Genomic DNA, 57,671 nt, shown 5'->3' with positions numbered 1-57,671 from the left:
TTCAACTCACCAAACGCTTCCTTTAATAATTTCATTGCTGTTAAATTACTATTATTAATAGCTTTAAAGATTTGTTTTTTCGCTATCTCCTCAAAGTTAACTGTTGAAATACCTTTAATATAACTCGTGTCATTTGTATATCTGCGTATATTATCTTTATTTTGTGATCTATCTCCTGAAAGGGCAATTGGAATTAAATAGTTGTTTTTATAGTTTCCAATGAAATCAATAATCGTAACAAAATCTTTCGAATCATGTTTCCGAAGTCCACGCCCCAGTTGCTGTATAAAGATAATACTTGATTGAGTTTGTCTTAACATAACAACTTGATTCACACTCGGAATATCAATTCCTTCATTAAATATATCTACCGTTAAAATATAATCAAGTATGCCATTTTCTAATTGATTCACGCGCAATTCTCTTTCCTCTTGGGAATGATCTCCTGTTAATGCAAATGTGCGAAAACCTCTATTATTTAAGGCGTGTGATAATTGTTCTGCTTCATCTTTTCGGCTGCAAAACATTAGTCCTGTTACTTTCTCACCAGAAAAACCATAATATTTTACTTTTTCAACTATATGATCCACTCGTTCTTCTGTAACAAGTTTAGATAAAACTGTAGTGTCATCTATCTTTTCACCATTATATTCAAAATCAGTAACTCCAAAATAATGAAAAGGACAAAGCATATCTTCTTCAAGTGCTTCTTGCAAACGAATTTCATAAGCAATATTGTAATCAAATAGCTCATAAATATTAAAGTTGTCTGTACGTTCAGGTGTAGCAGTCATTCCCATTAAAAATTTCGGTTTAAAATAATCAATAACCCTATGATAAGAACTAGCACCAGCTTTATGAACTTCATCTATTAAAATATAATCGAATAGCTCAGGATCAAATTGGTGTAAAGTGTCCTCTTTTGAAATAGTTTGGATCGTCGCAAATAAATATTTAGCATTTATTTGTTTATTTGACCCTGATAAAATTCCAAAGTCCTCATCTATTCCACCAAGAACTTTTTGAAAATCTGATTTCGCTTTATTTAATATTTGCTCTCGGTGAACAATAAATAGCATCCGTTTAGGTGCAAAATTTCTGACATCAAATGCTGAAAGATATGTCTTCCCCGTTCCTGTTGCAGAGATAACTAAGCCTTTTTCTTTTCCAGCGTCTCGAATAGCTTGTATTTCTTGTAACGCAGCTTGTTGCATTTTATTTGGGTTAATTTTCAAAGCTTCTTCAATTGAATTATGATATTGACCAGGTAATTCTATAACTCGATCTAGTAACTTATTTTCTGCAGCTTGCTCATATATTGTTTCGTAATTTGCAATCAACTCTTCGGTTAATACTTGAGAATGCTCCCAAACTTCTTCAAATTGGTTTTTAAAATGCTGTACAATCTCTCCATCTTCATGCGATGTTAACTTAACGTTCCATTCATAGTTTACCTTCAAAGCATGTGCAGTCAGATTTGAACTACCGACAATTAATGAACAATGTGTTTTGTTATCAAATATGTATCCCTTTGAATGAAAACCAGATAAATTTGTTGATCTTACTTCTACATTTTCAAGTTTCATTAACTCTCTAAACACTTTTGGTGTATTAAAGTTTAAGAATGTAGATGTTAATATACGTCCTTTAACCCCTTTTTGTTTAAGATCAAGGAAATGTGATTTTAAAGTCGCTAGCCCACTTTCTGTAATAAAAGCTACTGAGAAAATAAAAGATGTACTATTTTCTAGCTCCTCCAATAATGAGCTTAAAACATTTTCATTTTTTTTCGTATTGTTTACTAATAATTTCGGCTTATATATTCCAGGATGATTATGTTTTTGATCAATAAACCCTTTATATAAAGACCCCTCTAATTTTTGAATGAAATTCTCCATATGATCACCATTTATGACAATTTTTTATATTAATTGTATTACTCACTGATTTAAAGTGCAAATTTATTACAAATATAAAAAACTATCCGTATAAAACGAATAGTTTTTTTCAAATTACTTTACAATCGATTCTTTTGATAATTTCTCAATAGTCGGGATATCCGCAGGTGCCCACTCTAAAGCTGCTAGTTCATTCGGATATAACCATTTAATTGCTACGTGCTCAGTTAGAACCGGACTTCCTTCAACAAGCTTACAATAAAAAGTTTTCAAATGAACAATACCAAAATCATACTCATAGGCTGTATAATCAATTTGCTCACCAATCTGCACGCTACAATGCATTTCTTCATCAATTTCACGCTTTAACGCCTCTTGAGGTGTTTCCCCCTCTTCTATTTTCCCACCTGGAAATTCCCACATAAGAGGTAGCGATTTAGATGGCCCTCTTTGTGCACATAAAATTTTCTCATCTTGGACAATTACCGCTCCAACAACATAAATATTTTTCTTCATTATTTCCTCCTTAAATCTCACAGAAACTCTATACTTTATGTTTCCACACTTTATAGACTGAAAAATGCCTTTTATATCTTTTAACGACTAATATATTTTTAATCAGTAAGCTAGATTTTATCTGTCCCTATCTAGCCCTTTTAATGTAATTAGCCTAACACTCTCATCTCTTTTATATTATATAGAAGTAACTACAAAAATAAAGCCTGATTGAACACTTCCCTTTTAAGCCTCTTTTTTCACCATTTCCTCGTACCTAAAATCACTCTCCTCCAAAAACCCCCTCGTCTCCCCACTATCCTTATAATAAGAATCCCAACCCCGCTCCCTCAAAATCCCCTTCCAACTATCACTCTCCACCATCCTCTTAATAACACCATCCCAATAAGCAACCTCTTCCTCCGTCATATCTTTCGGGCCCATGATTCCTTTCCAGTGCTGGAATATGACGTCGATTCCTTGTTCTTTCCATGTTGGGATTTGTGGTAGTCGGTCTATCCGTTTTGGTGCGGATACGGCTAGTATTTTTATTTTGCCGGCTTTGTATTGTTTTTCGGCTTCGGATAGGGTCATGGTTGCGGCGCCTATTTGTTTGTTCGTTAGGGCGTTTATGATTTTTTCTTTGTTTTCGTAGACGAAGAATTGTAGTTCGGCAGGGTTTATGCCGAATGCTTTGCTAACTTGTACGAAGGATAGGTGATCGTCGTTTCCTAGGCCTGGGGCAACACCGATTTTGAAGTTTTTCTTGTTTTGTTTTAGTTGTTTCATTAGTTGGTTTGCGGTTTCTACGCTAGAGTCTTTTGATACGACAACGACTTCCCAGTCCGATGCGAGAGTTGCGAGCGGCGTAAAGTCTTTATATGTTAGTTTACTGTGGCCTAGTAGGTTGTTCGTTATGAGTAAGCTTGAGTTAATCGCCAGTACGTGACCGCCTTTTTGTTTCGTATATTTCCATCCGACGTCACCACTGCCACCTACTTTGTTTGTGACTGTGATTGGTTTTGTGAAGATTTTTTCTTCTGTCAGCGTTTTTTGCATCGCCCGCGCTGTTAAGTCCCATCCGGCTCCTGGAACGTTTGGCGCAATGATTTCTACTTTGTCTATGTTCACTGTATTCGTATGGGATTTTTCCGAGGAACAACCAGCTATTACTCCTGTCATGATCCATATACATAGTAATAATCGTTTTTTCATAGTCCTCGTCCTATTCGGTACTTTCGTTCTGGTCGTCCAATAATGCCGTATGTGTACTCTACTGTGCATTCGCCGGTCGCTACTAAGTATTCTAAATATCTTCTTGCGGTTGTTCTGGAGGCACCCATTTGTTCTCCCATTTCTTCTATTGTAATGCCCTCGTCGAATCCTTTTATAATTCCTTTCACTTTTTGCAATGTTAACGGATCAACACCTGTCGGTAAGTTTTTTATGTCTTGTGTTTGCGAAGTCCCGAAGAAATTATCGATGAGTGCTTGATTTACTTCATTGTTACTATGTAATAGTTGCTTCTTTCTTTTATAGTCTTCAATTGTGCGAACAAATTTTTCTAACGTGACTGGTTTTATAAGGTAGTTGCTTACGCCGTTTCGAATTGCTTTTTCTAGCATATAGTTTTCATTCGCCGCCGTTACCATAATGACGTCAACACTTGGAAAGTCAGCATGGATTTTTGGTAATAAGTCGGTTCCGATCCCATCTGGTAAGTAATTATCTAATAGAAGCAAATCGATTTCTTCTCTTTGTAGTAATTCCATCGTTTCTTTCGCATTCAATGCTTTTCCAATCACTTTTACGTTCTTTATTTTCGATAAAAACTCTTCTTGAATTTGCGCGACGCGGAAATCATCTTCTGCAATTGCAACCTTCAACATATGTTCATCCCCCTGTTTGTTATGTACTTTCTCTCAATGTTTTCGGAAGGTAAATTGTAAAAATAGCTCCTCCGTTTTTCTCGTTTTGAATTTCAATTGTTCCCCCTAGTAGATCTACCATTTCTTTCACGTTTGCTAGTCCGTAACCACGACTATTTCCTTTCGTTGAAAATCCTTTTTGAAAAATGGACGTGATTTTTTGTGCCGGTATCCCTGCTCCACTATCTATCACTTCAAACACAATATCGTGTCCAATATCCGTAACGAAGAAGGAAACACTCTTTTCCTCTCGTTCACTCACCGCATCAAATGCATTGTCGATTATGTTTCCAAGAATCGTAATAAGGTGCGAAACTTTTATATGGTCTGGTAACGGATGCAGCGCACTATCTCCTTCAATATGAAAATCGATTTTCTTCTCAGATGCTGTTCCGATTTTTCCTAATAAAATTGCTTGTACTTTTGCATCATGAATTTGATGGAATAAAATATGGTTTTGGCTTTGATGAATGTTAGATTCTTGTTGGATAAATTCAATCGCTTCCTTGTAATGTCCTAACTGAAGTAATCCTGATAAGACGAAAAGTTTATTTGTAAATTCATGCGTTTGAGCACGTAAGTCCTCTGAATACTTTCTTACCTCAGATATCGTATTCACTAAGTTTTGCAGTTCTGTTTTATCTCTAAAACTACATACAACGCCTACCGTACTATTATTTTCGAGTATCGGTGTCATGTTTAAAATAAACACTTTATCTTGAAACGCGATTTCTTGATCGTTTTCTAGCACTCTTTCCATATTAAATTCCGGTAAAACCTTTGAAATGTGCTGCTGCATATAATCGCCATTTACATAAAGCATTTCTTCTGCCGAGGTGTTCATCATCGTAATAAAACCGTTTTGATCAATAGCTATAATTCCTTCTTTTATAGATAGTAGTATCGCACTTCTTTCACGGTATAACGCTGCGATTTCATTCGGTTCTAAACCGAGTGTATCTTTCCTGATGCTACGCGCTAAAAGAATGCCACCAACAATGCCGACTAATAATACTGCTAATGAAAAGAGCATAATTTCTTTCGTTCTGCTTAATATGTTAGATTCGATACCTTTTATTAAAAACTCTACTGTCACAACGCCTACTACTTGATCGTAGTCTCCGTTATGAACAATAATAGGTGCCTTCGCCATTAAAGCTGGACCACTTGTACCATTTCCTTCGAGTGTATAATAACCACCAAAAGTAAGTGCCTCATAGTTATACGGGTTGTTACTCTTTGTACCAATCAACTCCGAATTAGAATGTGAATACATAACCCCATAGCGATCTTCTACAATGACGTAATCTGCACCAGCTTGCTCACGAACTTGTTCCGCAATGGATTGAATGGTACTTTTATGCTCGTTATATTGAAAAGCCTCTTTTATCGCTGGCATAAAAGAAAGAGATTTAGCCGTTTGCAGTGCTAACTGTTCTACTTGGCGCTTCGTATCAACGGACTGAATGTAAACAAATATTCCGGCTAATAGGAGAACGACAAATAAAATTAACGCGATAATTAAGCTTACTATTTTCGTTTGTAATGACACTTTGCGTGATTTTTTCATGCTTCATATCCTTTGATAAAATATTCAAAACTATCAATCTCCTTTTTCTATTATTATGACAAAACTGAAAATGAAGCAACTATAAAAACTCTCCATGTACATAAAGTACAAAAAGAATAAAATTGTCATAATATTGAGATTTTATTTAAAGGACAGTACAATTCAACTACAATGAACACGCTTTCATAATTATCATTTTATTTATAAGCAAGAGGAGGAATTAGTATGGCTCAAGTAAAATCTAATCGAGTCGCCGGCAATATTTTCAAAGGTTCTGTCGGTAATTTAATTGAATGGTACGACTGGTACGTTTACTCTGCTTTCGCCGTTTATTTTTCAGCAGAGTTCTTTCCTAAAGGAGATCCAACGAGTCAGTTACTGAACACAGCAGCTATTTTCGCAGTTGGATTTTTAATGCGCCCTATCGGAAGTTTATTAATGGGACGCTATGCGGATCGGCACGGACGCCGGGCAGCCTTAACGCTTTCCATTACAGTTATGGCCGGTGGTTCTTTAATTATCGCCTGTACACCGAGTTACGAAAGTATCGGTATTATGGCGCCAATTATTTTAGTTCTTGCTCGGTTACTTCAAGGGTTGTCACTCGGCGGAGAATATGGAACTTCCGCAACATATTTATCTGAAATGGCTAGTAGTGGACGCCGTGGTTTTTATTCAAGCTTCCAATATGTAACGCTCGTTGCCGGACAGATGGTTGCGTTAGGAGTTCAAATTGTTCTTCAGCAATTACTAAGCGAACCAGATATGAAAGCTTGGGGATGGCGTATTCCATTCATTATTGGAGCGATGGGTGCAGTAGCTGTATTATGGCTTCGCCGTACGATGGATGAGTCGGAGCAGTTCTCAAACATAAAATCACAAAAACGCGAAAGCGCAGGAACCGTTCGTGCACTTATGAAACACCCGAAAGCAGTATTAACAGTAGTCGGCCTAACACTAGGAGGCACTGTTGCATTTTATACGTACACAACATATTTACAAAAGTTCATGGTAAACACAGTCGGCCTTCCGAAAGAAGTTGTAAGCTGGATTAACTTTGTCGCACTACTTATTTTCGTCGTACTTCAACCGATTGCAGGGCTACTATCCGATAAAATCGGACGACGCCCACTATTAATGGCATTCGGTATTCTCGGAACATTACTAACAGCGCCGATCTTCTTCTTCATGGAAAAAACGACAGAACCAATCGTAGCATTTTTACTCATGATGGTCGGTCTCATTATCGTTACTGGTTACACTTCCATTAACGCAATTGTAAAAGCAGAACTCTTCCCAACTGAAATTCGCGCACTTGGCGTAGGTTTACCATATGCACTAACAGTTGCGATATTCGGCGGAACAGCTGAGTTCATCGCATTATGGCTAAAAAGTATCGGAGTGGAATCACTGTTCTACTTCTACGTAGCTGGATGTATCGCTATAAGCTTTATTACGTATTGGCGTATGGATGAGTCATCGAAGACTTCGCAGATTGAGGCAGAGCTTGGTGGTGGGGATAAATTAGTTAATAATAAGTCTAGTTAAAATTATGTATTCTATAATCTTCGTTTATCTGAACTCGATTTGCTTTATCTAAAAAACATAATTCATTAAGATATAATTTAAAAACCTCTACTTATATGTAGAGGTTTTTGTATGACGAAAAAACACGTAGTTCCATTGTTATTTTACAAACCCAGCTTCTGTTCGATATAGTGACAGCACATAATTTGAAGTTTAAATAACGATGTCTTGATAACCAACTTCTACAACTTGCTCATTTTCAAATTTCACCCCGACACCGTCCTCTTCCCAGGTACAATTGAATATTAATCCAACTCTTCTAATTCCATCTTCAAAATCTGGTAATATAATTAACCCAACAGGTTCCACCAATTTTCCTAGTTCTTGAATGGTTGTTATAATCGACGCTATTTTATCAGCAGATTCATCACCTACCATATCTCTATATTCCATATATTCTTCTTTATAATACTCGAATATTGCTTGTTCAGCTTCTTTTGTAAGTTTGTTTATATCAGTAATGAACTTCCTATATGCTTCTTCTTGAACTTTAGGAATTAAATCATCTTCTTCTCCATCAATAGTTAAAGAAACTATTTTTTCCTGCCCAAAAATAGTTATCTTTTGTTGTCCGCTCCAATATAAATCGTGAACAATTTCACCAAATAATTCATGGTTTATTTTTTTCATAATTTTATTCTCCTGAATTTTTTCTCGATAACCAATTACGCCCATATTCCCCGAATAAAAAAAATAAACTCATGTTAAACTTTTCTTATTCTTTAGGAACACAGCTATTACATTTCCATTCTTATCAATAACTACTCTCAAATTGTTAATACGCCTTCAATTAGCTGTAGCACCAATAGAGTCTTTGAAAGTTTGTTCGCAACAAATAGTATGATTATAAATTTTAAAAATAAATGTTATAGTCACCCGAAATAAAAAGCGTAAGCTATTGGACCCACGCTTAAGAAGCATTTTAGTTTAAATGTTTTTATAAAAGTTAATTTTTTAGTTATTATTTTTATACATTTTTTGTGCTTGTCCCCAGACCTCTATTAAATTTCTAAATTCATAAGAAGCAAATAAATTATTAAAGGATTGTAACCCCTACTATAAGAAATACTATTATTACTAAAGGAAGAATGATAATCATAAAGGATATTATTATTGTTAATAATGCTTTCCATGCTGAAAATTGGTGTGCTTCTCCTAAACATTTTAAGGAAATAATGATTGTCCAAATTGCAATAACTATATCAATTATGGCAAAAATAATAAACAAAATCGTTAAAGTTATGCTACTATCCATTTCCGGTGTCTCACTCGTAAAGTTTTCTATCCCAAACAAGAAAAATGAAGGCACCCAAACTAATATAAGAGAATAAACGTAAGGGATATAAGAATAGGCAACTGAGTAACGTGTTTTTTCAAAGGTACCTTGTCCACCAAGTTTTTTTGCTACCCAATTAAATAACGCTGGTAGCAAAAAATAATAAATTAAGAAAGCAACGAAGGTACCGAATATAACTATTGAGATTATTGAAAATGGACTACTTATTGAATCCGCCACATTTTTAGAAGATGCTCGATCTAAAGTCTGTACGAATGAGCCTAATAAAATGAGTAAAAACACATTCTTAGGTTTGGATATAAAAATTTCTTTCATTGTATCACGTGGTTTTGTCCAAATGGAGAACCAAGGATTAAGTGCACGTTTAAATTGATTTTCTGGAGTTTCCATAAAAAAACATTCCCCTTTCTTAAAACATATCAAATATAAATCCCTAATTATCCCAGTTATGTATATAGAAATATTAAAGCATAAATAGACGGTTATTTAAATATAAATATTCAATCATTTAATTCCATCTGAAACTTAGGAGGAGTGCTTCTTAGCAATTACCTCTATATTGTCTTGTATTTTTAACTATGGGCTGAGTAGTTACTTTCATTTTGAGTACCTCACATTCTTTAATACATTGGATAAACAGTTATAATTTTATCATCCTATTAAAGAAGGGTTATTTTTAACGCTTCCTCAAGCATTGTATTAAAATCATTATATGTGTTCATTACCGTACCAGATGGTTTATCAAGTTCTAAATAAGTACCTTCAGATATGTTTTTACAAAACCATGCTATATTTGAATCTCCAAGGAAAAGATACTCTTTTTGAAATTCATTTTCATACCAAATCTCATTGGTTTCTATAAGCCCGCAAATTGATTCGTCCCTTTCTGTATCTAACAAATAAGAGTCAACTCCATAAAGTACTAGCCCGTTAAAATCTAATCCATTTACAGTTTTAAGAAACTCCTCATATTCACTCGGTAGGCCAACATTAAAACTCTCTTTCATGCGTTCTCTTAATTTCTGAACTTCACTATCCGTTGCGGGTGTATTCAGTTTATCATTAAAACTTTTCTCTATTTTTTCAATTTCTAAAATTAGATTTTTCCACATATAAAAAACTTCTTTCTAAGAGTATTTATTCTCCTTTAGGATAGGTATTATATTTGGGTATAGACCAAGTTATATCTGCACTATCTCCATCTTGTAAGTGTCTAGTTAATGTAAGCCATTGCTTCAACTTCTATCAGTTATTTTAGGACTTTCTTTTACATGTTTGCTTCTGAATCCCATACCTCTATAAATTCAAAACCTTTTAAATCACTTTCTAACACTGTATTTCTAAATTCATCTGATACAAAAACGGAAGGAATATGTAATATTTCATTTAAGTAAACTTTAAATATTGTTTGGTTCTTAACCATATTAGGTAAGAATGCGTATTTTTTGAAATCTATTACTAAGCCAGAACGTAATTTCTTTAGTATAGTTTTCTCATAGTCAATGACATCTATTGCATTTAGAACGTTAATTATAGAATACACTTCTCCCGTCACATCATGAATTAGGGGAAGAAATTCTACATTATCACCAAGCATAGACTCTAAGAATTTTTTAGCTTTCCCACTAACTATTGGTGTACCAATTTCTCCCCAAAAATAAGGGAAATCACTTTGATTTCCTTCTTCTACACATTTAATACGTATTTCTCCCCATGAATCAGATGCTTTTACTGCTGAGTCAATTTTTCCTTCAAAATACTTTTTAGAATCTTTTTCTAAATTCAATAGTTGAAAGGATTCATAGTCATCAAATGAACTCTTTAATTCCCAAATCTTCATTTTTACTCTCCTTTGTTATTTTTCTATCCTTCCTTTATCTAAATGTAATTCTATATTCATGATGTTGCTTCTCTCTTTTCTTTTCCATAGTCTTTACTGACTATAGGAGAACCGCGATTATATACTTAATATTCAATACAGACTCTTTAAAAGGTTTCCTGTGTTCTACCTCAACCTTCAAATAAAGAATATATGTATGATTAAAACTAATTATATTTTTTTACCTTTAAAGGAATAGATATAAAATACAAATCTATAGCATAAATAGTAATCAAAATACCTTTACCTTCATCAGCAAACTTTGATTGATGAAACTGTTCTGAAACTTTTCTTTTTAACCATTTTTTAGGAAACCATTGAAATCCTGAAAACATATAATTAATCTACCTTTTCATTAAAATTTTGCTAGTTTATTTCTTAACTCTAGCTCTTCAACTGTTTCAAAACCTTTAAAAAATAAACTATCGATTTAATTATGATTAAAAAATACATTGTATTCTTTAGATGCTTTTTTCAATCAAAAAACTATTTTTCTTTTTTCCATGATATTCGAAATTCCCCACCATGTTCTTCCGTTTTAATTTTAACCTTATATGTATCATCCTTAGGCACTTTAATATTTTTTTCGCCTTCGCCACTATTAAACTCTAGTATTGTATTATCATTTGAATCCACAACATAAGCAATTATAGTTCCTTGTTTAGTTTTATCATCAAAAGAAAAAATCCAATTCTCACCTTTTTTAACTTTCCTATCTTGAGTTGCAGATCCAGTAAATTTTCTATAATCTCCAGATATACTACCTGATACACTATCTGAAGAACCATGAACTTTACCACCAACAATAGTTCCCTCTCTTGTAAAACAACCACTAAGAATTATTAAACACAAAACAAATAAAATTGTATTTTTAAAAATTTTTACCATCATTACCCCTTCTATTCCCAATAAAATTTTCACCATTAAACTTATAAAAATAACTATAATAAAAAATTATATCCATTAAGATATATATATTTTATTATAGTTATAAATTTCAAATTATTATTTCAAATCTTCACGCAACTTAATTTCATCCTCATTTATGTAACCAGTAAAAATAACTTCTGATATGTATTCATGGTTTAAAAACATATTATATTCAGTTGAAACATTTCCAATAGGATAATAACAAGCTACATAATCCCAAGTTTCCTTAGTTTTTGAATCTTCCTGTTTTCTACCATATATCATCAAAGGTTGCTCTCATGTTTTAAATTACTCCAGTCTTATATTAATCCCGTTTTTTTGTAAATTTATCATAAAATTTCTCTTGCGCCCACCGTCCGAATTTTAAAAAACATATTAAACCTACACCCAAAAGAATGAGAACGATAGTTCCTAACAATTTTTCCCATAAATTGTTGGATGGAGTAATCATTAATCCTATAATAGATACAGATATTACGACATAAACTAAAATATATAATGGTTTATACGATGGAGTTTTCATATCATTTTTTCTCCTCAGGTTTTTCAAATTTTAAACTACTTCCCACAGTAAAATCCTCTAAAGCAGGAACCGTTATACCAGTTTCTTTTCCAACGCTACCTTTCAAACCTATTGAGCCTAATCCCAAATCACCTTTAATTTTTAGTTCTTTATCTCCAATAATTGGAAACTATTCTGAAAAATGTAGCATACTTACTTCTACTTCATACTTAAGTGTAGAAACTTCCGATGCTGCCTTTAAGGAGTAATCGTCAATACCCGCTATAACTTCTCCTGAAAAATTTTTTTGAGTAACTGTAACCTCTCTATCTTTTAATTGTATGATACCTAAAGGTGTCATTAAAGAAATTGTGGATTTAAATTTATATGAGTTATCTCAAATACCTGCTGCCCCTTTTACGCCAATAACTTTACTAACAAATACATCTTCTTTTAAACTCTTCCAATCATAGGGTATATTCACATCCAATTTCCCAGCTATAGCCTTTGTTGAAAGCTCATCACCATTAGAGAAGCTGCTCTTTTTTTCCATTTAAAAGCCTATACGTATTTTCCTTCCATCTTCTATATGCTTCCGTAAATAATAATACTTATGGAGTTCTATAATCATATAAAACAAACCAAACGAAAACACTGTGCATGCACACATAAATACAATCGCACCCATCTGTTGTGTTGCAATGCTAAGAATTATATTAGCAATTAACTGCCCCGATCCAGCTGCAATAGCTGCTACTTTTACACCACCAGTTCCTTTCGATGATTTTGATTTTTTTCTTGGTTCCTGAAGTTTTTCAATATGATTTTTATAAAAATGATACAAAGCAAAACTATACAAACCAAATGAAAGAATACAATAGATAGAAGTTTGTAATTGTAACACTTCATAAGCATATTTTTGAGTTATAACTAATAATCCGACTGAACATATGGTGCCATATACTCCTCGAAATAGAGTGTATTGTAATTGTCGTTTCCGAGGATTGATAGCAATCCATATCGCCCACAAATTTAAAAAAACAACTGGAGGAGTTACTATATATACATAGAGTAATCGAAAAGGATTCGCAAACGCAGGCAAAAGAACAAACACGTCTGCCCCCAAAAGGACAAGAACAATTACGTGGACTCTTATTTCATTTACAGGATAAAGAGCCATATAATGTGCAAAAGCTTTCTTATTAAAATCTATACTTTTTTTCATGTTAATTAAACCACCCTGCTATTGTTCCGATCATTAAAAGTTTCATAGCTATTTATTCTCCTTTTTTCTAAATTTATCCATAATATTATAAGCAACTATATTCCATAGTAAAGAAAGTACGGTAACAAAAAGTACAGCTAAAGAAAAATAAATCCTATCCTTCCATGTATCATGTACAATCATGCCCAGTATAATCATTATTAACGCACCAACACATATAACTATTTTTGAAAATTTTTGCATTCTATTATCTCGCTTCCTTCTCAAACTTAAATGAAACTCCTGCGGAATCTATAACCATACCCACCTATTATAATCTCACCTTTGACACTTCTATCATAATCATCTAATACAGGTATATAATCAGGTATCTTAATTTTAGTAATTTCCGCTTCATATGTTTGCAACACTATCAACGTTTCAAATGTCCTTTATACATTCCTTATTTAACCCCAAAACATTAAAATATGAATATTATAAAAATTAACTATCTACTTCCCATCAAAATTACGGTAATCCTATTAAGCCTGGGATTACTCCTTCTACCTTCGCCCATTCAAACGAGCACTCAACTAACATTTGATTCTTACACTTAATTCTTAATAAACCTTCTTCTATCGTATTTATTTCAAAATAATCAATTATATTTTCTGTCCCTAAACCTTTTATTGTTAAATTATGAATAGTAAAGAAAGATATCTCTACATAAATTACATCCCACTTATCCCATCTTTTTGGCTTGTTTTCAACATTTTCCTTTGTCATCAATTGAATAACTAAAGTAGGACCATCTCTTTTAAGACGCACATCTAATAACTCTGATTCTTCAAACTTTGGTATTTTCCCAAAAATACTAATTAACGCTTGTGGATTTAAAAATTTAAATTGATCAATCATTTTTATACTTCCTATTTTTTATTTCTCTTCTCAAAATAATAATGATCCTCCATACGATCTACCTGTCCTGTTCGTGTATTGTATTCAGGTCTTACATTATGATGCGGTGACTGATCTCCAATTCCACCTTTTCCAAACTTATGACCCTCTGAATGATCTTGAATTATAATTTTTTGACCTTTTACTTCATATGTTAATTCTCGAGTTATAATAGGCTGTTTATTATCATTTAATATCCTTTTACCATTACTATCTGTTAATGGTACCATTTTTTGACTAGTCGGGTGTTGAAATCTAGGTATATTTAATTGCCTTTTAATTTCTTTTAAACTAGCTCCCCTAGATTCATGAGAATTTTCCCCCTCAATCTTCTTAACTTGGGGATAATATTAAAAAGACTTATGCGTAATTTACATAAGTCTTACTTTTGTTACTCATAATTAATTATTCGTCCTCGTCTTCAAACTCATATAAGCTATCAAGTAATTCTGCAAAAGATGAACAAACAGGATAGATGGATTCTTCCATTTCTTCTTCCTCATGGTCCCAAAATACGACTGTTGGTGACTGAGGATTATTTCGGTAATCAAAGCATAGAAGGTTACCAAACGGGTCTCTAGCAAAAGGATATACTTTATCTACCAATCTATCTTTTATACTATTATATGTTTGCAGCATAGAAATTTTTCTCTCAGAGTCTAAGGTTAAAAGGTTATTAAGTGAATCTTCATCCTGATTAGGAATATTGAATGTATCTGGAGTAGGATAGCCACCATCATATTTCTTTACACACTCAATAAAATCATTAGGAAATTTAATACCAAAGTACTCTTCTAATTGTTCAATTTGTTCATCTGTAACTTTTTTCTCACTTACATTAATCCATGTAATGTTGTTCATAATTATAAACCGCCCTATCTTTTCCTCAAATTTTATATCCACCTGTATGACCAGTATCGTGATGTATCTGATAATCTACAAGTTGTATTCGACCAGGTTCCTGATTATGAAAGATTTAAAATTAATTCTGCTAAACTATCACAGATTACTTCGAAGCTTCCGCTTTCATAAGCTTCTAATTTTACTTGTCCATTTTCATTATCTACAACTACCAAGAGACCATTGAATTCCATACCAATAGGAATATTATTCAGTTGATTATCATGTGCGCCTTGGTACCCTTGTAAAGATACATAAAAATCATGCAGTTCAATTCCTGGTATAACAGAATTTAATTCAAAATCATAACCTAAATAATTACCTCCTAAGTCTAAAAACCAATAAGAATTATAATATTCTTTAATTGAATTATATAATTGTATCCCCAAATCTTTTTCTATATTAGAAAAATCATGAATTATATTTTTTTCTAACGGTTTCCAGAATACGTATCCCTCTATATCTGGTTCTCCTTCATAGATAAAAGCCTCTGCTTCTTCTATCCATAAAGATTTTGGCAATGAATTATTACAATCTTGCCACTCTCTAATTATTTTATCAAAACAATTTTTCATTTCATTTTTCATTTTTTTATTTACCGCCTAATGTATGATGTTCAATAAATTTCTGAAGTATTTCTACATATCCTGCATCTTTTCCCCCATGCTCCAATCGATTTTTCTGCGTTATGAATCCCTCCAAAACCAGGATGTAGTGGCAGCGGAACACCAACAGCTTGACCACCACCAATATGGTGATGGACTAATTTAGTTCCACGTAATCCAGTAAAATCATATTGTAGAAATTCCCCTCTAAATCATTAAGGATTTAGAGGGGAATTTCTTTATCACATAAGTAATATCATTTCTTATTAAATTTACTGTGTATCAGTTCAAAGAATTTATTTGTACCAAGTGAAATTGCGCCAATAATAAGAACACCAATAATAAAATAAATCTTTTTAAATAAGTTGTAAGGAGATAAAATAGCAACTACAAGAAGTATTATAATTGCAACGAATGTGACTAATTTTCCAACTTTAAATGCTTGCATATCAGCTTTCCTCCTTCTGAATAAAAACAGCCAATATATTCATACATCACAGGTTCTTTAACCATAGATTTTTGTTTCCTTCCATAAATCACAATACTTAAAATTCAATAAACCTCTTTAAAAGGTTTCATGTGTTCTACCCCCATCTTCTATATGCTTCCTTAAATAATAGTACCTATGGAGTTCCATAATAAAATGAAACAAAATAAACGAAAGCATGGAGTATACACACATTAATACAATTGCTACCATCTTTTGTGTTGCAAAACCAAGACTGATATTAGCAATGAGTTGACCCAATCCTACAAAGGCCACTACTCCAAAACCAGAGTTTTTTTTCGATGATTTTGATTTTTTGATTGATTCCTGAAGTTTTTTAATATGATTTTTATAATAATAATTCAAAGCAAAAATATACAAACCAACCGAAAAAATAAAATAGATAGGAGTTTGTAATCCTAACATTCCATATGCAAACTTTTGGGTTATAACTAACAATCCTACTGAACATACGATGCCAAATACCCCACGAAATAGAGTGTATTGTAATTGCCGCTTCCTAGGAGTTATAACAATCCATATTGCCCATACATTTAAAAAAGCAACTGGTGGAACTATTATGTACATATATATCGGTTGAACAGGATTCGCAAAAGCAGGTAAAAGCACAAATATATCTGCTATCCCAATCACAAGAGTAATTATAGTCGATCTTATATCATTTACAGCATAAAGAGCCATATAATATTCAAAAGCTTTTTTATTAAAATCTGTATTTTTTTTCATGTTAATTAAACCACCCCGCTACTGTTAACCAAGCTTTTTTGAACCCATTTTCACCATATCCTTAATAATATCATCTTCTCCATTATCATCTAAATCAACATCCCATTTCACACCTTCTGTAAAATATTATTCCCTTCTCGAAAAGAAGATCAACCCATTAATAAGATCTAGGCTTATCAAAAATTTCAAAAAGCCGGAGATTTTGCCGGTATGTCCAAGTTTAGTAGATTACTTGCAAGAACTTCGCACCAAAACCACCTTAAATCAGTATGCCACAATTATCATAAAACAAGTTAAACACCAACGTAATCAAAAGTTATTCGAAGCATCTAGAGCAGCATATGAAATTGGCAGAAAGGCAGATATTTAGATAAAAAAGACATGCTAAATTATAGCATGTCATCTTTTAAAGATTTCTACCAAGACGTTTAAAGTATTCTTACTAAAAGGATATTTATAAACAAAAGCTTTATTTACATTTCTAATAACTTTTCACGTAAAACTAATTCTTCATCTGTCATGTATCCTTTATACATTTCTTCTGTGATTTTATCTTAGTTAAAACACAACACATTCTCATTACCTATAAATCCAATAGGGTAAAGAACACCTACATAATCAAATTCACGTTTATCTTCTGAAATAGCCATTCTTCCAATAATCATAACGCTTTGTTCCATATCTTCTAGCTTAACTACTGTTCCAATTGGTAATAGTTTCATTGATACTTTTGCCTCCTAAATATTAAATGAATTTTACGAATTATAAATCTACTGTTTTTTCTTATTGTCTATACGTTTATAGATATACTCTACTGTAAAGTATGCAATAACATTGCAAATTAGCAGCAAACCTATAAATAAAAGTTTATCTTCTAACTGTATAGTAGACGAAGCCCCAATTAACAACATAAACATAATACATACAGTAAAAGTCAGAATTCTATTTATTGTACGCATATCTTAATTACTCCAGTCTTATATTAATTCCGTTTTTTTGTAAATTTATCATAAAATTTCTCTTGCGCCCACCGTCCGAATTTAAAAAAACATATTAAACCTGCTCCCAAAAGAATGAGAACGATAGTTCCTAATAATTTTTCCCACCAATTGTTGAATGGAGTAATCATTAACCCTATAATAGATACGGATATTACGACATAAACTAAAATATATAATGGTTTATACGATGGTGTTTTCATATCATTTTTTCTCCTCAGGTTTTTCAAATTTAAAACTACTTCCCATAGTAAACCCCTCTAAAACAGGAACTGTTATACCAGTTTCTTTTCCAACGCTACCTTTCAAACCTATTGCACCCAATCACAAATCACCTTTAATTTTCAGGTCTGCATCTCCAATAATTGGTAAAAAATCCAGAAAATGTAGCATACTTACTTCTACTTCATACTTAAGTGTAGAAGCTTCCGATGCTGCCTTTAAGGAGTAATCGTCAATACCTGCTATAACTTCTAATGAGCAAAATATATATTGGTTAATTTCACCAAACGCATTGTAATATATTATTCCGAACTTTTAAACACTTTATCTTTCTATTGAATATTCTACTTTTACTTGCTTTACAAGATTTTATGCAAAAAAGACCACCAAAAGGCAGTCTCAAAACTCAATCCTATTCCCCGTTCCGCACTCCACCGCTTTCTCATACAAATACTTCGCAGCGATAATATCTACTACTGCCAAACCAACTGATTTGAAAATAGTAATCTCTTCATCATTTTCGCGTCCAGCTTTTTCCCTGCTTATAATTTGTCCAAGTTCGGTATGGAGATTGCTAGTTTTATCAGAATTTGAAGGTCACCTGTTTCTAAATCACATTCAATTAAGCAATCCTACAAATGCCTCTTCTTCCTCATCTATAAAACCTACAAATATAATTTCTTCAATAGCATCATGATTAAATACAAATGTATAATCAGGATCAATATATCCTTCTGGATAAAAACAGCCTATGTAGTCATACATAACCGGTTCTTCAACCATAAGTAGTTGTTTTCTCCCGTAAATTACAACCTTTTTTGTCCCTCCTTTTAACAGAACAATAGAGCCATTTGGTAACAGCTTTTCTTTAGAAAATTGCATAATTCTCCGCCCTTTCTTATACGGCTGATATATTTTTCAAAGATTATTTAAATAGCGCAGAATCTCACTTGCACCATCCTGTCGTTTTCGATTAAGTATTATTTATCCCTATCACCCAAAATAGAAAAAAGATATCTCTGCTATCTAAATATAATTCCACATTCATGAGATTAACTCTCCCTCCTATTTTTTCTATCCTTTAACCAACTAGAAGAAGAATGCGATTATATACTTGAAATGCAACAAATCCTCTTTAAAAGCCTATACGTATTTTCCCTCCATCTTCTATATGCTTCCGTAAATAATAATACTTATGGAGTTCTATAATCATATAAAACAAAACAAACGAAAACACTGTGCATGCAGACATAAATACAATTGCCCCCATCTGTTGTGTTGCAGTGCTAAGAATTATATTAGCAATTAACTGCCCCGATCCCGCTGCAATAGCTGCTACTTTTACACCACCAGTTCCTTTCGATGATTTTGATTTTTTTCTTGGTTCCTGAAGTTTTTCAATATGATTTTTATAAAAATAATACAAAGCAAAACCATACAAACCAAATGAAAGAATAAAATAGATGGGAGTTTGTAATTGTAACACTTCATAAGCATATTTTTGAGTTATAACCAATAATCCGACTGAACATATGGCGCCATATACTCCTCGAAATAGGGTGTATTGTAATTGTCGTTTCCGAGGATTGATAGCAATCCATATCGCCCACAAATTTAAAAAAACAACTGGAGGAGTTACTATATATACATAGAGTAATCGAAAAGGATTCGCAAAAGCGGGCAACAGAATAAATATGTCCGCTCCCACAAGAACAAGGGCAATTATTTGGAATCTTATTTCATTTACAGGATAAAGAGCCATATAATGTGCAAAAGCTTTCTTATTAAAATCTATAATTTTTTTCATATTAATTAAACCACCCCGCTACTGTTGACCAAGTTTTTTTCGCACCCGTTTTCACCATATCTTTAATACTATCATCTTCACCATCACCATCTAAATCAACATCCCATTTCACACCTTCTGTAAAATATGTTAGTCCTACTGAAACAGCAAATCCAGCTGCCGCAACCGCCAGAACTGGTGCTGCTGGGAGGGCAGCAACTGTAAGAGCCGTTGCCCCTACGGTTACTGCTCCTCCTACAACAACATTACCAATAATATCCCCGGCGATTTTATCATTTGATTCATTATTTTTGATATTCTCACTTGTATCCGTATATGAGTCTATAGCCACACTAAACCATCCAAGTTTATCCTTTAAAGCCATTTTAGACGCACTTAGCGCACTTCCATTTTTTATAAGAGCATCTATTTCTTTTATCGTCTTGCTAGCAGTTCCATTTTTCATTTTTGCCGCGACATCATCTACATAATAAATCTTATAATCCCTATACTTTCCATTAATTTTTTTATTGCCCTTAAAACCGGAATATTCTCTTACAAGGACGCGTTGTGCTCTTCTGTCCAAATCGTATGTTACCTTATAACCATTAATTACTTTATGAGCTGTATTCCCTACTACAACTGCACCTGTAAGTGTTCCAAATGTATTCCCCGCTCCATCCAATGGTGCATTCCAATTGAATCCAGTCATACCTAAAAATGACTCTTTTTTGTCTACTTCACCAGATTCAGAATCCTTATTTAATCTTTCAACTTCACGAGCTTTATCTTCTGTAATTGTTTGAATAGGCCCCGTCCAATCCATATTCAATCCTTGTGTACTAAATGTACCGCTGACAACACTAAACCCTTTCCCACTCTGAACTTCCGCAAGACCTGCAGCAATACTAGTTGCTAATTGAAGTGCTGTACTATAGTTATTACTAGAGGTCTGATTGAATTGATACAAATGATCCAGCTTTTCTTGCAGTTTTTGCCTCATAACAATAAAAAGATTTACCATGGCATCCATACCCGGCATTGGCATAGCTTGATTGACAGCTTCCATACTTGTTTTCATTCGGTCAATTTCCCGAATTTGTTCTAATATCTCTTGTTCAATTACATCTGTGGAAGCGACTTGTGATTGAAATTGACTTGGAAAAGCACCATTCTGACGGATTAATTCTTCACACAAATAAATGATTCCTTGTGCCAAAGGTCGAAAAGTTTGTACAAAAAATGCTTTTGCACTGCTATATGTTTGCCCCTGTAACACAGTATCAGTTGCAAAAGCATCAATCGACTGAATTGCTTGTTCCATACCTTGAATGGTGGCCGTACATACAGCATTCATACTTTGAGTTTGGTTTTGTACTTCTCCCAAATACATATTTAAACTCATGAATTAGCCTCCTTTACTAATTGTTGTTGCTGATATGAAAGATCATTTTCTAAATCACTAAGATCTCGTTTCTCTTTAAACAATGTTTCTTTTTGGCTTTCCAATTCAAATGTAAGTTTTCGTTCGATGTATTGTGCTTCTTGACGAATATCCATAAAAAACAATGACATTTCTCTATCTTTATGCCAAGTTCCTAAAATACGATCAAACAAACGATGGTTTTGATTCTTCCATACATGAAAATCTTCTTCTACTTTTTCCTGTTTTTGAATCGCAGATTGATTTCGGTCTTGTTCTTCAAATACACTTCGTAACTTTTGATTTACTTGATTAATTTGTTTTTCAATATGTTGACTCATCTTTTTCCTCCTACTATTTTACTTTACGTAGGTTGTCACATTAGCGAAAAGTGTTATGAAGTTCATTATCCATTCTCTCAAATTCATTAGATACCGAATGAATATTATCAACCGCTTGTTGAAAGGCAGCGGAAAATTGTTTCGTCAAGTCTAAAACTTGCTGATTCGCTTCTTGTGCTTTGAAGTTAACAGATAATGTTGTACGCGTCGCTTTTGTTATGGAACGACTTGTTGCACTTTGAATCCTATCAGAGGCTGATCCCATTTTCGTAGCAATTTGCGTTGCTGTTTGTAAATTACTTTGAAATTGTCCCATTCTTTCAAACCCTTTCTATAAGTTTTCCAAATGCATCAAAGAAATCTCATTAAATATATATCCCTATCAATATCACTCGCTCTAGGCATGCAATCAAATGAGCCATACAATATAAGCTGTATGGCTCATTTAAAATACTTGTTATATAGAGTACGACAATTTTTATTTCAAACCGAAATTACGTGATAATTCTTCATCATGAGAAGCAACAGCCTCTGCAGTTTTATTAAGCTGCATATTAATCTCTTGTAATAGCTGTGCAAAGTTTTGTACCTTTGGCTTTAATTGATTGAACTGTTGGTCAAAACCTTCAAAAGCACGACCTTCCCATTCTCCTCTTAATTCATTTTGCAAGTTTTGTAGTTGACTTAAAATGTCCTCAATTTGATTTGCACCTTGTCCATATCGAGCCGCTTTCGATTTAAGCTCCTCTGGTGACATACGAATTTGTCCAGCCATTTTCATTTCCCCTTTAATACATAATGAGCAAAATATTTATTGGTTAATTTTACTAAACATATTATAATCTATTATTCTGAACTTTTAAACGTTTTATCTTTCTATTGAATATTAGAATATGAATATTCAATTCTAATCATTAAATATCCTACTTTTTCTAGATTTACAAGATTTTATGCAAAAAAGACCACCAAAAGGCAGTCCCTCAAAGCTCAATCCCATCCCGCGCTCCACTACTTTCTCATACAAATAATTCGCAACGATAATATCTACTACAGCCAAACTAACTGATTTGAAAATAGTAATCTCTTCATCATTTTCGCGTCCGTTTTTCCCCCGCTTAGGATTTGTCCAAGTTCGGCGTGGAGATTGCTAGTTTTATCGGAATTTGAAGATTACCTGTTTCTAGATCATATTCAATTAAGCAATCCTACAAATGCCTCTTCTTCCTCATCTATAAAACCTACAAATATAATTTCTTCGATATCCTCATGATTAAATACAAATGTATACTCAGGATTAATATATCCTTCTGAATAAAAACAGCCAATATAGTCATACATCACAAGTTCTTTAATCCCAAGTTTTTGTTTTCTTCCATAGTTATTTATGTGAATTCAGCTCGTTTTTTTGTTTTGGGTGAAAAAATTTTTTAACTTGATGGCAATGTGGTGCTGCCCCTATTAGGCAAATTCGACAAAGAAAAGACACCCAAAGGCGCCTTCCTCCGACTTGAACCACCTTAATTTTATTGTGTTGTTATTATATAAGAAAAGAAGACATCGCTTAAGATGTCTTCTTTTACTTGTACACTTGGTGTTAAGAAGGTATTTATTGCTTAAAAACCATAAAAAAAATATAACAATCATCGAGTAAACCTATTATAGCATCAATAAATAGAGTTTTTATATGCATTTTTACATATATATAGATTTATTTATGTTTTATCTATATAGTTAAATTGTCTGTTTCTTGTTTTAATTCGTTTGTTTATTTTGAGTGCTCCAGCAATGGAGCCTTTTTTTATGCAATAAAACATTTTCTTAGCATTACTTAGTTGATCTATATTAACTTTACCCTCTTAAATTATATCTATATTTTACCAAATGATTATATAGATAACCAGTTTTTTCTAATAATCTATTGGATTGATAATTTTATTGTTAGTTGTTAATACTTATTAGAAAATTCATCATGCAATGAAAATTTAGAAATCAAGAATTATAAAAAACTTATAGTATCTTTTGGAAAAGTATATTTAAAATTTGTATATTAATATGTTATAATTTAATTTCTAAAACTACCAAAAAAGGACTGCCAGTAATGGTGGTCCTTTTTTATATCGGTGAGATTGTACTAGGTTGAGCAAAAAAATGGAACCGAAAAAGTTATTTCTAATGAGGATAGCCTTCTTATGATGAAGTTTCATTCAGTGGATCTGCAAGCAAACATAAAAGAAGGAAAAAATTACGATTTTACTTTACGTGGATATAGAGTACCTATACTTTCATGGTTTCCAAATTTAGATGGTGCCGAATCAAAAAATTAGCACTATTCTTTAATAAAAAATCCTACTCATTTTTTAATGAGTAGGATTTTTTATTAAAGAGCTATTTCGTATTAATTTGTGCCATCATTTAATATGCTATTTTAAAATATTTTCTAAATTTGATAACTTATTATCTAAATTTCCAAATTATATACAGCACTATCAATTAAACAATTATTAAATATATCTTCTATCTAAAACATCGTATTATCATTAGCTGCTTCACTTGGAATCTCTTGAATTACATCCCAGTGTTCGAGAATCTTTCCATCCTTGATACGAAATATATCCACTATAGCAACTCCCTTATCTTGAGAATTAGTACGAGAATGTACATGAAGAGCAACTGTATCCCCTTCAGCTACTACACGTTTAATCTCTGCAGAGGAATTAGGATTTTTAACAAAATCCTCCTTAAAGAAATCCATGAAGGCTTTTCGTCCATCAGCAACAAAAGGATTATGTTGCTTATAATCTTCGCTAACATATTTAGGGATAATATCGATATTATGTTTGTTAAAAACTTCATTATAGAAATCAACTACCATCTTTTTATTCTTTTCATTTTCTTTTACTTCTTTTGATGCAGAAGCGACATTTTCGCTCTTAATTGAGTCCCCTTTGTTATTACCAGCGGAAGCTTGATATACCAAAGTCGAAACTACTCCTAAAATAAATACAGAAATAATTGTTATGATTAAACTTTTCTCTAATTTCATATATACCTACCTCTTCTACTTAAATAAGTTTTCTTCTATAAAAAGCTTGAAGAAGGAGAAACCTTCCCCAAAATGTAATGTCAGGGGTAATGTTAGAAATTTCATTTATCCTAACCTCCCCCTATACAAGGCATATTAAAAACGATTCATTCTAACTTAATACCTCATTAACAGTTGCACTGTCCACAATTTGAATAAACTTCTTAACCTTATCGTTCTCATCAAACTTATAAAGGTGACAAAAATCTGCTATGAACGATTTCCCTGTAGCTTTATATGTCCCACTATATTTTCCATACACGATCACAGTATTGTTATTAAAAGCATAGATTTCATCTTTAGCGCTATAGTCATCCCATTCTGTGCCAAGACGTTCATGTACGTTTTTCACTACTTCATCTGGACCTATATAAGTACCTGCATATGGAAACCCAGCAGCTTCTGTCCAAGATACATTTTCACTTAAATACGTTTTGAACGCATCCAATTTCCCTTCGCCAGTTAACACATACGTTTCATGTAATAGCTTTTGATATTTATTCATATCATTAACCCCAAGGCATTTCTTTTGTTACAACTTTTGCACTTAATTCTAATACACCTTTATTTGCATAGCCTGGATATGCTGCTTCAAGTTTTGCCACAAAATCTTTTGAAGTTCCACTTTCCTCAGAAGCTTGAACCGCAGTTCTTAGATAATCCATTGTCGCAGTAAGTGCTTGATTATTTAGGGATTTTTCAATTGATCCATGGCTAGGTACAATTATGTCAGCATGTAACGCTTGTAATACTTTCAAGTTCTCAATCCACGCCTCCATAGTCGCTTTTGAGCTAGTATCCGCTAAGAATACATGTATTTCGTTAAAGACATCAATACCACCAATTAATACTTTTAGTTCTTTATTAAATAGGCTAGTTCTGTAATGATCTAAGCCTACTAGTTCAAATGTTAACCCCTGAAAATCAATCACTTTTTCTTTAAACACTTGAGGTAATACCACGTTACTTGGTGCATTTTCTCCAAGGGCGTCTTTCCAAACTTTTAATTTCCCTAAGACAGAATGAACGATATGTTCAACAGTAGACTCTGTTGCATACGCTATAGCTTCTGGGTAAACGGCTTTAATGCTCTCTAATCCAAAGTAGTAGTCTGGATCCCCATGAATAATAAAGATTTTATCTAAAGATAAGTTATTTTTTTTCAGATACTCCACAATTTCTTTCGAATCAGATTGAGTAAATTTTGAGTTTATTAAAAATGCATGTCCTGCTTTCTCAACTAATGTTGCTGTGACCATAAAGCTTTTTTCGTCCGAACTAAACACCGTTAATTTCACATCTTTTTGATTTGTATCGATTGTTTTAAACATAGTATGTTATTCTCCTTTTGTTAAAGTTATTAACTAATTATCATATTTTTATCTTGTTCCGATAAAGTGAAACTTTAATCAGTGGGGGTTTTGTTCATCCCCCACTGATTATTAGCCCACACCAATCGGACTTTTACGGACAGTTGATCCCCCACCTAACTTCTTTGCTTCCACTGAATTTTGAGGTGGGGGTCTTACTGCCCGTTAAAGCGGGATAAAATCTCCCACTCCCATTCATCTGAAAGTGTAATAGTACTGGCGAATATTCCGGAGATGAATGTCAGGTGGCCTAAGATAACATGTTTGCTACTATATCCTAAATTTTCTTAATATAAATTTTTAAAACGCGCTTCAATTTTATCCGGCGTCATTACGCCACCACCAATAGGAATAATTTGATTATCCTTTTGTAAAAGTAAGGAAGGATAGCTATTAACACCAAGCTGTCGAACTTTATTAAAATCATTTTGGACATCTATTATTGTTTCTTGAGCGTTTAAACGTTCTAATACTTGTTCAGGGTCCAAACCATGCTCGATTGCAATTTTACGATATGTTTCAGGATCACTCAGACTTTGGCCCTCATAATAAAACGCTTTTTGCATAGCCGAAGTGAATTCTAATAAACGGTCTGGCGCTAATGAGCGTAAAGCTGAAAAACCAATTGCAGCATCTTTCGAATTCATTTTAAAAGTCCCTTCCTCCACCAATTTTTGATAGGAAGGACCAAATTCAGCACCTGTAAGTTGATTAATTCTTTTATTTCCTTCTTCTATATATGAGAAGTTTTTCATTGGTAAATTATCCAAAAATAACCCTCCACATAAAACCGTTAATGGTACTTCAGTGTGGTTTTTGTAAAATCCTTTAATACTTTCTGAAAAACCATAGCACCATCCACAATATGCATCCCATACGTAAATAAGATTATCTTGTTTCGTCTCCATTTAAATCTCCTACCTTTTTTTTATTATCCAGCTCAACTAAATTTTTGGTTTATATAAGTACATCTTTTTATACCTTATTCTTTTTTAGATACCTTACTATATTTCCCCAAAACTAATATTTCCAAAGAAAGATCCACCAAGGTTTTTAACAAAAGATAACGTTTCACCTTATTGCCCCGTAACAGAAAATACTAAAGCTTAGAATATGCATCGATTTGAATGTGTTAGTAACTTTCTACACCGGGTGGCAACGTATGGACCACCATCCTTAATTAAATATATAAATCATATTTTTAGCAGATATAAGTTGTAACCAAACCAATTACATCTTTATGTAACTATTTTAGTTACAACTAATATAGAAGTCAATTCTTTTTTTCGAAAACATTAAATTTCTACATTAATCTACAACCAATCCCACTCTTTAAAAAAATATATCAACGATTATTCGATTATATCGATCGTAACTCCGAATATATCAACGTTTCGACACAACATATCGATTTACCGACAAATTTCGTGAAAACTATCACCAAAACCACCAACCAATCCCACATCACGTTCACCTACAAAGAAAAAAAGCACCAGGTCCCCCTAGTGCTCTCCCTCTAAAACAAATGACAAGCCACCTCATGCCCCTTCGCAATCTCCACCATCTTCGGTACTTCCTGTGCGCATTTTTCAGTGGCGAATTTGCAGCGCGTTCTGAATTTGCAGCCGGATGGTGAGTTGAGTGGGCTTGGTACTTCTCCTTGCAAAATGATCCGTTCTTTGCCTATGTTTGTTGGATCTGGTTCTGGCATGGATGAGAGTAGTGCTTGTGTGTATGGATGTGCCGGTTTTGTGTATAAGTCTTCGCTGTCGGCAATTTCTACTATGTTTCCTAAGTACATGACTCCGATTCGATCTGATATGTGTCTTACCATCGATAGGTCATGTGCGATGAATAAATATGTGACACCTGTTTCTTCTTGAATGTCTTGCAGCATGTTTACGACTTGCGCTTGGACTGAGACATCTAGTGCTGAGATTGGTTCGTCACATAGGATAAAGTCTGGTTTTACAGATAGTGCGCGCGCGATGCTAATGCGCTGGCGCTGGCCCCCGCTAAATTCGTGCGGGTAGCGATATAAATGTTCTTCTTTTAAGCCTACCTTTTTGAGCAGGTCTAATATGATTTCTTTTTGTTCTTCTTTTTCATAAGATCCATGAATGTTCATTGGCTCACTAATAATTTGGAATACGTTCATTGCCGGGTTTAATGATGCGTATGGATCTTGGAAAATGATTTGCATTCGTTTTCGATATTCTTTTAGTTCACTTTCCTTTAAACTTGCGATATCTTTTCCGTCAAATAAAACGTTACCTGAAGTGACATCGTGTAAGCGAATGATACTTCTTCCTGTCGTTGATTTTCCGCAGCCAGATTCTCCTACTAACCCGAATGTTTCACCCTTTTTAATAGTGAAGCTTAAGTCATCGACTGCTTTTAATTGCTCTGTTTTTCTGCCGAATAGTCCTTTTTTAATAGGAAAATACTTTTTTAAGTTCCGAACTTCAATTAAGTTTTCTTCATGCATGTGAATCACCTACTGTCTTATCGTTTAACCAGCACATGGAACGTCTTTCGTTTCCGATTTCAAAATATGGCGGACGTTCTTTTTCACAAATGTCCATCGCATGCGGGCAACGCTCTGCGAATGGGCAACCTTGTGGCGGGTTTAATAAGTTTGGCGTTACACCTTGAATAGGAGCGAGCCTTTCTTTTACGCCGTTCGCTATTTTTGGCAAAGAGTTTAATAGCCCTTTCGTATATGGATGATTCGGCGATTGGAAAATATCAAGTACAGGTCCTTCTTCCATAATAAGCCCGCCGTACATAACGATAACGCGCGTACAGTTTTGCGCGACGATTCCTAAGTCGTGCGTAATAAGAAGTAACGCCATATTCGTTTCGTTCTTTAAGTTTTTCATTAAATCTAGTATTTGCGCCTGTATCGTTACATCAAGTGCAGTCGTCGGTTCGTCCGCAATAAGAAGGTCAGGGTTGCAAGACATCGCCATTGCGATCATAACTCGCTGCTTCATACCACCGCTTAGTTCATGCGGATATTGTTTTACCCTTTCTTCTGGCGACGAAAGGCCGACTTGTTTTAACAAGTTAATCGCGATTTGCTCTGCTTCTATCTTTTTCACTTTTTGATGACGTATAATTACTTCCATCATTTGTTTCCCAATTTTCACGACCGGATTTAGCGCTGACATTGGGTCTTGAGAGATAAGTGAAATTTGATTTCCTCTAATAGAACGTAATTCTTTTTCAGATTTAGAAAGTATGTTTTCATTATGAAAAAGGATTTCCCCTTCTTTCACTTTTCCTGGTGACGTAACGAGAGACATAACAGACTTCGCCATTACACTCTTCCCGCTTCCAGATTCCCCAACGATACCAACTACTTCTCCTTTATTTAAGCGAAATGTAACGCCGCGAACCGCTTCAACTTCGCCACTTTCTATGAAAAAAGAAGTCTTTAAATTTTTCACTTCTAGTAGTTTTTCAGACACGCTTCTCACTCCTTTCACTTAACACTTTAGTTTTCATGTCCGGCTCCTTTTGGTGCGAAAGCTTTCTTCAATGCTTCACCAATTACGTTAAAACTAAGTACCGTTAAAAGGATAAGGAATCCTGGGAAGAGTGTTAAATACCAAGCTTCACCAATATATCCTTGCGCATTGTTTAGCATACTGCCCCAAGAAGAATTTGGTTCTCTAATCCCTAAACCTAAAAAACTAAGTGATGATTCCATTAAAATCGATGTCGCAATTGTTAATGTCGCGGCGATAATAATGGTTGATAAAATGTTAGGAATGATATGTCTTACAATAATCATAAGTGATTTTTGTCCTGATACTTTTGCGTATAAAACGTACTCACGCTCTTTTACAGATAGCGTTTCTGCCCTTACAATGCGCGCGGTGTCCATCCATGTTAGTAATCCGATAATAAGAACTAGCGTCGTAATTCCTGGTTTTAAATACGCATTTAATAGTAGCATTAAAAAGAATGATGGAATTGACATAAGCACTTCAACAACTCGCATTAAAAAGTTGTCTAACTTTCCGCCAAAATACCCGCTAATTGTTCCAACTGCAGTACCGATTGTAATAGAAACAACCATCGCAAGGAAACCGACCGCAAGCGAAACTCGTCCGCCATATAACGCTCTCGTTAAGTAATCCCTTCCGTAATCATCCGTTCCGAAAGGATGACTCATACTCGGTTCTTGTAAGCGATCTGGAATCGACATTTTGCTAGGATCGTACGGCGATACGAATGCGAAAATTGATGCGACCGTTAAAACCGCAAGTATAATAACTCCCATTGCAACAAACTTATTTTTCGTAAAGCTATGTTTTATCGTTTGAAATCTCCTATTATTCATTCCAAATCACCCCCTCATTCGAATGCGCGGATCTACTACGCCATATAAAATATCAGCAATTAAGTTACCGAGAATTAACATGAATGATGATAGTAATGTAATTGCCATGATAATCGGATAATCAAATCTAAAAATAGCATTTACCCCAAGTGAACCAAGTCCTGGCCATGAAAATACTGTTTCCGTAATAAATGCTCCACCTACTAAACTTGGAATCGATAATCCGAAAATTGTAATGATCGGTATTAGTACATTTCGAAGTACGTGATTAAATAACACTGTTTTCTTTGAAGCGCCGTACGCATATTGAATTTGTACATATTCTTCTTCTAATTGCTGAATCGTACTTGAACGAACATATCTCATATAAACAGATACGTTTTGGAACGCTAACACCATGCAAGGTAAAATGCCGTGTTGCACAATATCCCAGACAGAGTCTTTACCAACGGTGCGCATACCCATACTCGGAAGTAGGTTCAATTTTAAAGAGAATAAGTAGACTAATAGTAGTGCAAACCAGAAAACCGGCATAGAAATACCAACGTATGAAATAAAGTTTACAATGCGGTCAAAGAATGAATTCTTTTTCACACCTGTAAATAGTCCAAGCGGTATTGCGATTACGAATGAGACGAGTAAAGATGATCCCATTAACCCAATTGTTGCAGGTAATCTTTCTGTGATAAGTTCCAAAACAGGACGATGATTTTGAAGTGAGTAACCAAAGTTTCCTGTTAAAATGTTTTTTAACCATAAAAAATACTGCACGTAAATTGGTTGATCTAGTCCTAAACTTTTGCGAATACGCTCCACATCAATTGGACTCATATTTGGCGTTACAAAGTTTCGAACCGGATCCCCCGGTGCTAGTTTTATTAATAGAAAAGAAATAATAGAAATAACAAATAAAAGCGGAATTGCATTTAAAAGCCTCTTCGCAATTACTTTATACACAAACTTCCCCCCTCAAGCTAAAGAAGCTGATTTCCACCAGCTTCTTTATTGTTTCTTATTTCACTTCATAAATCTTAGATAGATCTTCAAACATTGTGACAGGAATTGCTTTCGCTTCTTTTAATCCATCAAACTTTTTATCTACTGCAATAACTGCTTTCGGATACGCGATTGGTAGATAAGGTACGTCTTCTCTACCTGTCTCTTGAATTTTATGGTATAGCTCTGCGCGTTTTGTTTTATCTGTTTCAACTGCAGCTTCTTCCCATAACTTATCGAAATCAGCGTTTTTATATCGTGCATAATTGTATTCAGCATTACTTAAGAATAAGCTCTTATATGAATCTGGCTCAGGTCCCATTATGTAACCACCAAATGTAATGTCATATTCTTTATTCTCTTTATCTAAGCCTTTTTCACTTGCTGCACTAGCATCTAATGCATTTAGTTCAACTTCTAAGCCAACTTCTTTTAATTTTTGTTGTGTATAAAGCGCTAAGCTTTCCATGATTTTATTATTCGTTACATACATCACACGTACTTTTTCGTTATCTTTCACGCCAGCTTTTGCTAATAAATCTTTCGCTTCTTTTTTATCATACTTATAGTCTTTAATATCTTTCGCATAATACATAGCGTCTGGCGTTAAGATTGAATTTGCTGGTTCTGCAAATTCACCCGAAACGAATGCTGAGTTAATCATTTCTTTTTTATCTAACGCATGCGCAATTGCTTGGCGCACTTCTTTTTTCTTCATAAGATCAGTATTCATGTTATAAGATAAGTAGAATAATCTACCTTCAGGGAATGTCACCATTGAGAAGTTCCCAGTACTATCTAGTTTCTTAAAGTCTTGCGGCTCAATCATCTTCATGTTGATTTGACCATTTTGCAGTGAAACATTTGCTGTATTACGGTCTTTTACAACGCGGTATACGATAGAGTCTAATTTAGCTTTCCCACCTACATAATCATCAAATCGATCTAATGCAACGTACTCATCTGATTTATACTCTTTAAACTTAAACGGTCCTGAACCTACAGGCTGTAAGTTTTTCTTACTCTTCGCTAAATCTGCTTCCCCTTCAAATACATGTTTCGGAATTGGGAAGAAATCATTCATCACACCTTCGAAAGATGCGCTTACTTGTGGTAAAACGAATTGAGTTGTTAACTCATCTACCTTTTTCACCTCAAGCGGCTTTCCTTTAAAAATAAAGTTTTCACGACTTGAGCTATTTTGCTTCTCATCCAAAATAGATTGGAATGTAAATGCTATATCGTCTGATGTAATTTTCTTACCATCATGCCATTTCAAATTATCTTTTAATTTCAATGTCCACGTTAATTGATCTTCTGAAGGCGTAAAGCTCTCAGCAAGAACAAACTTTTTCTTACCGTCTTCCATATGATATAGTGGCGCATATAAAGCTTGCTGCACAGTTAATGACACACGATCATTCGCATAAAGCGGATTCATCGTATCTGGATTATCGCTAACACCAATCGTTAACGTTCCTCCATCTTTCGGAGTCCCTGATTTACTAGTGCCCGCTTGCTTCGAATCTTTTTCCCCTGAACAAGCAGCTAATGCAATAAATAATAGTAGGACAAATGGTAATACAAACAACTTCTTCTTCATATTTCGACCCCTCTCGACTATTTACACCTATAAGAAAACTCGGAATTAATACCGAGTTTTCTTATAGGTTTTAAATTACCACTACCGGTATGTATTGTCAAACTTTTTCGCAAAGGTAGAAAGTTTGTAATCTATTAATGCATTCTTGCGATAAACTATATTTATGCGGAGGAGAAAATAAAAAGACCACGAATAAGTAGCCTCATAAAATGAGTTAAAAAACTATCAACTTACAGAAACCCCCTCTAAAATGATTGTTTTATATGATCGAAAATGTAGAATAAAATTAAAGACAAAAAACACGTTTAGGAGGTTATCATGACATTTGATGAATTGAAAAAAAGACCACCAAAAGGCAGTCTCAAAACTCAATCTTATTCCCTACTCCTTGCTCCACCGCTTTCTCATACAAATACTTTGCAACAATAATATCTACTACTGCCAAACCAACCGATTTAAAAACAGTAATCTCTTCATCATTTTCGCGTCCAGCTTTTTCTCCACTTATAATTTGACCAAGTTCAGCGTGAATGGCGTTTACTTTGAATAGACCTTCTTTTATCGGAACTTGAAGGTCTCCTGTTTCGTCTAGTGCTGCTTCTTTTGATTCGACTACTACTTTGTTTGCTTTAGCTATGGCATGTGAGGGTAGTTCTTGCATGCTCGGTCTGAATGAGCCGACGGCGTTTACGTGGACGCCTTTTTGCAAGATTTCTGAGAAGACTGGTGTGGTTGCGTTCGTAGTTGTGACGATGATGTCTGCTTCACGTACTGCTTCATTTGGATCCCTGTGAACGTAAGCAGGTTTACCAAGTTTCTCTTGTATATATTGCGCAAATGCATACGCTTTTTCTTCTGTGCGATTGTATAAGATGACTTTTTCGATATCTCTAACCGCAAATATTGCTTCGGCAATTCCTTTCGCTTGTTCACCCGTGCCGATAATGCATAAGGTTTTTGCGTTATGACGAGCTAAATATTTTGTCGCTACTCCTGATAAGGCGCCTGTTCGGATCATCGTTAAGTACGATCCTTCTAGAAGTGCGAGCGGTTCTCCCATTTGAAAGTCTGATAGCATCACAATCCCATTGATCGTTTTCTTTCCTATCTGTTTATTTTGCGGGACTACCGTTACTATTTTTACTCCAAGTGCCTCAAGTCCTTCCGCTACTGAAGGCATAATTAATGCCGTATTTTGCTCGTTCGCAAATGGTAATGAGCCTCTTATTGGTGTAATCGTTCTTTCTGCGGAAAATTCTTTTAAAGCAAGCGCCGCGTATTCAATAACTTCATTCATATTTACTAAGTTTCTTTGTTCGTTCGCGCTTATGACAAGCATATCTTTCCACCCCCTCCTCTTATCCTAACAAAAATCCTCGATTCAAATCATCTCTCGGATCTACAACGAACTGATGAAATCCTGTAATAAAGGCATTCCCCGTTACTTTTGGAACGACAGCTTCATATGTATCTACTGCGGTTACGGATAATACTTCTCCCTGGAATTTCCCATCAGTAATGCATTCATGGATGAATACTTCTCCTTTTTGCAAGGTAGCTTTTTCAAAAAGAGTTGCGATTCTCGCTGAAGTTCCTGTACCGCAAGGAGAACGGTCTACTTGCCCATCAGCAAAAATCGTTACATTTCGTAGCGTAGCAACTTTGTCTTTCGGTTCATCTGAAAAGATAACGCCGTATATTCCTTTCAATCCTTCTTCAAGTGGATGTTTCACTTCCATTTTGCTCTCTATATAATGTTTAATTTTACCGCCCCACATTTGAATAGCAGATAAATCTTTGAAATCAACTTTCAAACCAAATTCTTTACAGTCTACAACAGCGTAAAATGCTCCTCCAAACGCGATATCTACTTGAAATTCATAGTTATCTATTTTAATAGGAACGTCTTTTTTGTATACAAATGAAGGAACATTTTCAAATGATACAGATTCTACTTCACTCCCGTTATATTTTGCATACGCAATAACTTCTCCGGCTGGGCTATCAATAATGAACTTTTGTTTTTCACCCTTTACTTCCAACATGCCTGTTTCAATTCCAACTGTAATAACAGCGATAATGCCATGACCACACATCGTACTCCATCCTTCATTGTGCATAAATAAAACACCAAAATCAGCGTGGGCACTTGCTGGCGGTGTAATGATACAACCGTACATTCCGTGATGCCCTCTCGGTTCATACATCAGAATTTCACGAAGGTAATCCAAATGTTCCATGCAGTAGGCGCGTCTTTCCAGCTGCGTTTCTCCTTTTATTTCTGGCACTCCGCCCGTAATAATTCGAAGCGGCTCCCCAGCTACGTGTGCATCAATCGTTGTATATATTTTACTAACCTTCATTTCGATCTCTCCCCTATACGTTGATACTCTTTTCATTGCAAATATCATGCCAACGCATAGGGTATAAATTTGTATGCATTTTTAGAAAAACATACACTACTGTCTATTTTTTTATACACTGTCCAGAGTCTATGTTATGGGGGCCCCCTTGATACAACCAGTCTTATTATTTTCAATGTAAAGTTACTTCGCTCCCCAACATATACTGTTCAAAAGCAAAAAGGAAGTGATCCAATGTACTACGGAACAAAGGGCTGGTACGTAGCTGAACTAAAAAAATTAGGCGTACGCTATCATGAAGGACGAAAATTAGAAAGTTACCGCGGACACGTATTACGCAATTTATTAATCGCACAACAAGAGAAATTAAAAGAACAGTAATAGATTCTCCTATCACAATATCAACTTATCGCCGCCTACAAACTGCCAATCAATCACACATCAAACTACACTAAAAAGGTCACCCAAACGGGTGACCTTCCTTTCTTATTCACAAACAAGAATTTGTCTAGTAAATGATCCTTTTCTTGTAATACAGCGATCTGTAATTTCAAACCCTGCTTCATGGATCATGTCGTCCATTGTCTCCATCGTTACAACGACTACCTTTTTAGCGATGCGGCGCGCACTTGAAAGAATGGAGAGCTGGTCTTCTGGTGTGGCATGCGTAAATAGGTCGTACGGCATATCGATAATGGCAACGTCGTAGTTCTCAGTAATTTCCTCGATTGGTCCTTTTGTTACTGTTCCTTCAAATCCGAAATGTGCGATATTTTTTCTTGTTCCAAGAACTACAAGTGGATTTATATCTCTACCAACGATGTTAATCCCCATAGAAAGTGCTTCTACTACTACTGTTCCAATACCGCAGCACGGGTCAATTGCTCGTACTCCCTCTGGATTTGGTACAGCGATATTTGCAACTGATCTCGCAACACGTGTGCTAAGAGATGTCGAATAACTATGCGGTTTTTTTATGTGATGATACCAAACTGGTTCGCTTTCTACATAGTGCCCGAAGTACCAGCGTCCTCCAAGAGGAACAATCCCGAATACACGCTCTGGATTACGAACATCCGCTTCTCCTTCAATATGCATGCCAAGGTCTCGTTCAATAAGACGTCTTTCTCCGTATTCAATTTTATTCTCCCCAACGAGGTCATTGATTTTAACGAAGATAACTTTAAATGTCGCTCCCGCCAAATCAATTTGTTCCACTTGTTTTAAAATGCTTTCTAAGTCGTCCCCTTCATACATAACTTCAATTCGCTCTTTCATAAACGCACTTCTACTCGGGTCAATTTTGACATCACTTTTTAAAATATTAACGTGGGACTCCATTCCAAAGAACGAGCGCATTTCCAAGTAACATAAAGCACGCTCCTCCTCACGAAATGCATACGTATATATACAGGCAGGTGTTTTACTATGATTATTCAATCTATTATCATCCTCTATCGTTTAAAATTGTTCTAATTACAATTACTCAAATACTTTTGTATATAAAATTAAATGATATCATATGCCGGAAATAAAGAGAAACGTTAATAAATAAAAGAGACTGCCAATGGCAATCTCTTATTATTTATTAACGGAAAGAAGACACGTTGTTACCCATTTCTTCATAGTAATCTAAAATGCCTTGATAAATTGCTTCCGCTGCACTTTGTCTTTGCGCTGGTGTAGCTATTTTATCTGCATCACTTTTATTATCTACAAATGCTAATTCTGCTAATACAGCTGGCATTGTATTTTCTCTAATTACGTATAAATCGCCTTTTTTCACACCACGATCTTTTGTCCCCAGTGCATCTACAAGACGCTCTTGAATTTTTTCTGCTAATAAACGACTTTCTGATACGTTAGGATTTGTTCCTCTTGCTGTCGCTGATTCATAGTAGAATGTTTCTGTACCTTGTCCATTTTTCTTTTCCGTACCATTACCATGAATACTTACAAAAATATCCCCATTATTTTTTTGAGCAAATTCTACACGTTTCTTTAAAGAATCAGAAGCACTTGTTCCTGGACGTGTATCATCTGTACGAGTAAATAACACAGTAAATGGTGTCTTTTTCTCAAATATCTTCTGTAATCGCAATGATACATCTAATACAGTTTCACTTTCTTTCTCATAATAACCTGGATTACCTGAATCCGCTCCACCATGACCTGGATCAATGATAATCGCTTTGCCTTCTAAGAAATTCCCTTGCTTCACTGGATTTAATTGATTTTTATTAACCCATTGGAAACCAGCGCCCATGCGGATACGAATCCAGCTGCCGTTCTCTTCAATAACAGTTACTTGCTGTGCGTTATGTGTTCCCATTACTTTTGACGAAGAAGAAGCTTCTGCATAAGTAGTGAATCCTTCATTAATAACTTCTGTTTTCTCTACTAAAGGTGTCCATTTATCACCGTTACTTGTTGCAATTTTGATCCATCCATCTCGTTCTTCTTTAATTTCAACCATTTGTGGATTATGCTGATTTGCACTAATCCCAGAACTTAATGATGGTGCGTGATATGTAATGAATTTTCTATCTATGTACATTTTCTTTGTTTCTACTGGACGATCACTATTCTTGCTAAATTTATCTGTTTGCGCAGTAAGCTGAGCTGCTTGTTCACGCGTAATAGAATCATTCGGTTTCCAGCCATTCTCTGTACCTAAAGAAAGTTTTAATTCTACTAAAATATTAACTTCTTCTTTACCCCAATGATTCTCTAAATCAGCAAATTTTGTAGGAACTGGTCCTGTTACTTTGCTCTTCAGATTATATGCTCTTACAAGCATAGCTGCCATTTCAGCACGAGTTACTTTGCCTTCAGGATCAAATACTCCTGGTTCTCGCCCTTTAATAATATTCTCTTTTTCCATGGCTGCAATAAATGAAGCTGCCCAACTATTTTTCGCATCATTATAAGACGGCTTTGCATTTGGATCTACTTTAGCACCAATTGCTGTTGCGATAATCTTTGCTGCCTGGGAACGTGTTAAATTTCCGTATGGCATAAAGTTACCATCTGGCATACCGTTAATTACATTTCTCTCTACTAAATAATAAATTGCGTCTTTCGACCACGCACTATCTGAAACATCAGGAAATTTCTTCGTTTCTGCTAAACTACTAATTGGATGTGCTAGTAAATTTGCTGCTAATAAACCTGCGGCTATTGCTTTGTACTTCATGAAAAATAAATCTCCTCTCAAAACTTCATATTCATACAATTTTTTTTAATCAAGCTAACTAAAAAATATTAACTATTAATTAATTCCTTTCATAGTGTATAACATTATATATCTATAGTAAATACGTTTCCGGTCGTATAACAAAAATCGCATATATATAACTTATAATGAATGTATATAAAAAACTTTAATCAGCCCTCACCAATCGGGCTTTTACAGGCAGCCCGGTCCCCATCTAACTTTTTTGCTTTCGCTGAATTTTGAGGTAGGGGTCTTACTACTCGGCAAATAGCGGGATTAAAAAGCGATTAGAACATGTCTCCTAATCGCTTTGCCAAATAAAAAGCTGATTAAAAATAATATCTTTAATCAGCTCTCTATTATCTATGAAATTATTCTTCAATTAAATTAGACATTACATATGCATACACTAATGCTTCTGTATGCGCAATAGAACTTTCATGTGTACGTTCAAATGCGTGAGAAGAATCAATACCCGCTCCAATTAAAGCATGTTTCACATCAAATCCCGCGCGAATCGCAGCTGATGCATCAGATCCGTAGTATGGATAAATATCTACTTTATATTCAATATGATTCGTTTTCGCAAGCTCTACTAAATGTTTACGCAGTGCGTAATGATACGGACCGCTAGAGTCTTTTGCACAAATAGATACTGTATATTCATCAGACGTTTGTCCATCACCTAACGCTCCCATATCAACTGCTAAGTATTCAACAGTTTCTTCTGGAATGTTAGAATTACCACCGTATCCAATCTCTTCATTATTAGAAATTAAGAAATGCGTCGTATATGGTAATGTTACGTTTTCATCTTGTAATCTTTTAATTAATTTTAATAAAATCGCAACACTTACTTTGTCATCTAAATGACGGGATTTTATGTATCCACTCTCTGTAATTTGAACGCGCGGATCAAATGAAACGAAGTCTCCTACTTCAATTCCTAATTCGCGTACTTCATCAGCTGAAAATACGCGCTCATCAATACGAACTTCAATATTTTTCTCATCGCGTTTTGCTTCACCTGCATCTTTATATACATGTACAGATGTTTGATGCATTAAAATTGTTCCTGTATACGTCTTGCCACTTGATGTTTCAATTTCGCAATATTCCCCTTCTACGGAGTTCCAGCGAAATCCACCAATCATAGAAAGACTCAGGCGACCATCAGGCTTAATTTCTTTCACCATCGCACCTAACGTATCAACGTGTGCCGTTAATAAGCGGTGCTGCGCATCATTCTTCCCTTTTACCGTTAAAATAAGAGCTCCCTTATTATTACGTTTCGTTTCTACGTTCCACTCACTGACATAGTTTTCAATGAAATTAATAATTTTTGCTGTATTTCCAGATGGACTTGGAATAGAGACAAGCTCCTTAATCAGTTCCATCGTTTCTTTCGTATGGTGTGCCATTGTCGTTTCCTCCTCATTTTCTCTACTATTCAGTATACAAAATTCGCCAGAAAACCTCTACTTATATGGCCTAATTTTCTAAATTGTAGTAAAATTCTTTTTAGTATACAAAAGGAGCCCTGAAATATGAATATATCAAAAAAATATATACACATTGCACTCATTTGGTTTTTAGCATCATTATTTTGTTTACAAATCTCTTATGCCATTCATACTACTACTTCTATTACAATCGGCTGGATATTAACAGCTATCTTCTTCATTATTAGCTTCATTGCAACAAAAAAGCATAGTGTTACTCATTAACGCTATGCTTTTCCTATAAAACTATTCTTCTGAAACATCTAATAAATAAATACCTCTTTCAAATCCACCGCGCTCTATCTCTTTTTGCTTACGAAGGCGTTCCACATCTTCAATCGATGCACCTTCTGCACGTGCTAATGAAATGATAACCTCTAGCGCATCTGCAAGAGAATCTAGTGCATGTTCGCGTTCTTTCATAGAAGCAAATTCACGAATTTCTTCCGTTCCAATTTTCGCTAAAGCTTGTATGTAGGCTTGACCTGTTAATTTTTGTGCTGTATATGTTTTTCCAGACATTAAAATCTTCTCTGGAACACGATCTCTGACTAACTTGTTATATGCTGACATCATTCATCCTCCTATATTTAATAACATCCGAGCTCTGCTTTATAGAAAAACCATTTTTTCTTCACGCATGCACTTAACATATCAATTCCTGATCCATGTGCTCTTACATGTGGAAAGAAATAGTGCTCTAAGTCTTTGTCCTTACCATATAGAGTTTGATACTCATCTGGAATCGCTTCTTTTTTCACATCTTTTTCTTTCGTCACCCCGTCAGAAAATGCAACACTTGGATGTCCCTCAAAAAATAACGCAGTCCGAACTGCCAAAGATGGTGTACTATGCAAAGCAGAATATGTAAGCAAAATAATAGTGATAACACCAATCATTCTCTTCATGTATTACTCCTAAAAAAAGTGCTAACACAATTATACTAAAATGTGTTAGCACTTTCTCCCCTTTATCCCGAATTAACGAGCTAATAATCAGTGAGGAATGGACAAACTTTATTCCCCTTTAAATGCTGGTAAACGTTTCTCTAAAAACGCAGCAATACCTTCTTTATGATCCGCTGTTTGTCTCATTGCATATTGACCACGCTTTTCTAATTGCAATGTTTGCTCTAAATTAGAGCGATTTACTTCACATAAAATTTGCTTCGTTTGAATCATTGCTTTAATCGGTTTTTGTGACCATTCATTAATCTTCTGCTTCACAGCCGTTTGGAAATCTTCGCCGATTACTTCATCAATTAAGCCGATATCAAGCGCTTCTGTCGCTGATAATTTCTTACCTTCCCAAATAATTTGCTTCGTCATATTTTCACCGACACGCTTTTGAAGGAAGAAATGACCGCCTCCATCTGGAATTAAAGCGATTCCAATAAAGTTCATTGCAATAACAGATGATATATCCGCCATTACATAATCAGCTGTTAACGCAATACTTAACCCAAGACCTGCAGTCGGTCCATGAATTGCACTAATAACAAGCTTTGGCATCGTATATAATGTCACGACAACTTCAGAAATGGTATTCATAATGCCATCAAACTTACTTTCATCATTACTTGAAAGCATCGATTTAATATCCCCACCCGCAGAAAAACCACGGCCGTTCCCGCATAACACAACGATATGCGCAGAACTTTCCGCTACTTCTTTCAACTTTTGTAATAACTCTTTTAAGGTCGGCTCATCTAACGCATTTAACACCTCTGGGCGATTGACCATAACCGTTGCAACGTGGCCTTCATATTTCACAACGACAGATTCTGTTTTACTTGTTATTTCCATTATATATACCCCTCTTTTCTCCATAAAGATTATACTTATATAATTATAGAAAACCACTGAAAAATCCTTCTTTTTTCTCAATTTTCTGTCTAATAATCTCGCAATTTGTACATATACCGTATAAAACATACAATTCCGTTGAAAAATATAGAAATTAAAGTCGGTTTATCCATGCTTTTCATCTATTTACCATTACAATGAAATGGTGTATTCTTAAGTTTGATAAAAAAACAAATATTGAAATTCATTCGCCTTACTATGTAAAAAAGGCTTTATACCCATCTTTTGGGTGTTGTAATAAAGGAATGAAGAACTGGAGGAACATATGGTTAATAAGTTGAAACAAACGGATAACTACTTCCCACATTTCCTATTGCTATTCATTGTGTTTCAACCAATTTTAGATTTATTAACATCTTTTTCAATCTATATACTACACATGAGCGCAACAGTTGGAGTTGTAGTCCGTTTCGCCTTTATGCTTCTTGCATTAGGATACCTACTTCTTCATCACAAACAACAAGATGCGAAAAAGTACATCCTCTATTTATGTTTACTCGGAATCGCACTCGCAATCGGTCTTGTAAATAATATGATGGTTAAATCTCCAGTTTCATTTGGAGAAGAAGTTAAATTTATCTTAAAGAGCGTATATCCAATTGTGCTACTGTTTGGATATATCATCGCCTTTAAAGAGCTAAAAAATAAAGAGTATGTATTTCATAAAATCATTACATATTTCTTATATGCAACTTTAATTTTAAGCATCACAATGATTGTCGCAATGCAAACTGGAACGGATTTCCCAAGCTATCCTCACTCAAAAGTCGGTTCAAGAGGTTGGTTCTTCGCTGGAAATGATTTAAGTTCTCTTTTCGCCATTATGTTCCCAATCATTGTCTTATATTCGATTCATAAAACAACTTCTTTCTCGAAAATATATTACTGGATTCCAACAATACTTGCGATGTATGCAAGTATTATGGTCGGAACGAAAGTCGGATATGGCGCAATTGTTATTACATTAGGCGTAGCACTTTTCTTCTCATTCATTGAGTACATGATAAATCGTAAAAAAGAAGGAAAAGGATTCACACATATTGTAAATACCGTTGTTGCCGCTGTTATACTAGGAGGTTTAATTGTTCTTACACCGCATACTCCTATCGCAAAAAATATGGGCATTCACATGCAAATATACGAATACAAAAAATCAGTACAAGAAGAGAAAGATCGAAAAGAAGGAAAAGTAATTAAAGAAGATCCAGAAGATGCAAAAAAACATGCAAAAGGTGAACTTACAGATTCTGAAGTAAAAAGTTTAATTTACAGCGATCGCGACAAATTCTTAAAAACATACAAACAGTACTATAAAGACGCACCGCTTTCACAAAAACTATTCGGAATGGGTTACGCTGGTAACTACACAGATAAAATTAAATTAATTGAAATGGACTTCCATGACCTATTTTTCGCATTTGGAATTGTCGGTTTCCTTATTTACTTAATACCACTTCTATACTTTGGTATTACATTATTCATCCGCATGATCACAAACTTTAAGAAAATCATGACCGTAAAGTATATGCTATTAGCGAGCACACTCATTCTATCACTTGGCATTGGCTTTATGTCTGGCCACGTATTAACAGCGCCAGCCGTTAGCATTTTCTTCGTTGTTATTCTCGCTTATATCATTGTTGATTTTGAAATTGAATAAAAAGAAGGTGCTACGAAATATTAGTAGCACCTTCTTTTTTATTTAATTAATGTTTTACGTACTCTAAGCTTTCTTTTGCAATATACGCTTCTGTTACAGTAGGATTATCTGAAATAACTTTAACCCACGCTTTTCCATTTATTATTTCTTCACCAGTAACTGTGACAACTACATTTGTATTTAAACGATACAGTCGCTCATTTGATATACTAGGATTCTTTTTCACTTCCACGTTATTCATCACACGTGCAAGTTTGTACTTGTTGTATTCTTTTTTACCTAAATAAGAATCAAAACGGTTCATATGCCCCGCTACTTTTTTACCCCAGTTCGCATCAGATGCATATTTCGCATTTAAACCAGCAGCTTTATCACCTGTATATGTTGCTGTATAACGCCAATGTCCTGGATTTAAATATCCTTCATTCATGTATAATTTTGCTGCATGTTCAATACAATCTTCTTTTGAATTGAATGCTTCTCCGTTACCATATGGACTATCGTCTGTTGCTTTTAAACCAAATAAATTATTTTTGTCTTTTGCAAGAGCGCTTGTTCCATAATAACTTTCATGAATTGCTAATGAATATAAGAATAATGCATTTACATTATACTTGCTTTCTACTTCTTTAAATTTCTTTCCTAAACCAATTAATGGAGAGTCTGGCTTAATCGATTTCACATAACTATCTAGTTGTTCAGCTGTATAATCTGTTTTCGAACGTAATGATAAATAATTGAAATATTGATAGAAAGTTTCGTCTCCGAATGTCTTTCCATCTACACTATACATTTGCTGTCCTTGCTTCATGAAAGAAGGTGCCACACCATATCTAAATTCTGTATATCCAGGTGAACTTGTATTATATGTATAATATTTATGGTATAAATATCCATCTGATTTCACATAATAAGACGACTGTTTCATTTCATTGGTAGGAATTAAAGTGATTTCATTCTTCTTCACATAACCTGTCAAACCAGAAAGTTGAACTTTCACACGATCTTCGCCAACTTCTAACACTTTCAATTCTGTTCCATACTGAATATACGTATATACTGTTGCTAAATTCTCATCATAAATATTAATGATGTTTTGCCCAGTTATTCTTTTCGCACTTGCAAAACCATCTTTAATCCATAAAAATTCGTTCTCATATTTTACCGCATTCATACCTTTATTTTGAGCAGCCGTAACCGCTTCTTTATACGTATTATAGCGCTCTACTTCTTGCTCTGTTCCGTTTTCTCTTACATTTGTCACAACATATTTCTTAGTTTCTACAGGATTGGTATTTCCGTTTTTTTCAATCGTCTGAAGCATGCGATCCAACATAGCTGAAGCCATTCCTCTTGTAGCTGATAAATGTGGTCTAAATGTATTATCTTCTGGATACCCTTTAATAATTTGAGTAGCCACCATAACTTGCACATGCTCTTTATAGTTAATACTATCTTTATCAGTAAAGGTAAGCGGACTTACAGCTACTTTAATATTTTTATAGTCTAACGCTCGCTTTACCATGATCGACATTTCTTCACGTGTAATCACATCATTTGGTGAGAACGTCTCGTTCGTACGACCATTAATAATTTTCGCTCCATATGCTCTACTTACACCATCATATAAACCGTAAGTCTTCGGCACATCCTCGAAATTCGAATCAGCTTTCGGTAAATTTAAAGCCCTTGCTATGAATGTAGCAAACTCTGCTCTTGTTACTAATTTATCAGGCGCATATACATTGTCTCCATACCCCATTAAAACTCCTTTAGTAATAAGTGAGCGCATATGCGTCTCAAACATATGTCCTGTAATATCATCATTTGCCGCATAACTTGAAATAGGAGTTAAAAGTAATGATCCCGTTAATGCCACTGCTGTTATACCTTTTGAAAAAGTCTTCAAGGTTATCCTCCTCGTAATCTACGAATTTATTATCACAAATTTGATTATATAATAATCACAATCATTTTAGCATAATAAATAGGAATTAAAATAAAACGTTTTTTAATTAGAATTTTCATTACATTCAAAACAAAATAAAAGACACTTTACTTTTTTAATAAAGTGCCTTTTTCCATATGATCAATGAGTTTCTTTGTTGCCTGTTTGCCTTGCAACCGAAGCTCATCTATTGTCAATTGTAACTCTTGCTGCACAGTTCCTTGTTGCATTAATTGCTTTTTCGCAATTTCATATAAATATTCAGCACTCCATTCGCCATCCACACTTCCTATAACTGGCTGATTCACTTGACTTAAAAACGAATCAATTTTCGGATCGTATGAAATCCCGACCATTGGAGTTTTGGCTACAGCAGAAAAAACTAGTGCATGAAGACGCATACCAATTAGTAATGAACATTGTGATAAAATGAATATTTTCTCGTCGATATCCATTTTATATGGAAGCATATACGTCTCTTCTCCCATTAAGTCTACTACTTCACGCGAAGCTTTTTGATCAAATGGCTCATGCATTGGAACAAATAGAATTTGGTATCCTTCTTGCTTTAATTTTTTTAATGCCGCAGCTAATTTTTTTATATAATCTTCTTTTGCATTCCAATAACGCACACTAACCGCAATTACTTTTCCATGTATCGAATGCTTTTGCAACCAATCCGATTGTTTTGTCCGTTTCCATGTTAAAACAGGGTCTGGAACAATTTCAATATCGTTTTTTATGCCAAGTTCTTTTAAATATAAAAACGAATCCTCATCTCGAACTGATACATAGGAAGCTTTTGACAAGTTCCATTTTACTAATAGACGATTATATCCTTTTGTAATTGGACCTATTCCTTGTGAATAAATATAATACGGCTTTTTTAATAATCGAGCGAGTCCCATAATACCCGTATAATATAGAATACTCTTCGTACTTGTCTGATCTTGAAGAAGGCTCCCGCCACCGCTAATAACTCCATCACTGTTTTTGATTGCATGATAAACAGCTTTTATATCCCAGCGATCTACCGATTCTACACCATACATTTCCTTTGTATATTTAGAATCATTTGATAGTACTACTAGTTCTATATCCGGGTTCTCTTTACTTAACGATTCAATAATTGATTGTAGAATCGCCTCGTCTCCAACATTATAAAAACCATAATATCCTGATAAGACTAAACGCACCCTAAATCTCCTCCAAAACTAGGTAACCGTTTATTTCATCTAACATAAACTAGTACCCATTCCTTACCTAAACACTTGATACCCTACATAGTTTCCTCTTTATCAGTTCATATGAATTATAATAAAAAATTAAATTTCTATATTTATCTTTTCAAAAATGGTATTTTGTTTATTGATATCCATTTTAATTTCAAAGCACATACACCATACAAAATGGTTGTAATACTTAATGCTATACCACTGAATAATAACGTCATAATTCTTGAAGATGTAATATTTATCACATTACATAGTTCATACAATCCTAGTCCCAAAATACATGCTATTGCTAGCACACCAAAAAAGCTTTTTAAATGAATAGAATAGGCAATATAGCTTCGAATATACAAATGATTTACAATACAAACCAATACGTAAGTAATGAATGTACTATACGCCGCTCCATCTATGCCAAACTTCTGCACGAACATTATGTTTAACACGACTTTCACACAACTCGCAGCAATAACAATCCATGCAGCTTGTGCAGAACGGTTAATGCCCTGTAAAACACCTATTGATAATACCATAACCGCAGTAAAATACGAACTGCCAATCATAACTGTTAACATACTACTGCCTTTTACATCTGTGAACAATCCGACATTTAACGGTACTGTTAATGCCATCAACCATATTGTTAACGGTGCTGTCAAAACATGCGCTAGTCGATTTGTATTTTGAATTGTTATTTTCGCCAAATTTATATCTCTTTTGGCCAATGCGGAAGTTAAGAGTGGTATTAACGGAAATACAATTGCACTTGCAAAAATAACAATTATTTGCGTGAATGCAAAACCGCGACTGTATATTCCAAATTGTTCTTGAATTTCTGTTGATGATCCTTGTAATACATGCGGTATTGTAAGCGAGTCTACTAAATTTAAAAGTGGCATTGATAAAGCTCCAATAGCGATTGGGATCGATACCCGCAATATCTTTTTGCCGTTTTCTCTTAAATCTCGGAGCGAATAGGTATTGCTTTTATTGTAGTATGGACTTCTATTATATTTTATACGCAAATATATAAGCGAACTAATGACTCCAAGAAAAGAGCCAACCATCGCACCACTAGTAATAACAGTATTACTCTTATCACATGATACTAGTATGTAAGCAATTATTAACATAAAAAACACACGTACAAATTGCTCAATGACCTGTGATACCCCTGTTGGTTTCATATCACCGAAACCTTGAAAATACCCTCTATACACCGCCATGTATGGCGCAATGAGTAATGCTAATGAAGTAATAAGCAACGGCATTCTAGTTTCTTGTCCACCAAGCATATTTGCAATTTCAATAGAAAATAATACAATGACTAAACAGCCGAAAACGCCAAATGCTATCCCAATAATTGACGCTGATTTAAATAATTTCGCAATTTCCTTTTGCTTATTTTTTTCGTTCAACTCTGCAATTAGTTTCGAAATTGCAAGTGGAACTCCGGCTACCGATAATGTAAGAGCAATCATATATACAGGAAAAACAAGGCGGAAAATACCGAGCACTTCATCTCCTGCAATATTTTGTAATGGAATTTGAAAAAAACTACCCAGCAATTTCGACAAAAAAGTTGTAATGGTTAAAATTGCTGCTCCTTTTACAAATGTTTTATTCATATTTTTTCTCTTTTCTTTTATACATATACTCTCAAACATATTGTTTTAAACGATAGGAATTCACTTTATCCCATTGGTTATCATAACAAATTTATTATAGGTTGAATACTTGGTTTTTTTTTCAAAATAGAAAAGAGAACCCATTTAAGCCTGTCTCTTCACAATATTTTTTCTAATTCCTTCCATTATATATGTACACACTATAACCGTTTCTGTTACTCAAAAGAGCCCTTCCTCTCTATCACTGCGATACATATTACTAAAAACATTATAAAAATATCCCACAACTCTACATTATAATTTATGTAAGATTGTGAGATATTCTAATTACCATCTAAACACTTAAAATTTTCAATTGCTCTTTCTGTTCATTGCTTGCCATTACTGCGATTGTTTTTTCAATACTCGGATGTACTTGCTCAAGCTTTACACTTGCTCCTACTTTATTTGATTGCTCAACAAAATTTAATAATGCCATAGCTCCTGATACATCCATATAACGCACATCTTTCATACGTAAAACAACCGGTGACTTCACATCTTGTAAAGTAGAGAAAATACGATCTACTGATAGGAAAGAGAGCGGTCCTTGAATTGTGTACGTTTCTTCTTTTTCTTTTACGATAGAAGTTTTGCGTTCTTTACATTTCACCATATATATGATGAACGAAAGAATAATACCGAATGCAACAGCAATCATTAAATCGAACTTCACCGTTACAATCATCGTTACGAGCATAACAACGACATCACCTTTAGGAGCGACATGCATCTTTTTCATGCTTCCCCAATCGAACATTCCAATACCAGTTAAAATTAAAATACCTGATAATACAGCAAGTGGAATATATTGTACGACCGAACCAAGACCCATAATAAAAATAAATAAGATAACACTATGCATACATGCCGAAAGTGCCGTTTTACCGCCACTTCTTATATTCACGATAGACCTTACAGTCGCACCTGCACCTGCTAATCCGCCAAACAATCCGCTCATCATATTACCGATACCTTGTCCGACCAGTTCTTTATTACTTTTATGACGTGTACCTGTCACATTATCCATTACGACCGATGTTAACAACGAGTCAATCGATCCTAATAAAGCAATACTAAGCGCTGGCAAAATAAGTGCTGCTATTCCTGTTCCACTTAAAGATGGAATATGAAGCGTAGGCATCGCTTCTGGAATGGTTCCAATCTTTTCAATTACTTTATTTAGTGAAAGATTTCCGATAATCGGTAACTTTACTGTAAGTCCTTCGAGTAGGGAAGAAAATAAAGGAAGCAAAGCTGTCACACCGACTAGTGCTACTAAACTAGACGGAATCGCCTTAATCCATTTACCAGAAACAATCATTACAATAATCGTTAACACAACAAGTAAAAAACTATTTTGTACGTGCTTTATTTCGCCTAAAATAATGATTAATGCAATACCATTCATAAATCCCGAAACGACAGGATACGGAATATATCGAACGTAAGAACCGAGCTTACATACACCGAATAAAATTTGAAATAACCCTGCCATCATAAAGGCAATAAAACTTGCCTCTAACCCGTGCGTCGCAATAACTCCTGTTGCAATAACGGTAATTGGTCCTGTTGGTCCTGTTACTTGCCCAGGTGTCCCGCCAAATAACGCTGCGAATAAACCTGCAAAAATCGCACCATACAATCCAACAAGCGCTCCCTCAGACGTTCCTGTCGCGGCAATACCAAATGCAATCGCAAGTGGTAACGCAACAATCGCAACAGTAAATCCTGCTAAACATTCCTTTGCTATTTTTTGAAACATAAAAAAACCACCTTTGTATAAAGTCCATGTTCCATTGTACACCTAAAAAGATACATTCGTTAGCTCACTTTTTACATTCTCGTGACGTAAACGTATTCAACGAAAAGTTTCCCCCTTATCTTTGGAAACAATTGCAACTATGCTATAATGAACAAATTAAATCTTTTACTATATACTTGGAGGCACTATGCTAACTTTTGAAGAAAAATTATCGATTATTGAATCTTTCCCAGAACTAGAAAGAAAGAACGTATCATTAAAACGTGTAAACTTCCACTTTGAAGAAAGTCGTTTAGATAAAAAGAACGTTGTATTTCATTTACACCCAAATGGAAATGGATTTGTATATGCAAGCGGTATTAAAGGTTATAAAACAGATGATAAAGGCATGGTTAACATCCGTGAGTTTTCAGCAGAGGAGTTACGTTCAGTAATTGAGAAATCAATTGACCTTCTATCACAAGAAGAAGTAGTAGCACCTGTAGAACCTGCGAAAGAAGAAGAATGGCAGAATGAAGATGGTCATATTCTTACTCTTATTTCAGAGGATGACATGTGGAACGTGTACGCTGGTGTAAACTTAGACGGTACATTCAACTCTTATCCAGAAGCTGCGGAATACCTTGATGAAGAAGGCTTTTCACGCAAATAAAAATAGAAACCTATTTCATTCAACGACTTTTATAGTAATCAAAGAAGACACTTAAGGTGTCTTTTTTTGTTATATAAACTCCTTTCTCACACTATCTCTATTAATTTTCATAAAATGATTCAGAGGAGGTTTATATGAATACAACTGCTAAATTAATAAATTGGAAAGAACATGGCGATATGATTATTCTAGAATGTGAATTAAATGGAAAACGCTTCGAGATATCAACATATAAACAACGAATATATAATGCACACCTTTTATCAGCTGACGTTTATATTCGTTTAGACTCATCTGATAATATAATTGGAATAAATATTTATAAAAAGTAAGAAAAGCCCCCTATTCCATAGGCGGGCTTTATCTTTATTACACAACATCAGAGTATACTCTCTTTTTTCATACAGTTTATGTAATTATACATATTCATCAAAAAATACACTGAATGAATATTACATGTAGTAAAATATAACTTGTGGGCACGTTCTATAAAGCAGATTCTTTTAAAAGGCGTAACATATCAATTATTATAGGGGATGTGGCGTCACTTCGATATTGATCTCAAATCTCTTGTCTTTTGTGAACTAACAATCTAGTGTATATAGACGATTCTGCTTTATAGTGTGTGTTTACACTCATAACAAAGGGGTAATGGTAATACGGATAGATTCCGATTCGTATGAAATGAAATGGTTCAAGTCGGAGAAAGGCACCTTAGGGTGTCTTTTCTTTTTGTATTACATCCACTTTGTGTTTCCACCTTATTTCAAATTCGCTAATTAACCTTCACCAAGAAAAAATGAGAATTAACAAAGATATTGTTTCTTCTGTTTAATACAGAAAAATGAAGGATACCCCATAGATATGGGGCATCCTTCATTTTCTATTTTTTCGCACCTTTCAACGACTCCCTCAGTACAAACTTCTGCAACTTCCCGCTCGCATTACGAGGGAGTTCATCTACAAATAAATAATGACGCGGACGTTTATAATCTGCTAGTTCATCACTTTCTTTGCAATACGTTTCTAAATCAGCTTCTGTTATTGTTTCATCTTTCTTCACAATAACTGCCACAACACGCTCTCCCCATAATTCATCTGGCTCGCCAAGTACCGCCACATCTAATATACCTGGATGACTATGAAGGAAATCTTCAATTTCACGAGGATAAATATTTACGCCACCGCTAATTACCATATCATCAACGCGATCAGCAACGAATAAATAACCGTCTTTATCAAAATAGCCTAGATCACCAGAATGATACCATCCTTTATACATCGATTTTTTATTCGCTTCTTCACGATTATGATAGCCAGCCATCATAGTTGGGCCACGTAAAATAATTTCTCCCACTTCATAAGGAGGTAATACATCATCTGGTTCTGCCGGTGCATCCTCGTTCGGTTTCACAATACGAACTTCATGGCTAAAACATGGCGTGCCTGCTGAACCAGCTTTCGTAATTTGATCCTCCTCTACGAGAAATGCAACAACTGGCCCCATTTCTGTCATTCCGTATATTTGAACAAGATCAATATAAAGACGTTCTTTACATTCCTTCACTAACGCCGGTGCCATTGCTGCTCCGCCATATATACCGATTTTCATTGACGTTAAATCATACTGAGCTAAATCTTTTTGCAACAACATATTCCACATCGTCGGCGCTGCAAAGAACGTCGTAATCTTTTCTTCTTGAATCGTATGTAATACTGTTTCTGTATCAAAATGATGCAAAATAACATTCTTTCCGCCAACTTGAATGCGTGGTATGATTCCGGCATTTAATTCACCACAGTGATATAAAGGTGCAACAACAAGCCCAACGCTATCTCTATTATATTTTAGGAAATACGTACAAATCATACTATGCTCAGCCATTTCACGATGGCGATGTAACACGCCTTTCGGATGACCTGTCGTACCGCTCGTATACAGCATAGAACAATAATCCATTTCATCAATTTCGATATTTACTTTCTCAGAAGATGCTTCATTCACTTTTTCATGGTAGGAACTTGCATAGGAAGGTTTATCGTTTTCTATAGACCAAAAAGATGTATTTGGAAAATCTCTTTCAATTATAGCAACAGTTGACTCAACTACTTTTTCAAAGACAACGACTTTCGAGGATGCGTCCTGAAGAATATAAGATACTTCTTTTGCTTTTAAGCGGAAATTAATCGGGTTAAAGATCGCTCCAATTTTCGCACAGGCTAAGTAAACGTTTACAAATTCATGGCAATTATATAAGTAAACAGATACCGTATCTCCCTTTCTTACCCCTTCTTCTAATAGAGCGTGCGCTGTTTTATTTATTTGTTCATCCCACTGTTTATACGTCCAGCGAATATTTTTTTCAGGTTCCACTAACGCCTCTTTATTTGGATACTTACCAACTGATAAATCAAAAATTCTCCCTATCGTCATATACATGCCAACAATTTCCCCCTTTTCTCTTTCATAAATCTATCATTTCGTCCATAAGTAGACATTGTCCTCTAATGATTTGACTAATTTTTCTGATTATTATCGACATAGTTTTACATACGGTACCGCTAGACGGTAAATGAAATTATATCGGCGATTTTCCAGATATATCGACCGTAACTTGAAATATATCAACCACAACTCAATTTATATCAGCGATTTTTCAAATATATCGACTTACCGACAAAAACTGATAAGATATAATCGGACCGCCCGTTACTGCAGGATAAAAAAGAGGTTGTTCCGACTCGGAACAACCTCTTTCTTCTTATGCAAATAGCTCTTCTAAAATTTTCAGTTTATCTTCTGTATATTTCACAAAGCCATCATTATATGATTTTGGATCTTTCGGATTCGCAAAGTGCGTAATTGCTCCCGTCTTCGGGTGAACAAATTTACTTGATGCACCACAACCAAGTCCGATAATTGATTGTACTTCTTCCATAATGACAATGTTGTAAATACTTTCTTGCGTCGGCATTGCATAACCAACGTTCTCTAAGTTACCTAAAATATTCTTTTGACGATATAGGTAATATGGTACGTAATTATGCTTTTGCGTCCACTCTTCTGCTTCATGCATCATCGCTGTAATTTCTTCGCGACCTGCTACTTTATATTTACGTTTGTTTTGCGTCATTTCAGAAGCACGTTTAAATGATAACGTATGAACTGTTAATGATTCTGGCATTAACTTTTCTGTTTCATCTAACGTATGCTTGAAGATATCTAACCCTTCACCAGGAAGACCAATAATTAAGTCCATATTAATATTGTTCATTCCCATTTCACGAGCTAAATGGTATTTCTCAATTGTTTCTTCTACAGTATGATGACGTCCAATTGCTTTTAGTGTCTCTTGATGGTATGACTGCGGATTAATACTAATACGGTCAATATTCCATTTATTTAACACTTCTAGCTTTGCTGGCGTAATTGTATCTGGGCGACCTGCCTCAACTGTTACTTCACGCACATTTTTCACATCTGGGAACGCTTCATACATTTCTTCATACAGCATATCCATCTCTTCTGCTGTAATACTTGTAGGTGTACCGCCGCCGTAATAAATCGTCGTAACTTTTACACCTTTTTCTTTTAAAAACTTACCAATTTCACGAACTTCATAATGTAAACCACCTAAGAACGAATCAACAGACCCTTGGCGTCCATTAATCGCATAAGCCGGGAATGTACAGTATGCACATTTCGTTGGACAAAACGGAATACCGATATAAATACTTACTTCTTCTTTCAAACGGTATAAATCCGGAACAACTGCTAATTGGCAATCAACAATGCGCTGAAGAAGTTCAATTTTCTCTTCATGAATTAAATAACTTTCACGAAGTTCTTGATGCGCTTCTTCTTTTGACATACCATTTTGAAGCATTTTGTGAAGAAGTTTCGTCGGACGTACTCCCGTTAAAATACCCCAGCTTTGTTCAATACCAGTTAACTGCTGAAGAACAGAAAGATATACATAAGAAACAACGTGTTTCACTTGCTTCATACGCTCTTTTTCATCTGTGAAAGCAGATAAATCTTTCGAGAATGTTTCTTCATACACATTTCCTGTGCTAACATCCGTTAATTGAGCGGATGCTTTCACATTATCCTCAATGTGTATATCAACGATCAGATTTGCTTCCTCTTGTTCAAATCCAATCGTACTATCTTCAAAAAATAAGCCGCCAATATTTTGTAGCGGACGTAAAAAACGATCATCTTGTAACGTTTTAATTGAAATTAACAACATTATCACCTTTTCATTTGCAAACTCTCTTTAGTTTACTTGAAGGGCGTTTACAGGTCAATACAGAAGGTTTTACCTGTTTCTCTTACATTTTTTCAAATAATTCTTTTTATGAATATTGCTCATGTATATAGACATCATGATTTTCTCTTGTTAAAATTTATTAGTGTTAAAATCGATACATAGTGAAAATACAATATAAAAAGGAGGACTGTTAACACTAGATTCCACAATCTAATGTGTTAAAAACAAATATGAAAAAGAAATTTTATAGTGTTTTAACTCTCTCTCTTGCATTACAAACTGTTCTTGCACCTACTTATTCATTTGCAGAGAGTGCTGAAAAATCCGCCGAAGTATATACGGAGGATCAAGTTTTTAAAAGTATTAAAGAACATGTTAATGAGCATAGTACTCATGAAGAAGATATCGAGGTTACTGGCCAATTCCTACTATACACTTCAAAAAAACATTCATTATATACCGCGAATGATTTAAAAAACAAATCGAATATCGAGATTACAGAACAAGTCGTAACGGCGACAAAGAAAAAAGGAAATGCTTATTACATAACCACGTCAACTGGCGCTGGATGGATAGATAACAATGATAATAGCTTAGAAGTTCAAGAGATTCATAAACTATCTAACCAAAAATTAATCGTAAAAGAAGAAGCTTCCATACATGCACTTCCGTTCCAATCGTTTAAAGAAGAAGGGAAACTAGAGCCACAAGTCATTACTCCTACTGAACAAGCTGGAAATTGGTTTAAAGTCCAAATAAACGAAACAGCAAAATGGATTTATGCACCTTCTGCTACATTTGAAGGTACAAAAGCTTCATTATTAAAAAACAGTCGTACTGCTAAAAACAGTTTATTGAGATCGCCAGAAGCTCTACAAACAAACAATATTTATGGCGTTACATTTAAAGAAATGATTGTCCCAAAAGGAAATGACGATATTCGACCTGGCTACCCGATGGTGCCTAAATATATTACGATTCACGAAACGGCTAATACAGCGAAAGGTGCCAATGCTCTAAATCATGCAAAATTCTTAGATAATCAAGCACGCGGAACAGCTGATCGCGCCGCATCTTGGCATTTCACAGTAGATGATAAAGAAATTTATCAACATCTTCCGGTAAATGAAGTTGGATGGCATGCTGGAAATAAAACTGGAAACTATGAATCTATCGGAATTGAAATTGCCGTTAATCAAGATGGAAACTATGAAAAAGCGGTAGAAAATGCCCGTAAATTGGCAGCTTATTTAATGAACGACTTAAATATTTCTCTAGATAAGGTCCAAAAACACCAATTTTGGTCAGGAAAAAACTGCCCTGCGTTTATGATTCAACGCGGACAATGGGATGCTTTCTTAAAAGGAACTGAAACATACTATAAAGAAAATCAAAAAAATCCAGTAACTGATGACATTACAGGTGGCTGGTATGAACAAGACATTCGTCAATTAGCAGCTAGAGGCATTATGCAAGGAGAAGGAAACGGCAAGTACTTCCCAGAACGTCTTGTAACGCGTGCTGAATTTGCTACATTAATTACTCGTGCTTTACAATTACCAAGTGGAAATGCTAATTTCACAGACTTAGAACAAGTACACCCATCGTTACGAGACGGTATTAATCGTGCAGCAAGCGCAGGCATAATCCGCGGACGTGGTGATAATACATTTGACCCAAATACTACAATTACACGCGAAGAAGCTGTTATTATGATCGATCGTTCTCTAAAACACGCTGGTATTTTTGCAAAACAAGTTGAACTACCATTCGTAGACCAAAACTTAATTTACGCTAAAGAAGAAGTACAAAGAGTGTATGGATACGGAATTGTAAAAGGTAATGAATTGAATCAATTCGTACCAAAAGGACCATCACAACGTGCTCACGCAGCTGCATTTATAAACAGAATGCTTAGCGTAATTGAAGCTTAACATATTTATCATTCCATATAGATATTTTCATTTTATCTGTATTCACTTAAAAGGCATCAGAGATTATATATCTCTGATGCCTTTTATACATCCGTTAACTATTTTTAGCCATGAATCTTAAACGTATTCCTAGTAACAGAAGCATAAAACCGATGAATGGAACGTAATTCGTATTGTGTCCTGTAGCTGGGAGTTGTTGATTATTAGAAGAACCTTGTCCTTGTTCTGGTAAATTAGGTTTTTCTACTCCCTCACCTGGCTTTTCTGTTCCTTCACCTGGCTTCTCTGTTCCTTCACCCGGCTTTTCTGTTCCTTCACCCGGCTTTCCTGTTCCTTCACCTGGTTTTCCTGTTCCTTCACCTGGTTTTCCTGTTCCTTCACCTGGTTTTCCTGTTCCTTCACCTGGTTTTCCTGTTCCTTCACCTGGTTTTCCT

General features: G+C 34.6%; 59 protein-coding genes and 7 pseudogenes (1 of these 66 running past the window's edge). 7 read left to right on the top strand and 59 right to left on the bottom strand.

What is annotated here, in order from left to right; translation table 11 throughout:
* The 5 genes from ACTFR3_RS26130 to ACTFR3_RS26110 all read right to left on the bottom strand — a co-directional run.
* Nucleotides 1-1,898: the 5' portion of a DUF3427 domain-containing protein gene (locus ACTFR3_RS26130; RefSeq protein ID WP_098528991.1), read on the bottom strand. The gene continues 1,003 nt to the left of window position 1, outside the view; 1,898 of the gene's 2,901 nt are visible here — the first part of the coding sequence; its start codon is at nucleotides 1,896-1,898; its stop codon lies beyond the left edge, outside the window.
* Between the two features lie 114 nt (nucleotides 1,899-2,012).
* The gene (locus tag ACTFR3_RS26125; protein WP_000739608.1) at nucleotides 2,013-2,414 is read right to left on the bottom strand and encodes a (deoxy)nucleoside triphosphate pyrophosphohydrolase; all 402 of its coding nucleotides are present in this window, start codon (nucleotides 2,412-2,414) and stop codon (nucleotides 2,013-2,015) included.
* A gap of 225 nt (nucleotides 2,415-2,639) precedes the next feature.
* Nucleotides 2,640-3,608 (bottom strand): tripartite tricarboxylate transporter substrate binding protein, encoded by a 969-nt coding sequence (locus tag ACTFR3_RS26120; protein ID WP_000746632.1) that lies wholly within the window; start codon nucleotides 3,606-3,608, stop codon nucleotides 2,640-2,642.
* Nucleotides 3,605-4,282, bottom strand: coding sequence for a response regulator (locus ACTFR3_RS26115; protein WP_000921569.1), 678 nt, complete (start codon nucleotides 4,280-4,282; stop codon nucleotides 3,605-3,607). The genes ACTFR3_RS26120 and ACTFR3_RS26115 overlap by 4 nt, the downstream gene beginning before the upstream one ends.
* A 19-nt stretch (nucleotides 4,283-4,301) precedes the next feature.
* Complete coding sequence (locus ACTFR3_RS26110) at nucleotides 4,302-5,891, bottom strand: ATP-binding protein (RefSeq protein ID WP_440044974.1); 1,590 nt, start codon at nucleotides 5,889-5,891, stop codon at nucleotides 4,302-4,304.
* Between the two features lie 225 nt (nucleotides 5,892-6,116).
* Between ACTFR3_RS26110 and ACTFR3_RS26105 the strand changes: the two genes are divergently transcribed.
* Entirely contained in the window at nucleotides 6,117-7,439 is a 1,323-nt protein-coding gene (locus tag ACTFR3_RS26105) for an MFS transporter (protein ID WP_000079869.1), read from the top strand.
* Nucleotides 7,440-7,631: 192 nt separating this feature from the next.
* On the opposite strand, the gene ACTFR3_RS26100 is transcribed toward ACTFR3_RS26105, so the two are convergent.
* From ACTFR3_RS26100 to ACTFR3_RS25900, 41 genes and pseudogenes are all read right to left on the bottom strand, one after another.
* Nucleotides 7,632-8,108 carry a DUF6985 domain-containing protein gene (locus ACTFR3_RS26100; RefSeq protein ID WP_000723513.1) on the bottom strand — a complete coding sequence of 159 codons (477 nt, stop codon included), beginning with the start codon at nucleotides 8,106-8,108 and terminating at the stop codon, nucleotides 7,632-7,634.
* Nucleotides 8,109-8,514: 406 nt separating this feature from the next.
* Nucleotides 8,515-9,165 (bottom strand): Yip1 family protein, encoded by a 651-nt coding sequence (locus ACTFR3_RS26095; RefSeq protein ID WP_242321372.1) that lies wholly within the window; start codon nucleotides 9,163-9,165, stop codon nucleotides 8,515-8,517.
* Between the two features lie 269 nt (nucleotides 9,166-9,434).
* Nucleotides 9,435-9,887, bottom strand: a complete 453-nt coding sequence (locus tag ACTFR3_RS26090; protein ID WP_000265793.1) for a YrhA family protein — start codon at nucleotides 9,885-9,887, stop codon at nucleotides 9,435-9,437.
* A gap of 155 nt (nucleotides 9,888-10,042) precedes the next feature.
* Entirely contained in the window at nucleotides 10,043-10,615 is a 573-nt protein-coding gene (locus tag ACTFR3_RS26085) for an imm11 family protein (RefSeq protein WP_440044973.1), read from the bottom strand.
* A gap of 206 nt (nucleotides 10,616-10,821) precedes the next feature.
* Complete coding sequence (locus ACTFR3_RS26080; RefSeq protein WP_000490953.1) at nucleotides 10,822-10,989, bottom strand: hypothetical protein; 168 nt, start codon at nucleotides 10,987-10,989, stop codon at nucleotides 10,822-10,824.
* A 151-nt stretch (nucleotides 10,990-11,140) separates the two neighbouring features.
* Nucleotides 11,141-11,542 carry a hypothetical protein gene (locus ACTFR3_RS26075; RefSeq protein WP_000238711.1) on the bottom strand — a complete coding sequence of 134 codons (402 nt, stop codon included), beginning with the start codon at nucleotides 11,540-11,542 and terminating at the stop codon, nucleotides 11,141-11,143.
* 117 nt (nucleotides 11,543-11,659) lie between these two features.
* Nucleotides 11,660-11,860, bottom strand: a pseudogene (locus ACTFR3_RS26070) (DUF4176 domain-containing protein); the annotation flags it as partial.
* A 28-nt stretch (nucleotides 11,861-11,888) separates the two neighbouring features.
* Nucleotides 11,889-12,107, bottom strand: a complete 219-nt coding sequence (locus ACTFR3_RS26065) for a hypothetical protein (protein WP_000856862.1) — start codon at nucleotides 12,105-12,107, stop codon at nucleotides 11,889-11,891.
* A gap of 376 nt (nucleotides 12,108-12,483) precedes the next feature.
* Nucleotides 12,484-12,639: a hypothetical protein gene (locus ACTFR3_RS26060; protein WP_000412691.1), complete on the bottom strand. Its 156-nt coding sequence runs from the start codon at nucleotides 12,637-12,639 to the stop codon at nucleotides 12,484-12,486.
* A complete protein-coding gene (locus ACTFR3_RS26055; protein ID WP_440044972.1) occupies nucleotides 12,640-13,311 on the bottom strand; it encodes a hypothetical protein in 672 nt (223 codons plus the stop codon).
* Between the two features lie 507 nt (nucleotides 13,312-13,818).
* Nucleotides 13,819-14,208, bottom strand: a complete 390-nt coding sequence (locus ACTFR3_RS26050; protein WP_016078029.1) for an immunity 50 family protein — start codon at nucleotides 14,206-14,208, stop codon at nucleotides 13,819-13,821.
* Nucleotides 14,209-14,219: 11 nt separating this feature from the next.
* Complete coding sequence (locus tag ACTFR3_RS26045; protein ID WP_440044971.1) at nucleotides 14,220-14,477, bottom strand: HNH/endonuclease VII fold putative polymorphic toxin; 258 nt, start codon at nucleotides 14,475-14,477, stop codon at nucleotides 14,220-14,222.
* Between the two features lie 175 nt (nucleotides 14,478-14,652).
* Nucleotides 14,653-15,108: an SMI1/KNR4 family protein gene (locus tag ACTFR3_RS26040; protein WP_001060032.1), complete on the bottom strand. Its 456-nt coding sequence runs from the start codon at nucleotides 15,106-15,108 to the stop codon at nucleotides 14,653-14,655.
* Between the two features lie 25 nt (nucleotides 15,109-15,133).
* Nucleotides 15,134-15,217: pseudogene (locus ACTFR3_RS26035) on the bottom strand (HNH endonuclease); the annotation flags it as partial.
* A complete protein-coding gene (locus ACTFR3_RS26030) occupies nucleotides 15,213-15,734 on the bottom strand; it encodes a SecY-interacting protein Syd (RefSeq protein ID WP_000787238.1) in 522 nt (173 codons plus the stop codon). The pseudogene ACTFR3_RS26035 and the gene ACTFR3_RS26030, both read right to left, overlap by 5 nt.
* A 29-nt stretch (nucleotides 15,735-15,763) precedes the next feature.
* Nucleotides 15,764-15,901: pseudogene (locus ACTFR3_RS26025) on the bottom strand (hypothetical protein); the annotation flags it as partial.
* 107 nt (nucleotides 15,902-16,008) lie between these two features.
* A complete protein-coding gene (locus ACTFR3_RS26020; RefSeq protein ID WP_001147554.1) occupies nucleotides 16,009-16,200 on the bottom strand; it encodes a hypothetical protein in 192 nt (63 codons plus the stop codon).
* 11 nt (nucleotides 16,201-16,211) lie between these two features.
* Nucleotides 16,212-16,304: pseudogene (locus tag ACTFR3_RS26015) on the bottom strand (DUF4176 domain-containing protein); the annotation flags it as partial.
* Nucleotides 16,305-16,317: 13 nt separating this feature from the next.
* Nucleotides 16,318-16,986 (bottom strand): hypothetical protein, encoded by a 669-nt coding sequence (locus ACTFR3_RS26010; protein ID WP_139310378.1) that lies wholly within the window; start codon nucleotides 16,984-16,986, stop codon nucleotides 16,318-16,320.
* Nucleotides 16,987-17,459: 473 nt separating this feature from the next.
* A pseudogene (locus tag ACTFR3_RS26005) lies at nucleotides 17,460-17,708 on the bottom strand (DUF4176 domain-containing protein).
* Nucleotides 17,709-17,968: 260 nt separating this feature from the next.
* A complete protein-coding gene (locus ACTFR3_RS26000) occupies nucleotides 17,969-18,187 on the bottom strand; it encodes a hypothetical protein (protein ID WP_075677732.1) in 219 nt (72 codons plus the stop codon).
* A gap of 418 nt (nucleotides 18,188-18,605) precedes the next feature.
* Nucleotides 18,606-18,776: pseudogene (locus ACTFR3_RS25995) on the bottom strand (ornithine cyclodeaminase family protein); the annotation flags it as partial.
* A 48-nt stretch (nucleotides 18,777-18,824) separates the two neighbouring features.
* Nucleotides 18,825-19,088, bottom strand: coding sequence for a DUF4176 domain-containing protein (locus ACTFR3_RS25990; RefSeq protein WP_001160636.1), 264 nt, complete (start codon nucleotides 19,086-19,088; stop codon nucleotides 18,825-18,827).
* Between the two features lie 253 nt (nucleotides 19,089-19,341).
* On the bottom strand, nucleotides 19,342-20,013 hold the full coding sequence (locus ACTFR3_RS25985) for a hypothetical protein (protein WP_000719971.1): 672 nt from the start codon (nucleotides 20,011-20,013) through the stop codon (nucleotides 19,342-19,344).
* Between the two features lies 1 nt (nucleotide 20,014).
* Entirely contained in the window at nucleotides 20,015-21,397 is a 1,383-nt protein-coding gene (locus tag ACTFR3_RS25980; protein ID WP_000056072.1) for a T7SS effector LXG polymorphic toxin, read from the bottom strand.
* Entirely contained in the window at nucleotides 21,394-21,756 is a 363-nt protein-coding gene (locus tag ACTFR3_RS25975) for a DUF3958 family protein (RefSeq protein ID WP_000077666.1), read from the bottom strand. Before ACTFR3_RS25975 ends, ACTFR3_RS25980 begins: the two co-directional genes overlap by 4 nt.
* 40 nt (nucleotides 21,757-21,796) lie before the next feature.
* Nucleotides 21,797-22,072 carry a TIGR04197 family type VII secretion effector gene (locus ACTFR3_RS25970; RefSeq protein WP_000529667.1) on the bottom strand — a complete coding sequence of 92 codons (276 nt, stop codon included), beginning with the start codon at nucleotides 22,070-22,072 and terminating at the stop codon, nucleotides 21,797-21,799.
* A gap of 162 nt (nucleotides 22,073-22,234) precedes the next feature.
* Complete coding sequence (locus ACTFR3_RS25965; RefSeq protein ID WP_000918591.1) at nucleotides 22,235-22,531, bottom strand: WXG100 family type VII secretion target; 297 nt, start codon at nucleotides 22,529-22,531, stop codon at nucleotides 22,235-22,237.
* 132 nt (nucleotides 22,532-22,663) lie between these two features.
* On the bottom strand, nucleotides 22,664-22,831 hold the full coding sequence (locus tag ACTFR3_RS25960; RefSeq protein WP_346726673.1) for an ornithine cyclodeaminase: 168 nt from the start codon (nucleotides 22,829-22,831) through the stop codon (nucleotides 22,664-22,666).
* Nucleotides 22,832-22,947: 116 nt separating this feature from the next.
* Nucleotides 22,948-23,133, bottom strand: a pseudogene (locus ACTFR3_RS25955) (DUF4176 domain-containing protein); the annotation flags it as partial.
* 1,141 nt (nucleotides 23,134-24,274) lie between these two features.
* Complete coding sequence (locus tag ACTFR3_RS25950) at nucleotides 24,275-24,799, bottom strand: nuclear transport factor 2 family protein (RefSeq protein WP_224201621.1); 525 nt, start codon at nucleotides 24,797-24,799, stop codon at nucleotides 24,275-24,277.
* A 151-nt stretch (nucleotides 24,800-24,950) separates the two neighbouring features.
* Complete coding sequence (locus ACTFR3_RS25945; RefSeq protein WP_001046359.1) at nucleotides 24,951-25,343, bottom strand: nuclear transport factor 2 family protein; 393 nt, start codon at nucleotides 25,341-25,343, stop codon at nucleotides 24,951-24,953.
* Nucleotides 25,344-25,347: 4 nt separating this feature from the next.
* Nucleotides 25,348-26,169, bottom strand: a complete 822-nt coding sequence (locus ACTFR3_RS25940) for a hypothetical protein (protein ID WP_025686887.1) — start codon at nucleotides 26,167-26,169, stop codon at nucleotides 25,348-25,350.
* Nucleotides 26,170-26,495: 326 nt separating this feature from the next.
* Nucleotides 26,496-27,116 (bottom strand): DsbA family protein, encoded by a 621-nt coding sequence (locus ACTFR3_RS25935; RefSeq protein WP_000448622.1) that lies wholly within the window; start codon nucleotides 27,114-27,116, stop codon nucleotides 26,496-26,498.
* A gap of 608 nt (nucleotides 27,117-27,724) precedes the next feature.
* The gene (locus tag ACTFR3_RS25930) at nucleotides 27,725-28,696 is read right to left on the bottom strand and encodes an ABC transporter ATP-binding protein (protein WP_000544132.1); all 972 of its coding nucleotides are present in this window, start codon (nucleotides 28,694-28,696) and stop codon (nucleotides 27,725-27,727) included.
* Nucleotides 28,689-29,681: an ABC transporter ATP-binding protein gene (locus tag ACTFR3_RS25925; RefSeq protein ID WP_440044970.1), complete on the bottom strand. Its 993-nt coding sequence runs from the start codon at nucleotides 29,679-29,681 to the stop codon at nucleotides 28,689-28,691. The genes ACTFR3_RS25930 and ACTFR3_RS25925 overlap by 8 nt, the downstream gene beginning before the upstream one ends.
* A 26-nt stretch (nucleotides 29,682-29,707) precedes the next feature.
* Entirely contained in the window at nucleotides 29,708-30,559 is an 852-nt protein-coding gene (locus ACTFR3_RS25920) for an ABC transporter permease (RefSeq protein ID WP_440044969.1), read from the bottom strand.
* Between the two features lie 6 nt (nucleotides 30,560-30,565).
* Nucleotides 30,566-31,516 carry an ABC transporter permease gene (locus ACTFR3_RS25915; protein ID WP_440044968.1) on the bottom strand — a complete coding sequence of 317 codons (951 nt, stop codon included), beginning with the start codon at nucleotides 31,514-31,516 and terminating at the stop codon, nucleotides 30,566-30,568.
* A gap of 55 nt (nucleotides 31,517-31,571) precedes the next feature.
* A complete protein-coding gene (locus ACTFR3_RS25910) occupies nucleotides 31,572-33,158 on the bottom strand; it encodes an ABC transporter substrate-binding protein (protein WP_440044967.1) in 1,587 nt (528 codons plus the stop codon).
* A 361-nt stretch (nucleotides 33,159-33,519) separates the two neighbouring features.
* Nucleotides 33,520-34,497 carry an ornithine cyclodeaminase family protein gene (locus ACTFR3_RS25905; RefSeq protein ID WP_440044966.1) on the bottom strand — a complete coding sequence of 326 codons (978 nt, stop codon included), beginning with the start codon at nucleotides 34,495-34,497 and terminating at the stop codon, nucleotides 33,520-33,522.
* Nucleotides 34,498-34,516: 19 nt separating this feature from the next.
* Complete coding sequence (locus ACTFR3_RS25900) at nucleotides 34,517-35,521, bottom strand: proline racemase family protein (protein WP_440044965.1); 1,005 nt, start codon at nucleotides 35,519-35,521, stop codon at nucleotides 34,517-34,519.
* Between the two features lie 105 nt (nucleotides 35,522-35,626).
* Here ACTFR3_RS25900 and ACTFR3_RS25895 point away from each other — a divergent pair, with 105 nt between their 5' ends.
* Complete coding sequence (locus tag ACTFR3_RS25895; protein ID WP_113732248.1) at nucleotides 35,627-35,902, top strand: YflJ family protein; 276 nt, start codon at nucleotides 35,627-35,629, stop codon at nucleotides 35,900-35,902.
* Between the two features lie 105 nt (nucleotides 35,903-36,007).
* Here the strand turns inward: ACTFR3_RS25895 and ACTFR3_RS25890 are convergent, their stop codons facing one another.
* The 3 genes from ACTFR3_RS25890 to ACTFR3_RS25880 all read right to left on the bottom strand — a co-directional run bounded on the left by ACTFR3_RS25890 (nucleotide 36,008) and on the right by ACTFR3_RS25880 (nucleotide 40,159).
* Nucleotides 36,008-36,961, bottom strand: a complete 954-nt coding sequence (locus tag ACTFR3_RS25890; protein WP_001059319.1) for a TRM11 family SAM-dependent methyltransferase — start codon at nucleotides 36,959-36,961, stop codon at nucleotides 36,008-36,010.
* Nucleotides 36,962-37,109: 148 nt separating this feature from the next.
* A complete protein-coding gene (locus tag ACTFR3_RS25885; protein ID WP_440044964.1) occupies nucleotides 37,110-38,717 on the bottom strand; it encodes an N-acetylmuramoyl-L-alanine amidase in 1,608 nt (535 codons plus the stop codon).
* A gap of 392 nt (nucleotides 38,718-39,109) precedes the next feature.
* Complete coding sequence (locus ACTFR3_RS25880; RefSeq protein WP_000930086.1) at nucleotides 39,110-40,159, bottom strand: M42 family metallopeptidase; 1,050 nt, start codon at nucleotides 40,157-40,159, stop codon at nucleotides 39,110-39,112.
* 126 nt (nucleotides 40,160-40,285) lie between these two features.
* Between ACTFR3_RS25880 and ACTFR3_RS25875 the strand changes: the two genes are divergently transcribed.
* On the top strand, nucleotides 40,286-40,465 hold the full coding sequence (locus ACTFR3_RS25875; protein WP_001027083.1) for a hypothetical protein: 180 nt from the start codon (nucleotides 40,286-40,288) through the stop codon (nucleotides 40,463-40,465).
* Nucleotides 40,466-40,486: 21 nt separating this feature from the next.
* Here the strand turns inward: ACTFR3_RS25875 and ACTFR3_RS25870 are convergent, their stop codons facing one another.
* The 3 genes from ACTFR3_RS25870 to ACTFR3_RS25860 all read right to left on the bottom strand — a co-directional run bounded on the left by ACTFR3_RS25870 (nucleotide 40,487) and on the right by ACTFR3_RS25860 (nucleotide 42,069).
* The gene (locus ACTFR3_RS25870; protein ID WP_001277350.1) at nucleotides 40,487-40,813 is read right to left on the bottom strand and encodes a nucleoside triphosphate pyrophosphohydrolase; all 327 of its coding nucleotides are present in this window, start codon (nucleotides 40,811-40,813) and stop codon (nucleotides 40,487-40,489) included.
* Nucleotides 40,814-40,830: 17 nt separating this feature from the next.
* Nucleotides 40,831-41,148, bottom strand: a complete 318-nt coding sequence (locus ACTFR3_RS25865; RefSeq protein WP_074554177.1) for a hypothetical protein — start codon at nucleotides 41,146-41,148, stop codon at nucleotides 40,831-40,833.
* A 108-nt stretch (nucleotides 41,149-41,256) separates the two neighbouring features.
* The gene (locus ACTFR3_RS25860; protein WP_001999174.1) at nucleotides 41,257-42,069 is read right to left on the bottom strand and encodes an enoyl-CoA hydratase; all 813 of its coding nucleotides are present in this window, start codon (nucleotides 42,067-42,069) and stop codon (nucleotides 41,257-41,259) included.
* 301 nt (nucleotides 42,070-42,370) lie between these two features.
* Here ACTFR3_RS25860 and ACTFR3_RS25855 point away from each other — a divergent pair, with 301 nt between their 5' ends.
* The gene (locus tag ACTFR3_RS25855; RefSeq protein ID WP_000247538.1) at nucleotides 42,371-43,765 is read left to right on the top strand and encodes an O-antigen ligase family protein; all 1,395 of its coding nucleotides are present in this window, start codon (nucleotides 42,371-42,373) and stop codon (nucleotides 43,763-43,765) included.
* 46 nt (nucleotides 43,766-43,811) lie between these two features.
* On the opposite strand, the gene ACTFR3_RS25850 is transcribed toward ACTFR3_RS25855, so the two are convergent.
* From ACTFR3_RS25850 to ACTFR3_RS25835, 4 genes are all read right to left on the bottom strand, one after another.
* The gene (locus tag ACTFR3_RS25850; RefSeq protein ID WP_000847498.1) at nucleotides 43,812-45,674 is read right to left on the bottom strand and encodes an S-layer homology domain-containing protein; all 1,863 of its coding nucleotides are present in this window, start codon (nucleotides 45,672-45,674) and stop codon (nucleotides 43,812-43,814) included.
* 146 nt (nucleotides 45,675-45,820) lie between these two features.
* Nucleotides 45,821-46,909 carry a polysaccharide pyruvyl transferase CsaB gene (csaB, locus tag ACTFR3_RS25845; protein ID WP_001241591.1) on the bottom strand — a complete coding sequence of 363 codons (1,089 nt, stop codon included), beginning with the start codon at nucleotides 46,907-46,909 and terminating at the stop codon, nucleotides 45,821-45,823.
* A 143-nt stretch (nucleotides 46,910-47,052) separates the two neighbouring features.
* On the bottom strand, nucleotides 47,053-48,573 hold the full coding sequence (locus tag ACTFR3_RS25840) for a putative polysaccharide biosynthesis protein (protein WP_440044963.1): 1,521 nt from the start codon (nucleotides 48,571-48,573) through the stop codon (nucleotides 47,053-47,055).
* A gap of 334 nt (nucleotides 48,574-48,907) precedes the next feature.
* On the bottom strand, nucleotides 48,908-50,377 hold the full coding sequence (locus ACTFR3_RS25835; RefSeq protein WP_048655873.1) for a SulP family inorganic anion transporter: 1,470 nt from the start codon (nucleotides 50,375-50,377) through the stop codon (nucleotides 48,908-48,910).
* 187 nt (nucleotides 50,378-50,564) lie between these two features.
* Between ACTFR3_RS25835 and ACTFR3_RS25830 the strand changes: the two genes are divergently transcribed.
* Complete coding sequence (locus ACTFR3_RS25830) at nucleotides 50,565-51,029, top strand: hypothetical protein (RefSeq protein WP_000954998.1); 465 nt, start codon at nucleotides 50,565-50,567, stop codon at nucleotides 51,027-51,029.
* A 134-nt stretch (nucleotides 51,030-51,163) separates the two neighbouring features.
* A complete protein-coding gene (locus ACTFR3_RS25825) occupies nucleotides 51,164-51,361 on the top strand; it encodes a hypothetical protein (protein WP_001098258.1) in 198 nt (65 codons plus the stop codon).
* A 551-nt stretch (nucleotides 51,362-51,912) separates the two neighbouring features.
* Here ACTFR3_RS25825 and ACTFR3_RS25820 read toward each other — a convergent pair.
* Together ACTFR3_RS25820 and ACTFR3_RS25815 are read right to left on the bottom strand one after the other, a co-directional pair.
* Nucleotides 51,913-53,469: a fatty acid--CoA ligase gene (locus ACTFR3_RS25820; RefSeq protein WP_440044962.1), complete on the bottom strand. Its 1,557-nt coding sequence runs from the start codon at nucleotides 53,467-53,469 to the stop codon at nucleotides 51,913-51,915.
* Nucleotides 53,470-53,791: 322 nt separating this feature from the next.
* On the bottom strand, nucleotides 53,792-55,282 hold the full coding sequence (locus ACTFR3_RS25815) for a coproporphyrinogen III oxidase (RefSeq protein ID WP_002164625.1): 1,491 nt from the start codon (nucleotides 55,280-55,282) through the stop codon (nucleotides 53,792-53,794).
* Between the two features lie 251 nt (nucleotides 55,283-55,533).
* On the opposite strand from ACTFR3_RS25815, the gene ACTFR3_RS25810 reads away from it, so the two are divergent.
* On the top strand, nucleotides 55,534-57,237 hold the full coding sequence (locus ACTFR3_RS25810) for an S-layer homology domain-containing protein (protein ID WP_002164626.1): 1,704 nt from the start codon (nucleotides 55,534-55,536) through the stop codon (nucleotides 57,235-57,237).
* Nucleotides 57,238-57,331: 94 nt separating this feature from the next.
* On the opposite strand, the gene ACTFR3_RS25805 is transcribed toward ACTFR3_RS25810, so the two are convergent.
* On the bottom strand, nucleotides 57,332-57,671 hold a 340-nt coding region (locus tag ACTFR3_RS25805; protein ID WP_440020963.1), incomplete at its 5' end, for an LPXTG cell wall anchor domain-containing protein.

The sequence above is a fragment of the Bacillus cereus group sp. MYBK14-1 genome (assembly GCF_051916885.1).
Taxonomy (GTDB): Bacteria; Bacillota; Bacilli; order Bacillales; family Bacillaceae_G; genus Bacillus_A; species Bacillus_A cereus.
Note: the sequence above shows the minus strand (reverse complement) of the source record. Positions and strands in the feature narration are given on the sequence as shown.

Bases quoted from the DNA above. Each gene is read 5' to 3' on its own strand.
- ACTFR3_RS26125 (WP_000739608.1), bottom strand. From the start codon at position 2,414: ATGAAGAAAAATATTTATGTTGTTGGAGCGGTAATTGTCCAAGATGAG.
- ACTFR3_RS26120 (WP_000746632.1), bottom strand. From the start codon at position 3,608: ATGAAAAAACGATTATTACTATGTATATGGATCATGACAGGAGTAATA.
- ACTFR3_RS26115 (WP_000921569.1), bottom strand. From the start codon at position 4,282: ATGTTGAAGGTTGCAATTGCAGAAGATGATTTCCGCGTCGCGCAAATT.
- ACTFR3_RS26110 (WP_440044974.1), bottom strand. From the start codon at position 5,891: ATGAAAAAATCACGCAAAGTGTCATTACAAACGAAAATAGTAAGCTTA.
- ACTFR3_RS26105 (WP_000079869.1), top strand. From the start codon at position 6,117: ATGGCTCAAGTAAAATCTAATCGAGTCGCCGGCAATATTTTCAAAGGT.
- ACTFR3_RS26100 (WP_000723513.1), bottom strand. From the start codon at position 8,108: ATGAAAAAAATAAACCATGAATTATTTGGTGAAATTGTTCACGATTTA.
- ACTFR3_RS26095 (WP_242321372.1), bottom strand. From the start codon at position 9,165: ATGGAAACTCCAGAAAATCAATTTAAACGTGCACTTAATCCTTGGTTC.
- ACTFR3_RS26090 (WP_000265793.1), bottom strand. From the start codon at position 9,887: ATGTGGAAAAATCTAATTTTAGAAATTGAAAAAATAGAGAAAAGTTTT.
- ACTFR3_RS26085 (WP_440044973.1), bottom strand. From the start codon at position 10,615: ATGAAGATTTGGGAATTAAAGAGTTCATTTGATGACTATGAATCCTTT.
- ACTFR3_RS26080 (WP_000490953.1), bottom strand. From the start codon at position 10,989: ATGTTTTCAGGATTTCAATGGTTTCCTAAAAAATGGTTAAAAAGAAAA.
- ACTFR3_RS26075 (WP_000238711.1), bottom strand. From the start codon at position 11,542: ATGGTAAAAATTTTTAAAAATACAATTTTATTTGTTTTGTGTTTAATA.
- ACTFR3_RS26065 (WP_000856862.1), bottom strand. From the start codon at position 12,107: ATGAAAACTCCATCGTATAAACCATTATATATTTTAGTTTATGTCGTA.
- ACTFR3_RS26060 (WP_000412691.1), bottom strand. From the start codon at position 12,639: ATGGAAAAAAAGAGCAGCTTCTCTAATGGTGATGAGCTTTCAACAAAG.
- ACTFR3_RS26055 (WP_440044972.1), bottom strand. From the start codon at position 13,311: ATGAAAAAAAGTATAGATTTTAATAAGAAAGCTTTTGCACATTATATG.
- ACTFR3_RS26050 (WP_016078029.1), bottom strand. From the start codon at position 14,208: ATGATTGATCAATTTAAATTTTTAAATCCACAAGCGTTAATTAGTATT.
- ACTFR3_RS26045 (WP_440044971.1), bottom strand. From the start codon at position 14,477: ATGGTACCATTAACAGATAGTAATGGTAAAAGGATATTAAATGATAAT.
- ACTFR3_RS26040 (WP_001060032.1), bottom strand. From the start codon at position 15,108: ATGAACAACATTACATGGATTAATGTAAGTGAGAAAAAAGTTACAGAT.
- ACTFR3_RS26030 (WP_000787238.1), bottom strand. From the start codon at position 15,734: ATGAAAAATGAAATGAAAAATTGTTTTGATAAAATAATTAGAGAGTGG.
- ACTFR3_RS26020 (WP_001147554.1), bottom strand. From the start codon at position 16,200: ATGCAAGCATTTAAAGTTGGAAAATTAGTCACATTCGTTGCAATTATA.
- ACTFR3_RS26010 (WP_139310378.1), bottom strand. From the start codon at position 16,986: ATGAAAAAAAATACAGATTTTAATAAAAAAGCTTTTGAATATTATATG.
- ACTFR3_RS26000 (WP_075677732.1), bottom strand. From the start codon at position 18,187: ATGAAAACACCATCGTATAAACCATTATATATTTTAGTTTATGTCGTA.
- ACTFR3_RS25990 (WP_001160636.1), bottom strand. From the start codon at position 19,088: ATGCAATTTTCTAAAGAAAAGCTGTTACCAAATGGCTCTATTGTTCTG.
- ACTFR3_RS25985 (WP_000719971.1), bottom strand. From the start codon at position 20,013: ATGAAAAAAATTATAGATTTTAATAAGAAAGCTTTTGCACATTATATG.
- ACTFR3_RS25980 (WP_000056072.1), bottom strand. From the start codon at position 21,397: ATGAGTTTAAATATGTATTTGGGAGAAGTACAAAACCAAACTCAAAGT.
- ACTFR3_RS25975 (WP_000077666.1), bottom strand. From the start codon at position 21,756: ATGAGTCAACATATTGAAAAACAAATTAATCAAGTAAATCAAAAGTTA.
- ACTFR3_RS25970 (WP_000529667.1), bottom strand. From the start codon at position 22,072: ATGGGACAATTTCAAAGTAATTTACAAACAGCAACGCAAATTGCTACG.
- ACTFR3_RS25965 (WP_000918591.1), bottom strand. From the start codon at position 22,531: ATGGCTGGACAAATTCGTATGTCACCAGAGGAGCTTAAATCGAAAGCG.
- ACTFR3_RS25950 (WP_224201621.1), bottom strand. From the start codon at position 24,799: ATGAAATTAGAGAAAAGTTTAATCATAACAATTATTTCTGTATTTATT.
- ACTFR3_RS25945 (WP_001046359.1), bottom strand. From the start codon at position 25,343: ATGAATAAATATCAAAAGCTATTACATGAAACGTATGTGTTAACTGGC.
- ACTFR3_RS25940 (WP_025686887.1), bottom strand. From the start codon at position 26,169: ATGTTTAAAACAATCGATACAAATCAAAAAGATGTGAAATTAACGGTG.
- ACTFR3_RS25935 (WP_000448622.1), bottom strand. From the start codon at position 27,116: ATGGAGACGAAACAAGATAATCTTATTTACGTATGGGATGCATATTGT.
- ACTFR3_RS25930 (WP_000544132.1), bottom strand. From the start codon at position 28,696: ATGCATGAAGAAAACTTAATTGAAGTTCGGAACTTAAAAAAGTATTTT.
- ACTFR3_RS25920 (WP_440044969.1), bottom strand. From the start codon at position 30,559: ATGAATAATAGGAGATTTCAAACGATAAAACATAGCTTTACGAAAAAT.
- ACTFR3_RS25910 (WP_440044967.1), bottom strand. From the start codon at position 33,158: ATGAAGAAGAAGTTGTTTGTATTACCATTTGTCCTACTATTATTTATT.
- ACTFR3_RS25905 (WP_440044966.1), bottom strand. From the start codon at position 34,497: ATGCTTGTCATAAGCGCGAACGAACAAAGAAACTTAGTAAATATGAAT.
- ACTFR3_RS25900 (WP_440044965.1), bottom strand. From the start codon at position 35,521: ATGAAGGTTAGTAAAATATATACAACGATTGATGCACACGTAGCTGGG.
- ACTFR3_RS25885 (WP_440044964.1), bottom strand. From the start codon at position 38,717: ATGAAGTACAAAGCAATAGCCGCAGGTTTATTAGCAGCAAATTTACTA.
- ACTFR3_RS25880 (WP_000930086.1), bottom strand. From the start codon at position 40,159: ATGGCACACCATACGAAAGAAACGATGGAACTGATTAAGGAGCTTGTC.
- ACTFR3_RS25875 (WP_001027083.1), top strand. From the start codon at position 40,286: ATGAATATATCAAAAAAATATATACACATTGCACTCATTTGGTTTTTA.
- ACTFR3_RS25870 (WP_001277350.1), bottom strand. From the start codon at position 40,813: ATGTCAGCATATAACAAGTTAGTCAGAGATCGTGTTCCAGAGAAGATT.
- ACTFR3_RS25865 (WP_074554177.1), bottom strand. From the start codon at position 41,148: ATGAAGAGAATGATTGGTGTTATCACTATTATTTTGCTTACATATTCT.
- ACTFR3_RS25860 (WP_001999174.1), bottom strand. From the start codon at position 42,069: ATGGAGAAAAGAGGGGTATATATAATGGAAATAACAAGTAAAACAGAA.
- ACTFR3_RS25855 (WP_000247538.1), top strand. From the start codon at position 42,371: ATGGTTAATAAGTTGAAACAAACGGATAACTACTTCCCACATTTCCTA.
- ACTFR3_RS25840 (WP_440044963.1), bottom strand. From the start codon at position 48,573: ATGAATAAAACATTTGTAAAAGGAGCAGCAATTTTAACCATTACAACT.
- ACTFR3_RS25835 (WP_048655873.1), bottom strand. From the start codon at position 50,377: ATGTTTCAAAAAATAGCAAAGGAATGTTTAGCAGGATTTACTGTTGCG.
- ACTFR3_RS25830 (WP_000954998.1), top strand. From the start codon at position 50,565: ATGCTAACTTTTGAAGAAAAATTATCGATTATTGAATCTTTCCCAGAA.
- ACTFR3_RS25825 (WP_001098258.1), top strand. From the start codon at position 51,164: ATGAATACAACTGCTAAATTAATAAATTGGAAAGAACATGGCGATATG.
- ACTFR3_RS25820 (WP_440044962.1), bottom strand. From the start codon at position 53,469: ATGTATATGACGATAGGGAGAATTTTTGATTTATCAGTTGGTAAGTAT.
- ACTFR3_RS25815 (WP_002164625.1), bottom strand. From the start codon at position 55,282: ATGTTGTTAATTTCAATTAAAACGTTACAAGATGATCGTTTTTTACGT.
- ACTFR3_RS25810 (WP_002164626.1), top strand. From the start codon at position 55,534: ATGAAAAAGAAATTTTATAGTGTTTTAACTCTCTCTCTTGCATTACAA.